The organism is Neglectibacter timonensis, from assembly GCF_900048895.1.
GTDB classification, from domain to species: Bacteria; Bacillota; Clostridia; order Oscillospirales; family Acutalibacteraceae; genus Acutalibacter; species Acutalibacter timonensis.
Genome location: NZ_LT160640.1, coordinates 460,681 through 518,351 on the forward strand (window position 1 = coordinate 460,681; position 57,671 = coordinate 518,351).

The 57,671-nt window shown below is 49.2% G+C and carries 48 protein-coding genes and 2 riboswitches (2 of these 50 only partly in view); of the genes, 30 read left to right on the forward strand and 18 right to left on the reverse strand.

Going from position 1 to position 57,671, the window contains the following annotated elements; translation table 11 throughout:
• Nucleotides 1-1,539, forward strand: partial view of an isoleucine--tRNA ligase gene (ileS, locus tag BN3911_RS11045; RefSeq protein WP_066867811.1) — the 3' end only. Its footprint begins 1,575 nt before the window's first position; only the last 1,539 of its 3,114 coding nucleotides appear in the window; its start codon lies off the left edge, out of view; its stop codon occupies nucleotides 1,537-1,539.
• Between the two features lie 143 nt (nucleotides 1,540-1,682).
• On the opposite strand, the gene BN3911_RS11050 is transcribed toward ileS, so the two are convergent.
• From BN3911_RS11050 to BN3911_RS11060, 3 genes are all read right to left on the reverse strand, one after another.
• Nucleotides 1,683-2,651, reverse strand: a complete 969-nt coding sequence (locus tag BN3911_RS11050) for a Gfo/Idh/MocA family protein (RefSeq protein ID WP_066865488.1) — start codon at nucleotides 2,649-2,651, stop codon at nucleotides 1,683-1,685.
• Between the two features lie 243 nt (nucleotides 2,652-2,894).
• On the reverse strand, nucleotides 2,895-3,998 hold the full coding sequence (locus BN3911_RS11055) for a phosphotransferase enzyme family protein (RefSeq protein ID WP_066865491.1): 1,104 nt from the start codon (nucleotides 3,996-3,998) through the stop codon (nucleotides 2,895-2,897).
• Between the two features lie 39 nt (nucleotides 3,999-4,037).
• Complete coding sequence (locus BN3911_RS11060) at nucleotides 4,038-5,336, reverse strand: ATP-binding protein (RefSeq protein WP_066865494.1); 1,299 nt, start codon at nucleotides 5,334-5,336, stop codon at nucleotides 4,038-4,040.
• Between the two features lie 248 nt (nucleotides 5,337-5,584).
• On the opposite strand from BN3911_RS11060, the gene BN3911_RS11065 reads away from it, so the two are divergent.
• Genes BN3911_RS11065 through BN3911_RS11075 form a run of 3 tightly spaced genes read left to right on the forward strand, consistent with a single transcriptional unit; the run spans nucleotide 5,585 to nucleotide 7,626 of the window.
• Nucleotides 5,585-5,929 (forward strand): PadR family transcriptional regulator, encoded by a 345-nt coding sequence (locus BN3911_RS11065; protein ID WP_066865496.1) that lies wholly within the window; start codon nucleotides 5,585-5,587, stop codon nucleotides 5,927-5,929.
• 25 nt (nucleotides 5,930-5,954) lie between these two features.
• A complete protein-coding gene (locus BN3911_RS11070) occupies nucleotides 5,955-6,611 on the forward strand; it encodes a permease prefix domain 1-containing protein (protein WP_066865499.1) in 657 nt (218 codons plus the stop codon).
• Between the two features lie 22 nt (nucleotides 6,612-6,633).
• Nucleotides 6,634-7,626, forward strand: a complete 993-nt coding sequence (locus tag BN3911_RS11075; RefSeq protein WP_066865502.1) for a DUF4097 family beta strand repeat-containing protein — start codon at nucleotides 6,634-6,636, stop codon at nucleotides 7,624-7,626.
• A 69-nt stretch (nucleotides 7,627-7,695) separates the two neighbouring features.
• On the opposite strand, the gene BN3911_RS11080 is transcribed toward BN3911_RS11075, so the two are convergent.
• The gene (locus tag BN3911_RS11080; RefSeq protein ID WP_066865505.1) at nucleotides 7,696-8,619 is read right to left on the reverse strand and encodes a S1 RNA-binding domain-containing protein; all 924 of its coding nucleotides are present in this window, start codon (nucleotides 8,617-8,619) and stop codon (nucleotides 7,696-7,698) included.
• A gap of 188 nt (nucleotides 8,620-8,807) precedes the next feature.
• On the opposite strand from BN3911_RS11080, the gene BN3911_RS11085 reads away from it, so the two are divergent.
• A complete protein-coding gene (locus BN3911_RS11085; protein ID WP_066865506.1) occupies nucleotides 8,808-9,653 on the forward strand; it encodes a peptidylprolyl isomerase in 846 nt (281 codons plus the stop codon).
• A gap of 81 nt (nucleotides 9,654-9,734) precedes the next feature.
• Here BN3911_RS11085 and BN3911_RS11090 read toward each other — a convergent pair whose 3' ends face one another.
• The 4 genes from BN3911_RS11090 to BN3911_RS11105 all read right to left on the reverse strand — a co-directional run bounded on the left by BN3911_RS11090 (nucleotide 9,735) and on the right by BN3911_RS11105 (nucleotide 14,720).
• Nucleotides 9,735-10,370: a redox-sensing transcriptional repressor Rex gene (locus tag BN3911_RS11090; protein ID WP_066865509.1), complete on the reverse strand. Its 636-nt coding sequence runs from the start codon at nucleotides 10,368-10,370 to the stop codon at nucleotides 9,735-9,737.
• A 33-nt stretch (nucleotides 10,371-10,403) separates the two neighbouring features.
• Nucleotides 10,404-11,621, reverse strand: a complete 1,218-nt coding sequence (locus tag BN3911_RS11095) for an NADP-dependent isocitrate dehydrogenase (RefSeq protein ID WP_066865512.1) — start codon at nucleotides 11,619-11,621, stop codon at nucleotides 10,404-10,406.
• A 55-nt stretch (nucleotides 11,622-11,676) separates the two neighbouring features.
• Complete coding sequence (locus tag BN3911_RS11100) at nucleotides 11,677-13,611, reverse strand: aconitate hydratase (protein ID WP_066865515.1); 1,935 nt, start codon at nucleotides 13,609-13,611, stop codon at nucleotides 11,677-11,679.
• A 170-nt stretch (nucleotides 13,612-13,781) separates the two neighbouring features.
• Entirely contained in the window at nucleotides 13,782-14,720 is a 939-nt protein-coding gene (locus tag BN3911_RS11105; protein WP_066865518.1) for an AEC family transporter, read from the reverse strand.
• Between the two features lie 235 nt (nucleotides 14,721-14,955).
• On the opposite strand from BN3911_RS11105, the gene BN3911_RS11110 reads away from it, so the two are divergent.
• From BN3911_RS11110 to BN3911_RS11130, 5 genes are all read left to right on the forward strand, one after another.
• Nucleotides 14,956-15,720 (forward strand): ClpP family protease, encoded by a 765-nt coding sequence (locus tag BN3911_RS11110; protein WP_066865521.1) that lies wholly within the window; start codon nucleotides 14,956-14,958, stop codon nucleotides 15,718-15,720.
• A gap of 281 nt (nucleotides 15,721-16,001) precedes the next feature.
• Nucleotides 16,002-18,548 (forward strand): FtsK/SpoIIIE family DNA translocase, encoded by a 2,547-nt coding sequence (locus BN3911_RS11115; protein ID WP_066865525.1) that lies wholly within the window; start codon nucleotides 16,002-16,004, stop codon nucleotides 18,546-18,548.
• Between the two features lie 8 nt (nucleotides 18,549-18,556).
• Nucleotides 18,557-19,501, forward strand: coding sequence for a ComEC/Rec2 family competence protein (locus BN3911_RS11120; protein WP_066865528.1), 945 nt, complete (start codon nucleotides 18,557-18,559; stop codon nucleotides 19,499-19,501).
• A 38-nt stretch (nucleotides 19,502-19,539) separates the two neighbouring features.
• Nucleotides 19,540-19,761 carry a DUF3006 domain-containing protein gene (locus tag BN3911_RS11125; protein WP_066865531.1) on the forward strand — a complete coding sequence of 74 codons (222 nt, stop codon included), beginning with the start codon at nucleotides 19,540-19,542 and terminating at the stop codon, nucleotides 19,759-19,761.
• A gap of 83 nt (nucleotides 19,762-19,844) precedes the next feature.
• Nucleotides 19,845-20,789 (forward strand): sugar-transfer associated ATP-grasp domain-containing protein, encoded by a 945-nt coding sequence (locus BN3911_RS11130; protein ID WP_187127732.1) that lies wholly within the window; start codon nucleotides 19,845-19,847, stop codon nucleotides 20,787-20,789.
• 60 nt (nucleotides 20,790-20,849) lie between these two features.
• Here BN3911_RS11130 and BN3911_RS11135 read toward each other — a convergent pair whose 3' ends face one another.
• Together BN3911_RS11135 and BN3911_RS11140 are read right to left on the reverse strand one after the other, a co-directional pair.
• Entirely contained in the window at nucleotides 20,850-22,049 is a 1,200-nt protein-coding gene (locus tag BN3911_RS11135) for an FtsW/RodA/SpoVE family cell cycle protein (protein ID WP_066865534.1), read from the reverse strand.
• Nucleotides 22,050-22,507: 458 nt separating this feature from the next.
• Nucleotides 22,508-23,929, reverse strand: a complete 1,422-nt coding sequence (locus tag BN3911_RS11140; protein ID WP_066865537.1) for a uracil-xanthine permease family protein — start codon at nucleotides 23,927-23,929, stop codon at nucleotides 22,508-22,510.
• Nucleotides 23,930-24,240: 311 nt separating this feature from the next.
• On the opposite strand from BN3911_RS11140, the gene BN3911_RS11150 reads away from it, so the two are divergent.
• The 7 genes from BN3911_RS11150 (at nucleotide 24,241) to BN3911_RS11180 (ending at nucleotide 30,745) form a co-directional block, all read left to right on the forward strand.
• A complete protein-coding gene (locus tag BN3911_RS11150; RefSeq protein WP_066865542.1) occupies nucleotides 24,241-25,128 on the forward strand; it encodes a M15 family metallopeptidase in 888 nt (295 codons plus the stop codon).
• A gap of 135 nt (nucleotides 25,129-25,263) precedes the next feature.
• A complete protein-coding gene (gene rpmE, locus BN3911_RS11155; protein ID WP_066865545.1) occupies nucleotides 25,264-25,473 on the forward strand; it encodes a 50S ribosomal protein L31 in 210 nt (69 codons plus the stop codon).
• Nucleotides 25,474-25,595: 122 nt separating this feature from the next.
• Nucleotides 25,596-26,216: a YigZ family protein gene (locus tag BN3911_RS11160; protein WP_066867817.1), complete on the forward strand. Its 621-nt coding sequence runs from the start codon at nucleotides 25,596-25,598 to the stop codon at nucleotides 26,214-26,216.
• Between the two features lie 98 nt (nucleotides 26,217-26,314).
• The gene (locus tag BN3911_RS11165) at nucleotides 26,315-27,319 is read left to right on the forward strand and encodes a deoxyguanosinetriphosphate triphosphohydrolase (protein ID WP_066865547.1); all 1,005 of its coding nucleotides are present in this window, start codon (nucleotides 26,315-26,317) and stop codon (nucleotides 27,317-27,319) included.
• Between the two features lie 24 nt (nucleotides 27,320-27,343).
• On the forward strand, nucleotides 27,344-29,101 hold the full coding sequence (gene dnaG / locus BN3911_RS11170; RefSeq protein ID WP_066865548.1) for a DNA primase: 1,758 nt from the start codon (nucleotides 27,344-27,346) through the stop codon (nucleotides 29,099-29,101).
• Entirely contained in the window at nucleotides 29,101-30,195 is a 1,095-nt protein-coding gene (gene rpoD / locus BN3911_RS11175) for an RNA polymerase sigma factor RpoD (RefSeq protein WP_066865550.1), read from the forward strand. The genes dnaG and rpoD overlap by 1 nt, the downstream gene beginning before the upstream one ends.
• 127 nt (nucleotides 30,196-30,322) lie before the next feature.
• Complete coding sequence (locus BN3911_RS11180; RefSeq protein WP_066865553.1) at nucleotides 30,323-30,745, forward strand: RrF2 family transcriptional regulator; 423 nt, start codon at nucleotides 30,323-30,325, stop codon at nucleotides 30,743-30,745.
• Nucleotides 30,746-30,827: 82 nt separating this feature from the next.
• Here the strand turns inward: BN3911_RS11180 and BN3911_RS11185 are convergent, their stop codons facing one another.
• Complete coding sequence (locus BN3911_RS11185) at nucleotides 30,828-31,682, reverse strand: aldo/keto reductase (protein WP_066865556.1); 855 nt, start codon at nucleotides 31,680-31,682, stop codon at nucleotides 30,828-30,830.
• A 352-nt stretch (nucleotides 31,683-32,034) separates the two neighbouring features.
• Between BN3911_RS11185 and rpoB the strand changes: the two genes are divergently transcribed.
• The 8 genes from rpoB (at nucleotide 32,035) to BN3911_RS17205 (ending at nucleotide 45,017) form a co-directional block, all read left to right on the forward strand.
• Nucleotides 32,035-35,748: a DNA-directed RNA polymerase subunit beta gene (gene rpoB / locus BN3911_RS11190; RefSeq protein ID WP_066865559.1), complete on the forward strand. Its 3,714-nt coding sequence runs from the start codon at nucleotides 32,035-32,037 to the stop codon at nucleotides 35,746-35,748.
• Nucleotides 35,749-35,763: 15 nt separating this feature from the next.
• The gene (rpoC, locus tag BN3911_RS11195) at nucleotides 35,764-39,378 is read left to right on the forward strand and encodes a DNA-directed RNA polymerase subunit beta' (protein ID WP_082942251.1); all 3,615 of its coding nucleotides are present in this window, start codon (nucleotides 35,764-35,766) and stop codon (nucleotides 39,376-39,378) included.
• 211 nt (nucleotides 39,379-39,589) lie between these two features.
• Nucleotides 39,590-40,018, forward strand: coding sequence for a 30S ribosomal protein S12 (gene rpsL / locus BN3911_RS11200; protein ID WP_066865562.1), 429 nt, complete (start codon nucleotides 39,590-39,592; stop codon nucleotides 40,016-40,018).
• A 186-nt stretch (nucleotides 40,019-40,204) separates the two neighbouring features.
• Nucleotides 40,205-40,675, forward strand: coding sequence for a 30S ribosomal protein S7 (gene rpsG / locus BN3911_RS11205; RefSeq protein WP_066865565.1), 471 nt, complete (start codon nucleotides 40,205-40,207; stop codon nucleotides 40,673-40,675).
• An 18-nt stretch (nucleotides 40,676-40,693) separates the two neighbouring features.
• The gene (gene fusA, locus BN3911_RS11210; protein WP_066865567.1) at nucleotides 40,694-42,790 is read left to right on the forward strand and encodes an elongation factor G; all 2,097 of its coding nucleotides are present in this window, start codon (nucleotides 40,694-40,696) and stop codon (nucleotides 42,788-42,790) included.
• Nucleotides 42,791-42,886: 96 nt separating this feature from the next.
• The gene (gene tuf / locus BN3911_RS11215; RefSeq protein WP_066865570.1) at nucleotides 42,887-44,089 is read left to right on the forward strand and encodes an elongation factor Tu; all 1,203 of its coding nucleotides are present in this window, start codon (nucleotides 42,887-42,889) and stop codon (nucleotides 44,087-44,089) included.
• 83 nt (nucleotides 44,090-44,172) lie between these two features.
• A complete protein-coding gene (locus tag BN3911_RS11220) occupies nucleotides 44,173-44,772 on the forward strand; it encodes a histidine phosphatase family protein (protein ID WP_066865573.1) in 600 nt (199 codons plus the stop codon).
• An 89-nt stretch (nucleotides 44,773-44,861) separates the two neighbouring features.
• On the forward strand, nucleotides 44,862-45,017 hold the full coding sequence (locus tag BN3911_RS17205; protein ID WP_187127733.1) for a hypothetical protein: 156 nt from the start codon (nucleotides 44,862-44,864) through the stop codon (nucleotides 45,015-45,017).
• A 59-nt stretch (nucleotides 45,018-45,076) separates the two neighbouring features.
• On the opposite strand, the gene BN3911_RS11225 is transcribed toward BN3911_RS17205, so the two are convergent.
• Nucleotides 45,077-45,754: a phosphoribosylaminoimidazolesuccinocarboxamide synthase gene (locus tag BN3911_RS11225; protein WP_066865576.1), complete on the reverse strand. Its 678-nt coding sequence runs from the start codon at nucleotides 45,752-45,754 to the stop codon at nucleotides 45,077-45,079.
• 184 nt (nucleotides 45,755-45,938) lie between these two features.
• Nucleotides 45,939-46,058: riboswitch (SAM riboswitch) on the forward strand.
• A gap of 103 nt (nucleotides 46,059-46,161) precedes the next feature.
• Here BN3911_RS11225 and metK point away from each other — a divergent pair.
• The 3 genes from metK to recD2 all read left to right on the forward strand — a co-directional run bounded on the left by metK (nucleotide 46,162) and on the right by recD2 (nucleotide 50,064).
• On the forward strand, nucleotides 46,162-47,343 hold the full coding sequence (gene metK, locus BN3911_RS11230; RefSeq protein ID WP_066867820.1) for a methionine adenosyltransferase: 1,182 nt from the start codon (nucleotides 46,162-46,164) through the stop codon (nucleotides 47,341-47,343).
• A gap of 128 nt (nucleotides 47,344-47,471) precedes the next feature.
• On the forward strand, nucleotides 47,472-47,819 hold the full coding sequence (locus BN3911_RS11235; RefSeq protein ID WP_147578583.1) for a hypothetical protein: 348 nt from the start codon (nucleotides 47,472-47,474) through the stop codon (nucleotides 47,817-47,819).
• A 28-nt stretch (nucleotides 47,820-47,847) separates the two neighbouring features.
• On the forward strand, nucleotides 47,848-50,064 hold the full coding sequence (gene recD2 / locus BN3911_RS11240; protein ID WP_066867822.1) for an SF1B family DNA helicase RecD2: 2,217 nt from the start codon (nucleotides 47,848-47,850) through the stop codon (nucleotides 50,062-50,064).
• A gap of 169 nt (nucleotides 50,065-50,233) precedes the next feature.
• On the opposite strand, the gene BN3911_RS11245 is transcribed toward recD2, so the two are convergent.
• A complete protein-coding gene (locus tag BN3911_RS11245; RefSeq protein WP_066865581.1) occupies nucleotides 50,234-50,791 on the reverse strand; it encodes a GNAT family N-acetyltransferase in 558 nt (185 codons plus the stop codon).
• Nucleotides 50,792-50,964: 173 nt separating this feature from the next.
• Nucleotides 50,965-51,143, forward strand: a riboswitch (Lysine riboswitch).
• 70 nt (nucleotides 51,144-51,213) lie between these two features.
• Between BN3911_RS11245 and BN3911_RS11250 the strand changes: the two genes are divergently transcribed.
• Entirely contained in the window at nucleotides 51,214-52,836 is a 1,623-nt protein-coding gene (locus BN3911_RS11250) for a Na+/H+ antiporter NhaC family protein (RefSeq protein WP_066867824.1), read from the forward strand.
• A 424-nt stretch (nucleotides 52,837-53,260) separates the two neighbouring features.
• On the opposite strand, the gene BN3911_RS11255 is transcribed toward BN3911_RS11250, so the two are convergent.
• Nucleotides 53,261-53,770 (reverse strand): helix-turn-helix domain-containing protein, encoded by a 510-nt coding sequence (locus BN3911_RS11255; RefSeq protein WP_066865584.1) that lies wholly within the window; start codon nucleotides 53,768-53,770, stop codon nucleotides 53,261-53,263.
• 282 nt (nucleotides 53,771-54,052) lie between these two features.
• On the opposite strand from BN3911_RS11255, the gene mreB reads away from it, so the two are divergent.
• Nucleotides 54,053-55,078 (forward strand): rod shape-determining protein, encoded by a 1,026-nt coding sequence (gene mreB / locus BN3911_RS11260; RefSeq protein WP_066865587.1) that lies wholly within the window; start codon nucleotides 54,053-54,055, stop codon nucleotides 55,076-55,078.
• Nucleotides 55,079-55,155: 77 nt separating this feature from the next.
• Here the strand turns inward: mreB and BN3911_RS11265 are convergent, their stop codons facing one another.
• From BN3911_RS11265 to murC, 4 genes are all read right to left on the reverse strand, one after another.
• Nucleotides 55,156-55,695 (reverse strand): DUF2441 domain-containing protein, encoded by a 540-nt coding sequence (locus BN3911_RS11265; RefSeq protein ID WP_066865590.1) that lies wholly within the window; start codon nucleotides 55,693-55,695, stop codon nucleotides 55,156-55,158.
• Nucleotides 55,696-55,699: 4 nt separating this feature from the next.
• A complete protein-coding gene (locus tag BN3911_RS11270) occupies nucleotides 55,700-56,524 on the reverse strand; it encodes a Cof-type HAD-IIB family hydrolase (RefSeq protein WP_066865593.1) in 825 nt (274 codons plus the stop codon).
• A gap of 83 nt (nucleotides 56,525-56,607) precedes the next feature.
• Entirely contained in the window at nucleotides 56,608-57,006 is a 399-nt protein-coding gene (locus BN3911_RS11275) for a DUF6483 family protein (RefSeq protein ID WP_147578584.1), read from the reverse strand.
• Between the two features lie 45 nt (nucleotides 57,007-57,051).
• Nucleotides 57,052-57,671 carry the final stretch of a UDP-N-acetylmuramate--L-alanine ligase gene (gene murC / locus BN3911_RS11280; protein WP_066865599.1) on the reverse strand. The gene runs 763 nt beyond the window's last position, so only the last 620 of its 1,383 coding nucleotides appear in the window; the start codon falls outside the window, past its right edge; its stop codon occupies nucleotides 57,052-57,054.

The following is a 57,671-nucleotide window of genomic DNA, read 5'->3' on the forward strand; positions in this document are numbered from 1 at the left end:
CAGCATCACTATCCCTTTGAAAATCAAGAGCTGTTCGAGCAGCAGTTCCCCGCGGATTTTATCTCTGAGGCGGTGGACCAAACCCGGGGCTGGTTCTATTCGCTGCTGGCGATTTCCACCCTGCTGTTCAACAAGGCGCCGTATAAGAATGTGCTGGTTCTTGGTTTGGTGCAGGACGAAAACGGTCAGAAAATGAGCAAATCAAAAGGTAACGCTGTTGATCCGGTGGAGGCTCTGAATAAATTCGGCGCGGATTCTCTCCGTTGGTATTTCTACACCAACTCCGCGCCCTGGCTGCCCAGCCGTTTTCATGAGAAGGCCGTGGTGGAGGGACAGAAAAAATTCTTCTCTACTCTTTGGAATACCTATGCTTTCTTTGTGCTGTACGCCAATATCGACGGTTTCGATGCGTCTAAGTACAGGCTGTCGGATTGTAAGCTGACGGTGATGGACCATTGGCTGCTTTCCCGGTTGAACACGGCGGTGAAGGGAATCGATGAAAACCTGGCTTCATACCGCGTGCCTGAGGCCGCCCGCGTGCTTCAGGATTTTGTGGACGAGATGAGCAACTGGTATGTGCGCCGCAGCCGTGAACGATTCTGGGCCCAGGAGATGAGTTCGGATAAGACAGCCGCCTATATGACGCTGTACACGGCTCTGGTCACTACGGCCAAGGTGGCGGCGCCGATGGCTCCGTTTATGAGTGACGAGATTTACCGTAATTTGGTGTGCTCAGTAGACGGGAATGCGCCTGAGAGCGTGCATCTCTGTTCCTTCCCGGAATACGACGCAGGCCTTGTGGATTCAAAATTGGAAGCTGACATGGATGAGGTTCTCCGGGTGGTCACTCTGGGCCGCGCAGCCAGAAATCTTTGTAACTGTAAGAACCGGCAGCCCTTGCAGCGCCTCTATACCGACGCGAACGAGGATCTGGGCGGGCTGTATCAGGATATCATCAAGCAGGAGCTGAACGTGAAGGAGCTGGTGTTCCTCAGCGATATGTCTGAATTTACCGCCTATACCTTCAAGCCTCAGCTGAAGCTTCTGGGACAGAAGTACGGCAAGAAGATCGGGGAAATCCGCACTGTGCTGCAAAATCTGGACGGGAGTGCTGCCAAAAAACAGCTGGATGCCGACGGGGTATTGAAGCTGCAGCTTGCCGATGGGGAAATCAGCCTCACAGAGGAGGAACTGCTCATCGACACGGCGCAGAAGGAGGGCTTTACCTCCGTATCCGAACGGGGTCTCACCGTGGTGTTGGATACCAATCTGACCGAGCCGCTGATTGAAGAGGGTTTTGTGCGTGAGATTGTCAGTAAGGTGCAGTCCATGCGCAAAGACGCCGGTTTCAACGTCACTGATCATATAGAAGTCTACCAGAGCGACAGTGAAAAGGTGGCGGAGGTGCTCCGGCGAAACGAGTCCTCCATCCTTCATGATGTGTTGGGAGAGGCCTGTCATTATGGAGAGCTGGAAGGTTATACCGCTGAATGGGATGTCAACGGTGAAAAAACCAGCTTTGGTGTGAAACGCGTATAAAAAACAGAAAGAAAGCCCAAGCCAAAAATGTTTTGGCTTGGGCTTTCTCAGGAAACAAATTCGCCGAGAGATACTGTTAGTTTCGGTTCCACGAAAAAAGGTCTTTCCCTGAAGATGGGGGAAAGACCTTTTTCAATTAGCCATTAGAAACAATATCTTTTGCCGGTCTTAAAGGACTCATAGGCGCCCACCATAAATTTGGTGAGGGCAACAGCATCATCAATACCGTTGGGAGCTTCTCCGCCGTTTACCACAGCGTCAATCCAGGAGTCGACGGGGAGGGGAAGCGCGTTGGGAAGATCGGTCTTTTCCACCAGCTTATTATCGGTCTCCTCACAGCAGTATTCCAGGATGTCATTGTGTACCATCAGAGAACCCTGAGTACCGCTCATCTCCAGAACGTAGGGCATTCCAGTGGTGACAAAGCCGGTTTCCGATACGCCGATGGCTCCATTTGCGAATTCAATTACCGATACCGCATTGTCTTCTACGCCGCGGTTTGTCACTTGGGTGAACATGGAAACCACGGATTTCGGTTCCCCCATAAACCAATTCAAAGTATACATGGGATGGGCGCCCAAGTCGATCATGGCGCCGCCGCCGGTCTGGGACGCGTCGTAAAAATGAGGAGGAAGCCAATCGCCCGTGCTGCCGTTGTGCGCGTCCCGGACTCGGGCGTAGGTTATCTCACCGAGCTTGCCGCTTTCTACAAGCTGTTTGGCCCCCAGCAGGGTGGGCCATGTTTTATGGGGGTAAGAAATAGTGAATTTAACACCGCTGGCTCTTACTGCATCAGCGATCTCTTTCGCTTCCTCGTTGGTAAAAGCCAGAACCTTCTCTGTGAAAATATGTTTTCCTGCCTTGGCCGCCGCAATCAGTACGTCGTGATGCTCACAGGTAGCGGTAGTGATTTGAACGCCGGCGATGGAAGGATCAGACCAGATGGTCTCGAGTTCAGCAGAAAAAGGAATCCCAAACTCTTTTGCAAAGGCTTCTCCACGTTCCCGGTCGCTGTCCCAGACACAGGCGAGCTCGGTATGGGGGTTGTTTTTTATTGCCTCGGCATATTCTTTTGTGTGTACATGCCAGGCACCGACGACTGCTACTTTCATGGAATCATACCTCTCTTGACAGAGCTGCTGAAACAGCCCTCATATTTGACGGAAAAGCTTATTAAAACGGAATACCGGTATTCCGCTGTAGACAGACATTCTGTCCATCCGGTGAAGAAACATAGAGAACGCTGTGACATCCGCGATGGTGGCTGGGAGCGCAGCGGCTCTCTTCTTCCGGCCCCAAAGAATTCATAAGCATTTCCGGTTCCAAGCTTACACCATAGCAAACAAAAAAGCAAGTCAGCAATATTTTTTTGCAAGCTGCGAAATAACACTGCGCATTTCAGGCATGTGCTCTTCCAGATCGGCGGTGAGTTTCAATTGGTTTCTGGCCCGATCCAGATTGTGTTCGGGATATTTTGTTTGGAAATAGACGTCTCCATTCAGATAATCCGTCAAAAAGCGAATTCCGGTTTCATAAGTCATCGTCCATGCACCGTCCGGCAGGGTTTCCAACTCTTTTTCCGTTAAAGAGTTGCCGACAGCAGAGAAAAAACCTCTGGCATAGGCTTCAAATCTTGAGAACTCAAACCGTATTTTACTGAGATCGGTCTCATCTTCAGCGGCGGCAGTGGCTCCTGCACGGATGGAATCTCCAAAATCGAAGGCAGCCAAACCTGGCATCACAGTGTCCAAATCAATGACGCATACGGCATGTCCGGAGTTGTTGTCCAGCAGCACATTGCTCAGTTTGGTGTCGTTATGCGTCACACGCAAAGGAAGCGTACCGCGCTCCAATAACCCCATCAGCAGGCCGCAGCGCTCTTTTCTCTGTTGTGCAAACTGAAGTTCGAAAAAGGCACGACTCAGCCTCTCCGCAGAAGCCCTTTCAACAGCGGCTGTCAGCTGCTGGAATCGTTTTGGAGTATTATGGAAGCCGGGAAGAATCTCATGCAGGGTTTCCGCCGGATAATCGCTGAGCATCCTCTGAAAATTGCCGAAAGCCCTGCCTGCTTCGAACAGCAGTTCCGGACGGTCGGCAGTTTCATGGGCGGAAGCTCCTTCTACGAAATTGACACAGCGCCAATATTCGCCTTCTTCGTCGAGCAGATAGTATTTCCCATCGCTGGCCTGCATAACGGAAAGAGTTTCTCTTTCCGGATCGCCGCCCTGCAGAATAATCTTTTTCTTCAGGAATTCGGTGATCCCCAGAATGTTTTCCATGATGTCGGGGGGAGAGGGAAATACGAAACGGTTGATCCGCTGAAGAATATATTGCTTTTTTCCGGAACGGACCAGGTAGGTGCAGTTGATATGGCCGCTGGTCAAAGGCCTGAATTCCGAGGCCTCATCCAATCCATATGCGGATAATACTTTTGAACTTATAGTGCACGACCGTTTCATTGGCGAGAGATTCCTTTCTCAAACGATGCCGTATCAGGCTTAATAACGCACCAGAACTTTGACAATTTTTCCTTCGGGAGAATCAGAAATGCTGATTTTTCCACTGTATCGATTTACAATTTCTGCAGTGTTTTCAAGACCGGTCTGATCCTGATCCTCAGTTCGGTCTTCGAGAAACCAGGAAATCACTTGAGCGACATTTTTGCCGCGCAGCGTAAATTTTTCATTGGGTTCCGGGTACGCGGAATAGACTGCTTCAAAACAAAGCCCTTCCGGAGCGGTAAACAATGTAAAATGAATCTTCCTTTCCCCTTCAAAATGAGAAGCGGTAAGCCACGCTTTTGTCAGAAGTTCGTTAGCGATAATACAAATTTCCCCGGTCTTCAATGGAGTTTCTCCAATAAACGCGCTGCTTTCAAACATAATGCCACTTTGAGAACAAAGGGCGGCTTTTGTGGCAATTACCGCATTGATATAGGGATTCTCGTTATAGTCCCTAAGCATGGGAGATTGGGCTATGGATGCCTTTATCGAATCGACATATCCGGGAACACGGTCGGAGACTCCGTCCAAAACCATAACTTTAACCGTATCCAATGCATATTCGCCGTTTTTCCGCGCATTTTTAACCTCTTTGATTCCTGCAAGCATATCCGCAAAATCTCCGGATTCCATCTCGAGAATCCGCCTGCGGGCAGCCTCTTCTGCAGATGTTTCCCGAAATTTCGCGGCGTGAAATAGGGAACGGAAGGCAAATAAGATCGCGCTGTAGAACAATACAGCGCAAAGCAGGCGGGCTGCAAAGATATTCGTGCGGAACAAAAAATCAAAGCTTCCAAGGCAAAGAAAATAGCCGAAAATTGAGATCAGAAAGATACCGGTGATAAAACCGGATACGCCCCGGTCGCTGAAATGATGATAAGGACGGTAGAGACAGAGACAGAGCAGCGCAGTGAAGAGAAGATAGAGTAAGACAGAGAAGATCCCGGCAAAAGCGCCTGTTGTTGAAAAAGGCATGATTCCCAGCAGCAGCTCGCAGAAAAAGGAAAGAAACGCAAAATTACACATGGCAAGAAGAGCCAAATACAGCTTCTGCATGAAATTGTTGGTACTGAGAAAGAGGGAAGAGAGAAAAAGCAGCAGCACGTTTAGCAGGCAGGAGAGCTGATTTGCCAGCTGTATATCCTTTATGGCATGAGAAAGCAACCCGCCGCAGGCAAGAGATAGGAAATATACGGCGGCGGTGACAGACACGGTGGTCCAAAACCGATAACGATCCTCCAGAAGGGCTAAGAAAAGCCCGGCGTTGCAGAGAAATGCAATGGTAAAATAGATCAAGTTCGGCAACTCCTTTTTCCCTGTATGGCGGCCATACAGTCCCATTTATTAAATAAGCCACAGTATAGAAACGCGATTTTACTGTAAAGCTTATATACAATTATAGCATAGAACCATTCAGAAGGACAATTTATTTTTCGAATTTGCTCGAAAACTGTAGGAGGAAATATATTTTATTACAAAATATACATTGACAGACGAGGTATATAAGAGTAATATATCATTGAAATTACAAAAGGAGGGATTCAATGTCCATTGCATCAGATATGATACGAGGCCATACGGATACCATCATTTTGGCGCAGTTAATGCGGGGAGACAGCTATGGGTACAAAATTAATCGTGCGATTGAGATGAAGACCGGAGGTCAATATGAGCTGAAAGAGGCTACGCTTTACACAGCGTTCCGCAGACTGGAGCAGATGGGATGTATTACCTCCTATTGGGGTGACGAAAATACTGGAGCCCGCAGGAGGTACTATTCCATCACGGAACTTGGTGTGGAGAATTATTATCGCATGCTGGCGGATTGGGAACAGTCCAGGCAGATTATTGAAGAGTTGATCCGGCCCGACGGAACAGTCGGAAATTAAAGAAGCGGGAGGATATCATTTCATCATGGAGTACAGAATCAGAGCTTACGTCGATGAACTGTTTGAAAGCGCACCGAGAACTCAGCGTGCATATGAGCTGAAGATCGAGCTCACACAGAACCTTATCGATAAATATTACGCCCTGGTCAGCGAGGGCAAAAGCGAACAGGACGCTTATAATCTGACCGTTATGAGCATTGGCGACGTTCGGGAGCTGTTTGAAGGACTGGAAGATACTTCAAGCCCTGGACAAACCGCCTACGTACCGCAGGATCACACTATAAAGCGTCATGCGGCCACTACCGCCATTGCCATTATGATGTACATTTTGAGTGTGGTGCCGCTGATCATTCTGGGATCGATCGGGGTATTTGAAATCTTGGGGGTAGTCATCATGTTTCTCATGGTGGCGGGGGCGACCGGCCTGCTGATCTACAGCAGCATGTCGAAACCCAAAAAAGGGGCGGAAAATACCGTGGTTTCCGATTTTAAAAACTGGCAGACGCAAAACACGCAAAGGCGGCAGATGCTCAAGGGAATTCGCTCTGCCTACTGGCCGCTAGTGCTTGCCATCTATTTTCTGATCGGTTTTACAACAGGGAAATGGGTAGTATGCCTGGTTATATTTTTGATTGCGGCTGCAGGAGAAGCCATACTACAGTCGTTGTTTTCCATGAAATGAAATTAGCCTAGGGGGGTTGTTTATGAAAAAATCGGCTGTCTTGACTATTGTCACCTGTTCCATTGCCATAGTTATTCTGACGGGTGTCCTGGTAGTTGGGCTTAAGAGCGACGGTTTCGGGATAGGAAAACTTCTGGATACCGGATCGCTATCGCCCGAGGCGGGAGGGGAGAAGTATTCCTACACTTGGGAGTCTGAGGAGATCGAAGGATTGGATATTTCCTGGATCAATGGTCCGATCGAGCTGAAGGTGGGAACTGGAAATGAAATTTTGATCACAGAGGTTTCCAAGCATGTGCTGGAAGAGAAGGAAAGGCTGCAAATTTCCTCTTCCAACGGTGTGCTGAAAATAAAATGGAACAGCGATTTTATCTCTTTTGGTTTTTTGCAGAATATGGAGAAGTCTTTAACCATAACTGTGCCGAAGGAAACAGCCGAGAAGCTGGAAAATCTGAACTGCAGTAATACCTCCGGGGATATAAAGGCCATTGGCTTTGCGGCAAAGAATGGGGATGTTTCTTCCACTTCCGGGTCCTTGACGGTCTCTGATGTGAAAGGAGAAGAGTTGTCCTTCAGCACTGTTTCCGGTTCAATGGATCTTCTAAATATCTATGCGGAGAAAACCTTGGATATCAGTACGACTTCCGGAGCCGTGAAAGTTGATCATTTTCAGGCTCCGGAAACAGAGGTTTCTTCTGTTTCTGGAAAGATATGGATGTCCGGGGATACCAATGAACTGGATGCCTCCTCTGTTTCAGCGTCTATTGAGGCGGAATTCCTGAAATGTCCTGAAGATGCTTCCATGGAGTCGGTTTCCGGTAAGCTGACTATGGAACTTCCTGAGAATGACGGGTTTCAGGCTAAATTTTCCAGCATTTCCGGAAAATTTTCTTCAGAGTTTCCGGTTACAGGAGACAGCGGAAAGTCCGGTATTGCCATTTACGGGTCCGGAAAGGCGGAACTCTCGTTTTCTACCACGTCAGGGAAAATGGAGATATTGAAGCGGGCAGAATAAAAACCAGGGCTCCGGATTTTTCCGGAGCCCTGGTTTTTTTTTATAAATTTGTCCGCGTGATAACGGAGATCAGGAAAAATTCGTCACCATATACTTTTCACTTTGAGGCGGAGAATAGATGAATTCGTCCAGATGATCTCCATGAAAGAAGTATTCCGGCGGTGAGGGCTTGCAGGCCGCGCCGTCAAAGGTTTCGATGATGATAAGCTTTATCTTCATACGGGAAGGCAGAATACTTTTGATGAAGACACTGGCCTGTTGGCCTGGAAAGATGTTTTCCTTTACCTCGGCAAGCCCTGCGAGGTTCGGAGTGAGTTCTACAAAAACACCATAGTTTTCTATGCTTCGAATAATACCTCCTACGGTTTCTCCAGGCCGGAAACGGGCTGCGTTTTCTTCCCAGGTCCCCAATAATTCTTTATGAGAGAGGGTAATTCTGTTGCTGTCTCTGGATTTGACGACAGCACGGATATCCATTCCCACCAGGAAACGTTCCCGTGGATGTTCGATGCGTGAGACGGAGATGGAATCAATAGGAAGCAGTGAAACGATGCCGCAGCCGATATCGGCAAAAACTCCAAACGGTTCAATATGCGTGATCCTGGCATCAATCACGTCTCCGGGGGTTAACTGCCTTATGTACTCTTCCCGGCATTTCTCCTGTGCAGCGCGACGCGACAGAAGAGCGGTAATCCTTCCGTATTCATCCCGTATGAAGTCCTGTACCTGAAAACAGACCGGCCGGTTTACCCGGGAAATAATGGCGATATCCCGTACCGTACCGTCTTTTATCCCAATAGCGCCTTCTTCCCGCGGGATAATCCCTTTCATAAATTTGAAATCTACAATGAGATTGTGCTTGCTGTCGCACATGACGGCGCGTGCCTCCAGAATTGTTCCATCCCGCATCGCTTCTGAAAGGGAAGCCGGGGATTGCATGGCGGCTCTATTCTCAAAAGTATCGATCAAATGACCTTCCGGATAAAATTTCATTTTTCCATCCTCCTTTTTATACAGGAAAATATATGAGGGATGGAAAAATAAAATGCCGCTCTGCAAAATGTAGTCTTGAATAATTGATTGGTTTGCGATAGAATAATAAACAATTTGTTTCTAAGAAAAAAAGGATGGACTGAACCCTGTCCTGTATTGTCTGGCATGAAAGAAAGGATGATTCATAAATGAAGAAATTGGTTCTTTGGCTGTTGGCCGCTGTTTTGCTGATTTTGCCGTTCGGCGGCTGCAGCTCCAATAAGGATACTGCGGCGGCTGAAGTAATAGGCACTGCAGACACGATTTTGCCTAAAACAGAACTCAAACAGCAGACCAACAGGGAAACAATTGGATACCAGCTGAATCCGCCGGTGAAGGGGGAAGAGATAGCGGTTATTACCATGGCTTCTGGAGAGAGTATAAAGCTGCGGTTTTTCCCAGATGAAGCGCCTAAGGCGGTTTATAATTTCAAACTGCACGCATTGAAAGGCTACTATGACGGCCTGACGTTTCACCGGGTTATTCAGGGCTTTATGATTCAGGGCGGCGATCCTGCAGGCAACGGCACAGGAGGGGAAAGCGTCTGGGGTGAGCCCTTTGAAGACGAATTCAATGCAAATTTATTGAATCTGGACGGAGCCGTCTCTATGGCCAATAGCGGCGCCAATACCAACGGCAGCCAATTTTTTATCAATAATACGGAGGGGAATGCAGCTGTTCAGTGGGACCAGTATCAGCAGATTTTCGAAATGTACAAGCAGAACCCAGAGGCTTTTACCGCCGCCTACGGTGGAAAATGTGTTGATATGGATAAGGTGACGGATGATATGAAGAAAGCCTATGAAGAGCATGGGGGAAACCTCCATCTTGATGGGTATTATTCCACAGATGGAACTGGCCATACCGTGTTTGCTCAAGTGTTTGAAGGGATGGATGTGGTCTCCGGCATCTCGGCTGTAAAGACGGACGCCAACGCTAAACCGCTTGAGGATGTGGTTATAGAAAAAATTGAGATTGTGCCATATGAGGGTTGATGAAACATTTAGCAGGAAGAAAGGCATCGGGCGGCCGTGAGACTTACACGGCCGCCCGATGCTTTTCTGGGTTTGAGCTGTTCATTCTTCCAATGAGAGTCTGTAACACAGGGTCATCATGCTGTCATTCATATGTACGTTTTCTACGATGGCATCTGGATGTTTGAGGGTGATGTCATAGTGACTGAAATTCCAGAAAGCCTTGATCCCCAACGCATACAATTCATCAGAAATGGTTTCTACCGCTTCCCGAGGTACACAGAGTATGGCCATAACAGGGTGGTGGGATTCAAAGAATGAGGCAATACTCTCATAGGACAAGACCTCGTGGCCGCTGATTTTTCCGCCGATCACCCGTTTGGAATTGTCAAACACCCCAATAAGCTCGAAACCGAGCTGAACAAAGGGCATATGGCCAACAATGGCTTTGCCTAGATTTCCGGCGCCGATGAGCACGCATTTATGAAGCTGCTGAATGCCGAGAATCCGTTCAATTTCAGCACAGAGCTGCGGAACATTATACCCGTAACCCTGCTGGCCAAATCCACCGAAACAGTTGAAGTCCTGCCGGATCTGAGAGGCGGTAAAGCCCATTTTTTCAGAGAGTTCTTTGGAAGAAACCCTGGTTTCTCCCCGGCGGCATAACTCGCTGAGAAAACGGTAATATCTGGGTAAGCGGCGGATAACGGACATGGAGACATTATCTTTTTTCTGCATATGAGGTTACTTCCCTTGAAGTGATATGAGAGTTTAAAGAAGCTTTTGCAGGCGATCATTCACCGCCAACAAAAATTCTTCTGAACCTACCTTCTTTATGTTGGAGAGGGAAGACATGGAGGCCAGGTCTCCAGTCATCACGCCTTCCTCGATGGTATCGATGGAGGCCTTTTCCAGCTTGTCGGCAAAAGCAGCCAGCGCATCGTTTCCATCCAGCTCGCCCCGCTTCCGAAGCGCTCCTGTCCAGGCAAACAGCGTAGCCATCGAGTTGGTGGAAGTTTTCTCACCCTTGAGATGCTTGTAGTAGTGGCGCTGTACGGTACCGTGTGCCGCTTCATATTCATAGGTTCCGTCAGGGGAAACAAGCACAGAAGTCATCATCGCCAGACTGCCAAAAGCTGTAGCCACCATATCGCTCATTACGTCACCGTCATAATTCTTGCAGGCCCAGATGTATCCGCCCTCACTGCGCACAACTCTGGCCACAGCGTCGTCGATCAGGGTATAGAAATACTCTATGCCGGCCTGTTGGAATTTTTCCTGGTATTCTCCGTCATAGATCTCCTGAAAAATATCCTTGAAACGGTGGTCATATTTTTTCGAAATGGTGTCTTTCGTGGCAAACCAAAGATCCTGCTTGGTATCCAAAGCAAAATTGAAGCAGGCACGGGCAAAGCTTTCAATACTGCTGTCCAGGTTATGCATACCTTGAATGATTCCGGAAGTCTTAAAATCGTGGATCAAATGCTTTTCTTCGCTGCCGTCTGCCTTTGTGATCAAAAGCTCTGCTTTCGCACCGGCGGGAACTGCTGCCTCCGTATTCTTATAGACGTCTCCATAGGCGTGACGGGCGATTGTAATCGGTTTTTTCCAGGAAGGAATGAAAGGCGTAATTCCTTTGACAATGATCGGCGTACGAAATACCGTGCCGTCCAAAATAGCACGAATCGTGGCATTCGGTGATTTCCACATCTCCTTGAGATGGTACTCTTCTACCCGGGCAGCGTTTGGCGTAATGGTTGCGCACTTTACAGCAACGCCATACTTTTTCGTCGCCATTGCGGATTCCACAGTCACCCGGTCATCGGTACGGTCACGGTTCTCAAGGCCCAGATCATAGTATTCGGTTTTCAGATCCACATAGGGGAGGATCAAGATATCCTTGATCATTTTCCAGAGGATCCTGGTCATTTCGTCGCCGTCCATTTCTACAAGGGGCGTCTGCATGGGAATCTTTTGATATTCAGCCATAATTATCTCTCCAGTCTCTGAATGGTGTCGGTTTCAGGCGGATGCGGGCGCTGTCTTATTCTGCAGTGTCTTTGGTGTAATTCAAGAGACCGCCTGCCAGAACCATTTTGCGCTGACGGTCTGTCAGTACCGCTGTGAGTGAAATTTCCGTTCCCTTCGTAAGGTTACAGAGCGTGACATCGGTACCGGCCTGCAGCTCTTCCCGGATATGGGGCAGACTCAGCTCGTCCATCTGATCAATACGGTCATAATCGTCCTCAACCTTGAACTCCAGAGGAATCAGGCCGGCATTTGCCAGGTTTGCGCAGTGAATTCTCGCATAGGATTTTGCAATGACAGCTTTGATCCCCAAGTAGAGAGGAACCAGGGCTGCATGCTCCCGGGAAGAACCCTGCCCATAGTTTTGGCCGCCGATAACGATGCCGCCGCCCTCCCGCTTACAGCGCTCGGGAAACTCTTTGTCGCAGACACCGAAACAGAAATTGGACAGATAGGGAATGTTGGAACGGTACGGAAGAATCTTGGCGCCGGCAGGCATGATGTGGTCTGTGGTGATGTTGTCGCCGACCTTGAGAACCGCTTTCTTTTCAATGCTGTCCAGCAGGGCTTCCGATACGGGGAAGGGTTTGATATTGGGACCGCGCTTGATTTCCACGGTCTCCATCAATGCTTCCGGTGCAGGAGGGACAATCATGTTGTCGTTGATAAGAAATTTTTCCGGCAGCTCTATACTTACTGGTTCTCCGAGGCTCTGGGGATTGGTAAAATATCCGTTAATCGCGGATGCGGCGGCGGTTTCGGGACTGACCAGATATACCTGTCCGTCAGCGGTGCCGCTGCGGCCCTCAAAGTTCCGGTTGAAAGTCCGCAGGGATACGCCGCCCGAGTTTGGAGACTGTCCCATACCGATACAAGGGCCGCAGGCACATTCCAGCACTCTTGCGCCTGCAGCGATAATGTCAGCCAGGGCGCCGTTGAGTGCGAGCATATTATAGACCTGCTTGGAGCCGCAGCCGATGGTTAGGCTCACTTCGGGGTGTACGGTCTTCCCTTTTAAAACAGCGGCCACACGCATCATGTCCAGGTAGGAGGAATTGGTGCAGGAGCCAATGCAGCACTGGTCTATTTTGATGGGACCAATCTCGTCTACAGTTTTCACAGCATCCGGGCTGTGCGGGCATGCAGCCATGGGAACCAGGGAGGAGAGATCCAGGTCGATGATTTCATCATAAATGGCATCCTCGTCAGAGGAGAGCTCCATCCAGCAATCGCCGCGGCCCTGGGCACCCAGAAAGGCCTTTGTGATTTCATCTGAGGGGAAGATGGAGGTAGTAGCCCCCAGCTCCGTGCCCATATTGGTGATGGTGGCACGCTCCGGCACGCTTAGAGTTTTGATCCCCTCTCCGCCGTATTCGATGATCTTTCCCACGCCCCCCTTGACGCTCATCTTCTGCAGAACAGCGAGAATCACATCCTTGGCGGAGACCCAGGCGGAGAGCTTGCCGGTCAAGTTGATTTTTGTCATCTTGGGCATATTGATGTGGTATTCGCCGCCGCCCATGGCAACCGCTACATCCAGCCCGCCTGCGCCGAAAGCCAGCATGCCGATTCCGCCGCCGGTAGGGGTATGGCTGTCCGAGCCAATCAAGGTCTTTCCCGGGACTCCAAAACGCTCCAGATGGAGCTGGTGGCAAATTCCGTTTCCGGGGCGAGAAAAATAGATACCGTGTTTTTTGGCGATAGACTGTATGAACTGATGGTCGTCGGCATTTTCAAAGCCTGACTGCAGCGTGTTATGGTCAATATAAGCTACGCTGCATTCTGTTTTGACCCGCGGCACCCCCATTGCCTCAAATTCCAGATAGGCCATGGTTCCGGTGGCGTCCTGCGTCAGAGTTTGATCAATGCGGAGACCGATATCGCTGCCTGGGATCATCTCACCGCTGACCAGGTGCTGGCGGATAATTTTTTGTGCGATTGTACTGCCCATAGAAATCTCTCCTTTATCTATAATTTTGGCGCCGGCCCTTTCGGGAACAATACGCCGGAAGAGGGAACAAAGCGATCCCTTTTGGAAAAGCAGATAAAATTGATGAATACTCAAATTATCTTAGAAATTGCAGATTCTGTCAATGCCGAAGCAGGAATTAAACCGCTTTCTCATAAAAAGGAAAATTCCTTTAGTAAGAAGATCAGAAGGAACATGGTGGCGATGGATAAAATTGAACTGAATACGACAAGCAGGCCTGCAAGTTTATCATCGCCTCCCATCTGTTGAGCCATGGTAAAAGAGGAAACTGCAATCGGCGACCCAAAGACGGTGAGCAGCACCGAAAGCGGGGCGCCGCGGAATCCCAGCAGCAAAGCGATACCGATAAAGAGAGCAGGGAACAGAAGAAGCTTTGCACCCAAAGTAATGCATAATTCCTTGGCGTAACGTCCGATTTCCCCAAAACTGAAGGATGCTCCCAAAATCACAAAGGCCAGCGGAGTGGCAATTTCAGACAGGTCTGATACGGTCTTGTAAAGAATATCAGGCAGTTCAATGTGGAAGGTAACAAACAGAATACCGATTACTGAGGCGATAATTAACGGATTCGTTACAATCCCTTTGAGCATTTTCAAAAAACTGGGCTGCTTTCCATGAAACATTTCCAGAGAAAGCACCGCCAATACATTGTACAGGGGGATGATTACAGAGATCAGAATTGCTGCGAGCCCCGCAGCCGTATCCCCAAACAATGCGGTGGTAATCGGAATCCCAAAAAGCACAAAATTACTGCGGAACATCCCTTGCAGCATTGCGCCGCGCCTGGAGTTGTCTTTTTGTGAGGTAATTACAATGCATAGTGAAATGGTAAATTGAAGCACGACGCCGCAAAGCGCAAAAAAAAGCAGCTTGGAATTGAAGCTCTCTGCCAGATCGGTTTTATAAATATTTAGAAATACCAGCAGAGGCAGAAAAATCTTAAAAATAGTTTTGTTCACCTGTCGAACCGAGGTTTCATTCATCAGGCCGGTCACCTTAATCAGGTATCCCACAGCCATCAGCAAAAACAACGGCGCAACAATTTTCAAAGCAATCCAAAGGCTTTCCATGAGTCCCCTCCCCAGATGGAATGAAAAAATTATACCACCATTTGAGGGTAGAGGCAAACGAAACCGACAATTTTTTGTCAAGTGAAGGCATTTTCCTTGCCCATTTAAAAAACAGATGATATAATTACAAAATGGTGATATTGCGCCTTTTTTGAGTTGTGTCCGGCTGTCACGATTTTCTTTGTATGAAACGCGCCGAGTTCGGCAAAATATTCATACAAAGGAGGTTGCAGATATGAAGAAAGAGAATAAAAAAGAGTACAAAAATGATACCGGGGAAGAAAACCGGGAAGAAGAAACCGAAATCACATCCGGTCAACAAAAGCAGATTATCGACAGCGGCTCCGTAACAACTAAGAATAATGGGCATACCATTCATTGTCTGACGATTATAGGCCAGATTGAAGGGCATTATATCCTGCCTTCTCAGAATAAAACGACAAAATATGAGCATGTGATTCCTCAAATTGTCGCAGTGGAGGAGGATCCTCAGATTGACGGTTTGCTGGTGCTGCTCAATACGGTGGGCGGGGATGTCGAAGCAGGCTTGGCATTGGCAGAGTTGGTAGCTGGAATGAAAAAGCCCACGGTTTCTCTGGTTTTGGGGGGCGGCCATTCCATCGGAGTTCCATTGGCGGTGGCGGCGAAACGGTCTTTTATCGCAGAATCAGCTTCCATGACGATTCATCCGGTTCGCATGAACGGCCTGGTGCTGGGCATCCCGCAGACTTTGGAATATTTCCAGCGCATGCAGGACCGAATCACTAATTTTGTCACAGCCAATTCCAATATTACAAAGGAACGTTTCACAAGCCTTGCTATGAACACGCAAGAGCTGGTAATGGATGTGGGCACGGTGCTCGACGGTCCGGATGCGGTAGAGGAGGGACTGATCGACTCCTTGGGTTCCCTGTCCGACGCGATGGATTGCCTGACAAAAATGATCGACAGAGACAAAAAGAAAACGAAAGCGGCACAGAACAGGAAGAAGGAAAAATAAGCTTCCGGCGGTTGCCGCCGTTACATAAATGCATGATGGTAATTAAATAATGAGAGACAGCGGCAGGCCGGGAAAGAGCAAATCGCTTTTCAGGTGTGTTTCAGGTTGATAGGTCAAAATGACCCTGCCGCTTTTTTTGAAATGGAGGGAGATTTGTGGCGGCGAAAAAGGCAAGTTCGGCCACCCCAAAAAAGACAGGTACCAAAAAGAGAACGGCAGCGCCGGCAGCCCGGAAAAAGGCGCAGCCCAGGGGTAGGAGCACGTCTCAGAAAGGGAATCAAATGACCGCCGAGGCCATCCGTCAGAGGAACCAAATCCGGGCGGTTGTATTGTTTGCCTGTGCGATTCTTCTGGCGTGCCTGGTGTTGATTCAAGGGGATAATCTCTGGAGCTGGGCGCACGGCGCTATTCTGGGGATTTTCGGAAGCTGGGCGCTGTTGTGGCCGGTTCTTATGATCTATGTAGCTGTAGTTACCGCGTTGGATAAGCCCAGAGGCTCTATCGGCGGCAAGGTATGGCTCACGGTTCTCGTGATTGTGTTGTTCTGTACAACAGGCTTCATCTTCAGTGCGAAACCCGTTCCGGAAGGTCTGAACTTCGGACAGTACATATCCTACCTCTATCTGCAGAATCCAGGAACCAGCGGTGGGGTGGTGGGCGGCCTTCTGGGGCAGCCTCTGCTTCAGGCGGCGGGCGATGTGGGTGCAAAAATCATCATATTACTTATGCTTTTTGTGGCGCTGATGGTTTTGACGGGAACCACTCTCGTTGGGCTGTTTCGCACCATCAAAAAACCGGTGGACGTGGTCTCAGAAGGCATTCAAAACGCAAAGCAGCGCAGGGAAGAGGAACGCCTCATCCTGGAGCGGGACCGCACCAATATAGACGTCACTCTGGACGCGCTTCCTGCGCATCCGGTACGAGCTGAGCCCAGCCAGCTGTTCCCGCTCCCGCCTGTAGAAAAGAAGAAGAAAAAAGAGGATAACAATGAGAAGCTCAATCGGCTCAAGGAGGTGTTCGGCATCGATCCCAGCGCTCCCGAAGAGCCGGCTCCTCAGGAGAAGCCGGAAGAAAAAATAGCGGAAGATACCCAGGCACTGGAGGAGGCTGTCAAAGAGATCGAGGAAATCAAAATTCCTGTGCCGCCTGTTGAGGCAGTCCGCTCCGCTATAACGCCTTCGGCTGCCGGGCAAAGTGGTACGCCTGTCCCGGAAGAAGTGAAAACGCTTACGGAAGAGTTCCTGAAGAAAAGAGAGGAGAGCGTGAAGCGGGAAGAGGCGTCTCCGGAACAGAAAGCACTTTACACAGCATCGGAGCAGATGAAGAATACTTACTGCTTCCCCCCGATCTCCATGCTGGCGGCCAGTAAACAGGCAAATCCTGCGCTGGAAACGGAAGAACTGCAGACGAACGGCCGTATCTTGGTGGAGACGCTTAAAAGCTTTGGCGTGCAGACGAAAATTCTGGATATCTGCCGGGGACCCTCCGTAACAAGGTATGAGATTCAGCCTGCGGCGGGCGTCAAAATCAGTAAAATTACAAACCTTGCTGATGACTTGGCATTAAACCTGGCAGCCGCAGGCGTGCGAATCGAGGCGCCAATTCCGGGGAAAGCGGCGGTCGGCATCGAGGTTCCCAATAAAAGCCGGCATACGGTAAGAATGCGGGATCTTATTGAATCCAACCAGTTTCAGACTTCCAAAAGCAAGCTCACCGTTGTTCTCGGACGTGATATTGCGGGTGAAGTGGTTGCCGCGGATCTATCCAAAATGCCCCATTTGCTGATTGCGGGTACCACCGGTTCCGGTAAATCTGTCTGTATCAATTCTCTGATTGTCAGCATGCTCTATAAAGCTACGCCAGACGAGGTGCGTTTCTTAATGATCGACCCCAAGGCGGTAGAACTTACTGAGTACAATGGGCTTCCGCATATGCTTGTGCCGGTAGTCACTGATCCTCATAAGGCCTCCGGCGCGCTGGGATGGGCTGTTTCCGAAATGATGAAGCGGTATAAAATATTTGCGGAATGTAATGTCCGCAATCTAAAAGGGTATAACGCCCAGGCAGAGGCAATGGGCTTTCAGGATGAAAATGGCCAGCCTATGCCTGCGATGCCGCAGATTGTGATCATCATTGATGAGCTGGCGGATTTGATGATGGCCGCCCCCAAGGAGGTGGAGGATTCCATCTGCCGTTTGGCACAGCTGGCCCGCGCTGCTGGGATGCATCTCGTGGTAGCAACGCAGCGTCCTTCCGTGGATGTGGTGACAGGTTTGATTAAGGCCAACATTCCCAGCCGAATTGCGTTGACCGTTTCCAATTCCGTCGATTCCCGTACCATTCTGGACGCGGGCGGGGCTGAGAAGCTTCTGGGAAATGGAGACATGCTCTTTGCACCGGTGGGTACGCAAAAGCCCGTTCGCGTTCAGGGCTGTTATGTCAGCGATGCGGAGATCAGCTCTGTAGTGGAGTTTGCTAAGAAATCCAAGGCGATCACTTATGATGAAAAAGTGATCGAAGAGATTGAACGCAATGCGGCGAATGAAACCGGCAAGAGCAGCGATTCCGCAGAGGATGGGGACGGTACCGGTGACCCGATGATGGACGAGGCGATCAAATGTGTCGTGGAGGCAGGACAGGCGTCCACGTCTCTTCTGCAGCGGCGGCTTCGCCTGGGATACGCCAGAGCGGGGCGGCTCATTGATGAGATGGAACAGATGGGAATTGTGGGCCCACATGAGGGTTCCAAGCCCCGCCAGGTGTTGATGACATATGCCCAGTGGCTGGAGAAAAATATGCAGAAGTCTGACGGGTCCTCAGAGGGGTGAGTTCTGAAATGGAAGACAGACCGAAACGCCGGGAGAGAGGGGATTTGAGAAACCGGATTTTGGCAGCGGGCAGTGCAATCCTTTTGCTGCTGTTGCTTCTCTTTTCGTTTACCGGCCCCGGCGCCGCTTTTTGGGGCCGGTTGATGAGTCTTGCCGGTCACAATGGGATTTCAGATGTTGCTTTGGATGCCCCGCTGAACATTCATGTGTTGGACGTGGGAAAGGCGGATGCGATCCTTATTGAGTGCGAAGGGCAGTCTCTTCTGTTGGACGGCGGTACGGTTGACAAAGGAGACAAGGTCAGCGATTATTTGACCCGGCGGGGCATAGGAAAGCTGGACTGTATTGTCTCTTCTCATCCGGATAAAGACCATATCGGAGGGTTACCTCAGGTGTTGCAGGAGCACGGAGCCCGGCTTTTCTGCCATCCAGCACTTGCGGAGGAGATCCTGCCGCATACAGATGAATTTTTAGCTTTGGAGGCTGTGCTCAAAGAAACCGGTACGGAACAATCTGTTCAAACGCCTGGTTCAGTTTATTCGCTGGGAGGAGCAAAACTGACGTTTCTCGCGCCTCTTCGGGAGTATGATAACACCAATGATTCTTCTCTGGTGTTCAAGCTGAGTTATGGGGATTTCACAGCGCTGTTCTGCGGAGACATGGAGGAAGAGGCGGAAGAGGACTTGGTGGCTTCCGGAATCGACCTGAATGCGGATTTGCTTAAGGTTTCCCACCATGGCAGTAATACTTCTTCCACCAAGAAGTTTTTGAAGGCCGTGTCGCCTCGATATGCAGTGATCTCGGTGGGGCCGGACAAAAACAATCTTCCCCAAAAGAAGGTTCTGCGCCGATTGGAAAATTTTGATGCTGAAATTTATCGGACAGATATCGATGGAACCGTAATTTTTTCATACGACGGTGAAGCGATCACCGTGTATACGGAGAGGGAGTAACAGGTCCCTGCCAGATAGAATAAGGAGAGGAATCATTTATGCAGCAGCTTGTAATTGACCGTTTTGAAGGAAAGTTTGCCATTTGTGAAAATGCCGACCAGAGGTATTTTGCCATTGAAACTCAGGAATTGCCAGAAGGGGCCAAGGAAGGTTCCGTCCTGGAGATTTCAGGTGAGGGGGAACTTTCCCTCAATCAGGAGGAAACGGAGCGACGCCGGCAGGCTGCTGCTCTCAAGCAGAAAAAAGCCTTTGACAGATAAAAGGATGTGATAGGTTGTCAGGAAAAATCAGGTACGTATTCAGCTGTGCTGTCCATTTAGATTTAAAGGAGCTTTTCCATACCGTGGCTATTATCCATGGTGAGACGGGGAAGAGCAGGTCTTGGATTTTTTTCGATATTGTAACATGCGGTTTTCGATATGGATCGGGGTTCAATGACTACCTGCTCTGCGAATTTTACAATCTATCAAATGAGCAGCGGGCCACCTATGTGACAAGGAGCATAAATAACGCCTTGGTTTCTCTGCTTAACGATAAGCAGTATTATCATGTGTTTGACAACAAGAATGAGTTTTATACCACTTTTTCCGATTACCTGGGCAGAGGATGGCTTAATTTTGCCAGTGCTTCCTATGAGGACTTTTCTGAGTTCATGAACGACAGGGTTGAAATCATGGTCAAGCCGGATGCAGAAAGCGGCGGAAAAGGGGTCAAGAAACTTCGTAAAAGCGATTATCCGGATCTCCGTCAAATGTACCTTACACTCCGGGCAGAAAATACCGGTGTAGTGGAAGATGTCATTCTTCAGCATTCCGATATGGCGGCACTCCATCCAGAATCATTGAACACGCTGCGGGTTGTCACAGTGCTCAATGGGGAGGGTCCGCACATTGTCTATGCCTACATCCGTATTGGAAACGGCGGCCGTTCTGTAGACAACCTGCATGCCGGCGGTATGTGTGCACCTATTGAATTGGAAACAGGAAAGATCAAATATCCAGCCTATGATAAAAGCCGGAACACATATTACGAGCATCCCCGTACAGGCGTCCGGATTCCGGGATTTGAAATCCCTTTCTGGGAGGAAACGGCAGAGCTCTGTTTAAGAGCGGCAAAGCTTGTACCTCAGATGCGCTATGTGGGGTGGGATGTGGGAGTTACCGAAAATGGACCGGTTTTTGTAGAGGGGAATAATCTGCCGGGATACGATTTTCTGCAAATGCCGCCTCATGTACCGAACAGAGTGGGAATGCTCCCGAGGTTTCGGGAATTTGTAGAAGGTATTTAGACGTAAAATGGTAAGGCTGCCGCAGTGGTTTGACTGCTGCAGCCTTTGGTATTTTTGGCTTCAGATATCTTTCATCTGTTTATAGCCGAACCGGAGCGGCTGTTTTCGTTTGAGCCGCATGCCGTCGCTTTCTTTTCTCCGCATGTAGACGCTCTGTACAAGTCCGAAACCCAAATACAGACAGGCAGCGGACGAACCGCCAGCGCTGAAAAAGGGAAGCGTGACGCCCATAACTGGCAGAATTGCAAGGCACATTCCGACGTTTGACACAGACTGAAGAGCGATCATGCCAAAAAAACCATAACAGATATATTTGCCCAGATCGTCCCGGGAGGAATGGGCTACGTGCAGTACCTTAATCATGAGCAGGAGCAGCAGTACAATGATCAGCACACAACCTACAAAGCCAAGTTCTTCTCCAGCGACTGAAAAGATAAAGTCGCTCTGCTGAAAGGTGACGCTTTGGCTGGCTACACGGCTGCCATTGAAGAGCCCTTCCCCGGTCAGGCCGCCGCTTCCAATAGAAATGCGTCCCTGATACTGCTGATACCCCTCGTCCAACTGTACCGCTTCGTTTTCCAGGTTAGAGACAGCCGTAAACCTTTTTTTCTGGTATTCGCTGAGAACAAACTTCCAGAGGATGGGGGCGGCAATGAGAACAATTCCACCTAAAATGGCGAAATACCGCAGCTGAATCCCGGCGGACAGGCTCATAAAAATGAACATGGCAAAAAAGACGATTCCAGCACCGTCGTCTCCCTGCAGGTGGCAGAGCATCACAGGGACCAGTGCGTGCATGGCAAGGAGGACAACCTGAACGGGTTCGTTGATACGCCCCTTCTTTTTCAGAATGTCCAAGTGCTTTGCAAAGGTAAGCATAAAGGCTATTTTTACAAGTTCAGAGGATTGGAATGTGCGTCCTGCAATACTGATCCAGGCTCTAGCGTCTACACCGTCACTTCCGGTGACCGATTCGGCAAAAAGATAAGTGTAAATCATGAGAAATACAGAAAAACCCGCGATCAGATACCAGAAGTTGCAGATCTCTGTGTAATCGATTAAGGTAATAATAATGGCGCCTGCTACTCCGAGACCGATAGCAAACAGCTGGGTACGGAAATAATCTGTCTCTGTGGCAACTGAAACGCTTTTTAACAGCAGCAGACTATAAACAGAAATAGCGGCAAGGATCAGCCAGAGAAGAATATCAGCCCGGCGCAGATAATTCAGCAGTCCTTTAAAATATCGTTTTGTTTTCATAGTATATTTTAGTCTTCCCTTTTGCCTAACTGGCTACTCATTCCTAGAATTATGTCAAATAATTATAGCATAAACCAGGGATACCTTCAATATTTTTCTTTCCCTGGAAATAAGGATTCGAAAAATTGGACGTACGGCGTGAAAAAAGACGTTGTTTCAGCCGGTCCCCTTAAACCGGAAAGCGCAACTCTTCTTTTGAAAATCTAACCTGCCGTTACAGGGCCCGGCTGAAATCAGGTAGGGCAAGGGCAAAGGCGAACCGCTAAGCTTTCTGCCTGCCCCCATAAGCCTGAGAAGACGGAAGGGAAATCATATAGGGTGCTTTCCAATTTTATGAGATTTTCTAGAGTTTCTATGGATATTTCTATTCAGTGAAATACGAATCACTAAATCAAGCAAAGAGAGAGGCGGTGCTGCAGCGCGCCGCCTCTCTCTTTGCAAGTGAATATTTAGCTCGATTACCGGTCTGCGTCGCCGCGTTCCGGAAGAACTTCCTCTTCCTTCACTACATGGGGGACAAGGCCTTTTCCGTCTTTTTCAGTATTGGGGATAATCAAGTTCAAAATAATGCCTACGATGATGCCCAGGCCAATATTGGAAAAGCTGAAAGTGGAATTTCCGATCACTGCCCCTCCGATTGCCAGCACAAGCATTACGGCTGCGATGCAGAGATTCCGGTTTTTTGTAAAGTCGACATGATTTTCCACAAGTGTGCGCAGGCCTACCGAGGCGATCATACCATACAGTACGATGCAGGCTCCGCCGAGCACAGAGTTAGGCACAGACTGAATCACGCCGATTCCCTTCCCAAAAAAGCTGATTAGGATGGCAATGAGGGCTGCAACACGGAGGGAAGCGGGATTATAATTGCCCGTAGCCGCAAGAACGGCAGTGTTTTCCGAATAGGTAGTATTGGGGGGGCCGCCGACCAGTCCGGCAAATACAGTGGCCAGTCCATCGCCCAGCATCGTACGGTGCAGGCCCGGCTTTTCCGTGAATTTCTTGCCAACCACTGCGCCGTTGGCATAGACGTCACCCACATGCTCTACGCAAGTTACTATGGCGATGGGAGCAATCATCCCGATAGCCGTAATATTGAAGCTCGGCAGAACAAAATGCGGGGCTTGAATCCAGGAATAGCTGGCAATGACGCTGGTGTCCATCAGGGCAGCCGGGGCAATCCCGGTTTTAGTGACGAGCAGTGCCAGAACATACCCGGTGACAAGGGAGATGACGATGGAAGACATTTTTACCATCCCTTTTCCCACACTGGAGAGAAAAACAGCCAGCAGGCAGACAACGCCGGCAAGAACCCAGGCCCAAATATAGGTGGTCATATCATAGCCTTCCCCGAAAACAGCCAGCGCTCCGCCGTCCGGCCCATACTGAGTCTGAATATTGCTGATTGCGGTAGAGGCAAGGTTCAAGCCGATCAGCGTGATGCCCACGCCGCGTACAACTGGCGGGAACAGGTGGTCGATCAAGCCTTTTCCAAATATTTTAATAATTAGGGAGAGCACCAAGTAAAAGGCTCCCGCAACAATGATACCGCCCATGGCGGCGGAGATCTGCTCATCCTTAGTAGCGCCGAAGCTGGAATTGCCGATCACACCGCACAAGGCGGAGATAAAGGCAAAGGAGCTGCCCAAGAAAGTGGGCATCCTGCCGCCGGTGCAAAGGTGAAAAATCAGAGTCCCGATGCCTGCACAGAACAGAGCGACGCCCACATCAAGACCAGTGAGAAGCGGGACCAGAATGGTGGCGCAGCTCATGGCAAACGCGTGCTGGAATCCCAGCGCCAATGATTTTTTGGCGCCTAGCTTTTCATATTCCCCAGCATAGGGAAACAAAAAGCGGTTGATTTTGGAAAACACATTCATTAGTTCATCCTCCGTTTCTTAATTCCGGCGAAAACTGACGGAGCCAGTACCAGGCCTCCCGACAAACCTTTTGAGCCCTTTCGCTACATACGCACACAAAAAAATAGGCGGTATGGACCGCACCGAAAAAGCCGCCGTAAAATTTAGAATTCCCCGGAATTTTCTCGAAAAATATTTTACCATCCAAGGAATCAAATGTCCATAGGAGAATCAGGAGCAAGAATAAAAAAATGTGTTTTTCCTGTTTCTTTTCCGTGCATTTCTGAGTATAATGATTCTGGCAGAAAAATGTTTTGATTGTAGGGATTAGGTTGTACAAAAAAAAGAAAAAAAATTATCTGAAAAATACAGACCGGCGGATCGACATCGGACCTGCGGGGAGGAATCTGTTTATCTCCAAGGATAAGCAGATGCAGGATCGTTCTGCCCGCAGGATACATGGAGTTATGCGGGCAGTTTCTGTTTTGGGTATTTTAGTCGTTGTGACGGGTTTGGGACTCTTTATATTTGGCTACTTAATTCCCTATTTTCATTCTGAGTTTTCCGTGGGAGAGGAGGAGCCCGGGGTATCAGAAAATTCAATGAGTTCGGGATGGGAATCTTCCATCCCTCTTTATAACAGTATGGGGCTTCCCGTCTATGAAGATGAAATCAGTCTTTTTGTCATCAATTCTGAAAAACCAGTTGGGGCAGACTACATCCCGGATACGGTGAAGGTCAACGAGGTTCAGGTACAGGAAAAAATTGCGGATGCTGTTCGCCTTCTGGTCAGCGCGGCAAAGTCTGACGGGTTGGCTTTGAATTTTTCAAAAGGCTATGTCTCCTATGAAAATCAGGCGGTGCTTTTTGATAAAAAGGTTGAGGAACTTCAAAAAGAACAGGGACTCACGGTAGTGATGGCACGTTCGGAGGCCCAGCAATTTGTACCCATGGCGGGGCAGTGCGATGATCAGTCAGGCATGTGCGTCACGGTTTCCGGTGATCCGGAGACGTTTCCAGATTCGCAGACTTATAGCTGGTTAAAAAACAATATGGGGAAATACGGCTTTGTTTTTCGCTATCCCGCAGATAAGGAAGATGCAACCGGGCACATCGCCGACTATACGGTGCTCCGGTATGTGGGGTCTGTCCATGCGGAAGCCATGCAGCAAAGATCGATGTGCTTAGAAGAATATATCAGCTATTTGAACAGCCAGTAAGAAATAGATTCCCACTTATTGGGGAAAACTTGCAGTAGGGAAAAACAATTTTTTCTTGCTTTTTTTCTGCAGGTATGCTAAACTAGCTTACGATTGAGTTTTGAAATTTTTGACCGTAAAGAGGTGAATGACAATATGAAGCAGAATATACATCCCGACTACCAGGAGACTACCATCACCTGTGCGTGCGGCAATGTCATCAAGACCCGCTCCACGAAGAAGGATATCCACGTCGAAATATGTTCAAAATGCCACCCGTTCTTTACGGGCAAGCAGAAGCTTATTGATACGAGCGGTCGCGTCGATATGTTCAAGAAGCGCTACGGTATGCAGGACAAAAAATAATCCAGAGCATGGATTCTGGGCGGTGCATTTCGTTTGCACCGCCTGATTTTTTTCGAGGGGCAGGCTTGCCGGCCCTGCTTTTGGATTTGGGTGTAGGCCTGGTGCGCCTAGGAAGGGATGAAATGGAATACACCACTGTTAAAAAAGAAGGCAGCGATGCCTTTGTCGAGAAAAAGTCCCGTTTTATCGGATCCTGCTGTCCTGTGAAAACGGAAGAAGAGGCGCTGGCGTTTATTGCCGGGGTCAAAGCAAAATATTGGGATGCCTCCCACAATGTTTATGCCTACATCTTACGGAATCAGGGAACTCAACGTTTTTCAGATGATGGAGAGCCTCAGGGAACAGCGGGGATTCCTGTACTGGAAACGCTGAAAAAATCCGGGATTGTGGATGCTGTGGTGGTGGCAACCAGATATTTCGGAGGGATTTTGCTTGGAGGAGGAGGGCTGATACGCGCCTATTCTCATACAGCTTCCCTTGCGGTATCTGCAGCGCAAAAAATTGTGATGCGGGAATGTCTCTTGATGAGTCTTACCTGCGATTATACCCTATATGGGAAAGTTGCGGCTGCTGTGCCGGCTTGCGGGGCTGTGGTGGATGAAACGGAATTTCTGGAAAAAGTGACGATCTCCTTCCACTTGGCGCCGGAACAGGAAGGCGCTTTGACAAAACAGCTGGCTGATGCTACTAACGGGAAGGCTGCAGCAAAGGTCGAGGGCAGAAAGTTCTTTGAATTTTTATGATTTTATCAGATAAATAAAGTATTTCTTTCTCGGATTGCGTATATGTTTAGAGAAAAGATAAGGACATAACAGAGCAGAGAGAAAGGATGGGGATTTCGATGACGGTACGCGAAGAAACACAGGCACTGGAACGGCAGACCATGTCGCCGTATGCAATGCTTTCTGCAGACACCAAAGGCCGCAAAGAGCCGGAAGAGGAGTGCGAACTGCGTACACCCTTTCAGAGGGACCGTGACAGAATTATCCATTGTAAGTCCTTCCGCAGGCTCAAACACAAGACACAGGTGTTTCTGTCGCCTGAAGGCGACCATTACCGCACCCGTTTGACTCATACTCTGGAGGTTTCCCAAATTGCCCGTACGATTGCCCGGGCACTCCATCTTAACGAAGATTTGACAGAAGCGGTGGCTTTGGGACATGATTTGGGGCACACACCTTTCGGCCATGCAGGCGAAAGGGCGCTGAACGCAATTGTGCCTCAGGGATTCCGCCACTATGAACAGAGCGTAAGAGTGGTGGACAAGCTGGAGAAAGAAGGCCGGGGCCTCAATCTCACATACGAAGTGAGGAATGGAATCCTTTGCCACACTTGTGGGATGGAGGCGGAAACTCTCGAAGGAAAGATCATCCGCTGGGCGGACAGAATCGCCTATATGAACCACGATATTGATGATGCCATCCGTGCCGGCGTACTTCGGGAACCTGATATTCCGAAGGAGATTACTGCGGTTCTGGGAGATTCTAAAACCAGGAGGATTACCGCGCTGATTCGTTCTGTGGTGGAGAACAGTCGGGATGGGACAATCCGCATGGACGAGGTAACTTATCAGGCATATCAGGCTTTGGACGCGTTTTTGTACGAGTCCGTCTATCTCAACGAATATGCAAAAAAAGAGGAGAAAAAAGTTCCTCACATCATTCGGAGCCTGTTTACCTATTTTGAAAATCCCGATCATCTGCCGGATTATTTGAAAAGGATTGCCGAAAAGGAGGGGAAAGAAATGGCGGCCTGCGACTATGTGGCAGGAATGACGGATCACTATGCGGTGGAATGCTATAAAAGCCTGTTTATTCCCAAGGCTTGGAATCTGGGGGATATCTGATTATTTTGGGAAAGGAGGAGGAGTATGGCGCTTCCGGAATATTTCAAAGAAGAATTGAAGCAGCGTTGCGAAATTGGGGAGATCATCTCCTCCTATGTCATTTTAAAGCGCAGAGGTAAAAATTTGGTGGGGCTCTGCCCTTTTCATAACGAAAAGACGCCTTCCTTTGTGGTGTATCCGGAAAACGGCTCTTTCTACTGTTTCGGCTGCAATACCGGCGGCGATGTGATTTCCTTTGTGGAACGTGTCGAGAATTTGGATTACATAGAAGCAGTCCGTTTCCTTGCGCAGCGCGCAGGACTTGCAGTACCGGAGGACGGCGTGGACGATACCATGTCAAAGCTTCGGACGCGCATTTTGGAGATTAACCGGGAGGCCGCCAGATTCTTCTACCGTACGCTCACTCAGCCTGAGGGCAGGCCGGGTTTGGAGTACCTGAAGCGCCGGGGCCTGGACGCCCAGACAATCAAACACTTCGGGCTCGGGTATGCGCCGGACAGCGGTTACGCTTTGGCCAGCTGTCTCAAGGCAAAAGGTTACACGTCCAATGAAATGGTTCAATCCGATATGGTGCGGCTTTCCAAGAATAACCGGCCCTATGACCGTTACCGGGGCCGTGTCATGTATCCCATTTTTGATTTGCGTGGGAATGTTGTGGCGTTCGGCGGGCGGATTCTTACAGATGAGAAGCCAAAATATATCAATACTGCCGATACGCCGGTATACCACAAGAGCAGCGGGTTGTTTGCCATGAATTTTGCCAAGAATGCAGGGACAAGACAGTTGATCCTGGCCGAAGGCTATATGGATGTGATTGCGCTGCACAGAGCCGGCTTTCAGAACTCCATAGCTTCTCTGGGAACAGCGCTCACAACAGAGCAGGCCAATATCATCCGCCGCTATGCGGATGAGGTGGTAATTTGTTATGATTCTGACGAGGCGGGGCAGAGAGCGACGCAACGCGCTATTCCGATTTTAAAAAAGGCGGGGCTTTCCATCCGCGTCATTACAGTGCCAGGCAATAAAGATCCGGATGAGTTTATGCGCAGTTTTGGCAAGGACGGGCCGCTGCGATTCAAAGCTTTGCTGGAGGAATCCGGAAATGACCTGGAATACAGGCTTCGGAAGGTCCGGGATAAATATGATATAGAGACAGATGACGGACGTGTGAAATATCTGCAGGAAGCTGCAGAAGTGGTTGGCTTTATTGATGATAAGATAGCTCAGGATGTTTATGCTGGAAAGCTTTCCCGGGAAACGGGCGTTTCTAAGGAGGCGATACTCAGCATGGCGGAAAAAGCGGCCTCGCGGGCAGCTAAACAGAGAAAAAAAGAAGAAATCCGTTCTCAGCAGCGCGTAGTGGGGACAGAGAGTCAAGTGAATCCTGAAAAGGCCCGGCACACGAAAGCTGCTTTTGCTGAAGAAAATATCATTGCCTATCTGTTCGATCATCCGGATCGTTCTGATGCGCTGCGCAGGGAAATTCCTCCAGAAAAATTTGTTACTGCCTGGAACCGCAGAGTATACGAAACTTTATTGGGTAAAACTATACACGGCGCGGTTTCGATAAGTGATTTTTCAGAGGCGCTGAGCAAGGATGAAATGTCAGAACTTACTAGGATTATTGTACAGCACAGGGATGCACCGCCCGGCTGGGTGGATGTTCAGAAAAGCATCGGTTTGATCCAGACTGATGGCAGCAATATAAAAAATGCCAGCGATGAAGACGTATTGAAATACATGCAGCAGTTAAGAGATCAGAAAAATGGGGGAAATGAATAATGGGTGCACAACCGGATAAGAAAACGGTGATTAAGGATTTGATTGAGCTTGGGAAAAGCAAAGGTCAGCTCAGTACCAAGGAAATTCTCGACGCATTGGGTGAACTGGATTTTGATCCCGAACATATTGAAAAATTCTACGATACGCTGGAATCACAGGGCGTAGAAATTGTTGAGGATTTTGATGATATCCAAATTGACGACGTCGATTTGGCGAAGGTGGAGGGCGTGGAAACCCTGGAACCCGGTATCGGGGCTGACGGCGTTTCCATCGACGATCCGGTTAAAGTTTATCTGAAGGAGATTGGCCGAGTCCCATTGCTGACTCCGGAAGAGGAAATCGACCTGGCTATTGCCATTACCAACGGAGACGAGGCGGCGAAGAAACGACTTTCTGAAGCGAACTTGCGGCTGGTGGTGAGCATTGCAAAACGCTATTTGGGCAGGGGCATGCAGTTTTTGGATCTGATTCAGGAAGGAAATCTGGGACTGATTAAAGCTGTGGAAAAATTTGATTATACGAAGGGCTTTAAATTTTCTACCTATGCAACTTGGTGGATCCGTCAGGCGATTACACGTGCGATTGCCGACCAGGCCAGGACGATTCGGATACCTGTACACATGGTTGAAACCATCAATAAGGTAAAGAAAGTTTCCAGCCAGCTTTTGCATACCAACGGCAGGGAGCCCAGCGCAGAAGAGGTTGCCGAAGAGTTGGATATGCCCGTAGAAAAGGTACGGGAGATTATGCGTGTGGCCCAGGAGCCCGTATCCCTGGAAACGCCTATCGGCGAAGAAGAGGACAGCCATTTGGGGGATTTTATTCCCGATGACGACGCTCCCGCGCCTGCTGATGCTGCTTCCCATACACTTTTGAAGGAGACGTTGGGCAATGTGCTGGATTCTCTGACGCCCAGGGAAGAAAAGGTTCTGCGTCTGCGTTTCGGCCTGGAAGACGGTCGTTCCCGCACGTTGGAAGAGGTGGGGAAGGAGTTCAACGTGACCAGGGAAAGAATCCGTCAGATTGAGGCAAAAGCGCTGCGTAAGCTTCGCCATCCGAGCCGCAGCAAAAAACTGAAGGATTTTTTGGATTAATTTTACTGCGATTTGGACTTGACAAAAAGGCAGAAACGTATGGTATGATAAAAAACACGGCAGATGAATTCAGAAAAATTAATTCCAGTGAAAACTGGTTTTGCTGAGTGCAAATCGGAGAATAATTATGGTGATGACGCTGGAGGCGGATTACGCCGTCAGAATAATGGAATATTTGACAAAAAACGAAGGCCGCTGCGATGCAAAATCCATTTCAGAGGAAATGCAAATTCCTCTGCGGTTTTGTTTGAAAATTCTCAGAAAACTGGTGGCAGACGAACTGGTCTGTTCCTTTAAAGGCGCCAAAGGCGGGTATACCTTGGCTAAGCCCGCAGAAAAAACCACTTTGCGGGAAGTAATCGAATCAGTGGAAGGGCCTTATATGCTCAGCCGCTGCCAGAAAGAAGAGTACAGCTGTGGGCGGTCCCACTGCAGGCTTCATAAGATTTACGAGAAAATTTCGGATGATGTGCGGAATGAGTTGGACTCCTATACGTTTGAAATGATCTGTGCAGAAGAAGCCTGTGAATGCAGGGGAAAAAATACATAAATATCTTACTGCGTTTTTTATAAAGTTTCAGATACAAAAAATGGCACTGCAATGATGCAGCGCCATTTTCTGTCTTTTAAAATTAAAAATAGACCCGCTCCCGGTCTGGGTGTTCGCCTGACCAGCCGGTTTGAGGCATGGTATCCAGCCGGTACATATCTTCTTGAGAGAGGGTAAATGAAAACAGGTTCTGGTTTTCCAACATCCGATCTTTGGTAGAGGATTTTGGCAGCGGAATAATCTGTTTTTGTACGGCATACCGCAGACAGATCTGGGCGGGACTCACCTGGTAGTTTTGGCTGAGTTCCCGGATCAGGGAATCGCTGAACATTCTGGTCCTGCCGATGGGGCTCCACGCCTGAACTTGAATCCCCTGTTCCTGGCAATATTGTACCGCAGCTTCCTGGGAATATCCCGGGTGAAATTCCAATTGATCCACCATGGGGCGTATCCGGCAGCGTGCCAATAGTTTTTCGATATGATGGGGGAGAAAATTACTCAACCCAACGGCTCTTATCTTTCCCTCTTGATATAAATCCTCCATAGCCCGCCAAGTTTCCAGATCCAGTTCTGCCCAGTTTGGCTCAGACAGGGAGGGCAGGGGCCAATGGATCAGATAGAGATCCAGATAGGAAGTTCCCAAACGTTCCAGGCTTCTCTGAAAAGCAGACTTTGTTTCTTGGTAGCCCATCTCTGTTTTCCAAACCTTTGAGGCCAGAAAAAAGTCTTGGCGGGGAATCCGGCTTTCCCGGATAGCTTGACCCAATTGGGCTTCATTTCCATAAAAAGAGGCGGTATCAAAGTACCGGTAACCCGTCTCGATTGCCAGACGCAGCACACTGGTATCCTTTTCTTGTACTGTCTTATAAGTGCCGAAACCGACACAGGGGATGGAAACACCATTATTCAGTGTATAACAGTCAGAGATGTAATTCATATTGGATTATGCCTCCTGATACGCATGTAATATTTGAAGAGAAATACAAGAAAACAGTAAAAAGGAAAAATATTGAAATATAAAAAATCCGCCGAAAAGGCGGAAAACTTTACAAAACACCTTGACAAACTAAAATGTTTGCTATAAACTAATATACTGCATCATCATGGGTAGGAGTATCCCCACCTCATTTTTGACAAGTATAGCATACCGATTTGAAATAATCAAGTATGTGAATCGAAAAATGTGGTTTTTTATTCAAAGTGACTCCTCCAGAGTGCAAGATGTTTGGCAGAAGAAACCGCAGTCTTCTGTCGTTCCAATAAAATAAAAGAATGGAGTGGCTGAGCCAATGGTGAATGTAAAACCGGTTCAATTGGGCAAAAATACTCGAATGAGCTTTTCCAAGATCGAGGAAGTCCTAAAAATGCCGAACCTCATTGAGATTCAGAAGAACTCTTACGAATGGTTCCTGAAGCAGGGGCTGAAAGAGGTCTTCGATGATGTTTCTGGTATTACGGATTTCAACAACAATCTTGTTCTCGATTTTGTGGATTATAAGCTTGACGACAAGCCCAATTACAGCGTGTCTGAATGTAAGGAGCGAGACGCCACCTACGCAGCCGCTCTCCGGGTCACCGCACGCCTTCTGAACAAGGAGACTGGGGAGATTAAGGAATCGGAAGTCTTCATGGGAGATTTCCCGCTGATGACGCCCAGCGGCACCTTTGTCATCAACGGCGCTGAACGGGTGATTGTGTCTCAGCTAGTTCGTTCACCCGGCGTATACTTCAAAATGGAGTATGACCGTTCCGGCAAAGAACTGTTCAGCTCTACGATTATCCCTAACCGCGGCGCCTGGCTGGAATATGAAAATGACGTAAACGATGTGTTTTACGTTCGAATTGATAAAAACCGTAAGATTCCGATTACGGTTTTTATCCGCTGCCTGGGTTTGGGCACCGATACTGAGATTCTCGACTTCTTCGGTGACGATGATAGGATGCGCGCAACCATCGAAAAGGATACCTGTAAAACGATGGAAGAAGCGCTCTTCGAAATTTACCGGAAGCTGCGTCCCAGTGAACCGCCTACTATCGAAAGCGCCCAATCCCACATTAACGGCTTGTTTTTTGACCCGCGCAGGTATGATCTTTCCCGGGTCGGCCGTTATAAATATAATAAAAAGCTTCGGCTGGAGGGTCGGCTTGTCGGCCAGGTCCTGGCTCAGCCGGTTATCAATCCGTCTACCGGAGAATTGATGGCGGATGTAGGGACGGTTGTCACCAAGGAAATGGCGGAAGAAATGGATGACGCCGGCGTCACCGTGGCTGTAATTTCCCTCAGCGACAAGGAAGTAAAAATTGTCTCCAACGGTATGGTTGACATTCAGAAATACGTGGATTTTGATGCGAAGCAGGAGTGCGGCATCAACGAGCGTGTTTGTTTTCGCGTCCTTTCAGAAATTTTGGATACCTGTGCTTCTGAAGAGGAATTGAAGAGCGCTTTGCGCGCCCGCCGTGGGGAGCTTATCCCGAATCATATCACAGTAGATGATATCTTCTCTTCCATTAATTATATGAACTGCCTTGCTGTCGGTTTGGGACAGACGGATGATATCGATCATCTTGGAAACCGCAGGATCCGTTCAGTAGGGGAATTGCTGCAAAACCAGTTCCGAATCGGTTTCTCCCGTTTGGAGCGTGTGATCCGGGAGCGCATGACGCTGCAGGCTCAGGATCCCGAGCAGCTGACCCCTCACTCCTTAATCAACATTCGCCCCGTGGTTGCGGCGATTAAAGAATTTTTTGGTTCTTCTCCCTTGTCTCAGTTTATGGACCAGACCAATCCTTTGTCAGAACTGACACACAAGCGCCGCCTCTGCGCACTGGGACCTGGCGGACTATCCCGTGACCGCGCCAGTTTTGAGGTGCGTGACGTACACTATACCCATTATGGACGTATGTGTCCTATCGAGACGCCGGAAGGCCCCAATATCGGATTGATCTCCTATTTGGCCACCTTTGCCAGGATTAACGAATATGGATTTATCGAGGCCCCGTTCCGCAAGGTGGACAAGGAGACTGGCGTAGTCAGTAAGGAAGTCACCTATATGACCGCCGATGTGGAGGATGACGTAATTGTGGCCCAGGCGAATGAGCCTTTGGATGAGGAAGGTCATTTTGTCAATGCCAAGGTAGTAGGCCGTTATCGTGACGAGTTTGTGGAAGTAGAAGCTTTTCGTGCAGACTATATGGACATCTCCCCCCGTATGGTAGTCTCCGTGGCCACCGCGATGATTCCCTTTCTGGAGAATGACGACGCCAACCGTGCTCTGATGGGTTCTAACATGCAGAAGCAGGCTGTGCCGCTGCTGCGTACGGAAGCGCCGATTGTTGGAACCGGTATGGAATATAAGGCTGGAGTGGACTCCGGTGTTTGCGTGTTGGCAAAGCGCGGCGGCGTGGTGAAATCAGTCGCGGCCAACCTGGTGCGTGTCACTGCCGACAACGGCGATATCGACGATTATGAGATCATCAAATTTATGCGTTCCAACCAGAGCACTTGTATCAATCAGGTACCGGTAGTCTCGGTAGGCGAACGTGTGGAGGAAGGCGACGTTATCGCCGACGGCCCCGCTATCAAGAACGGTGAGATTGCCCTGGGCAAAAATGCCCTCATCGGCTTCATGACCTGGGAGGGCTATAATTATGAGGACGCCGTCCTGCTGAATGAAAAGATTGTCCGTAACGACGTATATACCTCCATCCATATTGAGGAATATGAGATGGAAGCTCGGGATACCAAACTGGGGCCTGAGGAAATTACCCGTGACATCCCCAATGTCAATGAAGATCTGCTGAGCAATTTGGATGACAGAGGAATCATTCGAGTGGGAGCTGACGTACGTGCGGGGGATATTTTGGTAGGCAAGGTGACTCCCAAGGGTGAGACCGAACTGACAGCAGAAGAGCGTCTGCTTCGTGCTATCTTCGGTGAGAAGGCCAGAGAAGTGAGAGATACTTCTCTTCGTGTGCCTCATGGCGAGTATGGTGTGGTGGTAGACGTGAAAGTGTTTACCCGGGAAAACAGCCATGACGAGCTCTCTCCCGGCGTCAATAAAGTGGTACGTTGCTATATTGCGCAAAAGAGAAAAATCTCTGTAGGTGATAAGATGGCCGGCCGCCACGGAAACAAGGGCGTTGTTTCCCGGATCTTGCCTGAAGAGGAAATGCCGTTCCTGCCTGACGGCACTCCGTTGGATATTGTTTTGAATCCTTTGGGTGTTCCGTCCCGAATGAATATTGGGCAGGTTTTGGAGGTCCATTTGGGCATGGCCGCAAAGGCTTTGGGATGGAAAATTATGACTCCCGTATTTGACGGCGCTCATGAAGCGGATATCCGTGAGTGCTTCAAAATGGGCGGTATGCATGAAGACGGAAAATTCTGGCTGAGGGATGGCCGTACTGGCGAGTATTTTGACAATCCTATCACTGTCGGCTATATGTACTATTTGAAGCTCCACCATCTGGTAGATGATAAGATTCACGCCCGCAGCACCGGTCCGTACTCCCTGGTCACGCAGCAGCCTCTGGGCGGTAAAGCACAGTTTGGCGGCCAGCGTTTCGGCGAAATGGAAGTTTGGGCGCTGGAAGCTTATGGCGCCGCATATACGCTGCAGGAAATTCTGACTGTCAAGTCAGATGATGTGGTCGGACGTGTCAAGACCTATGAGGCCATTGTAAAAGGCCAGAATATTCCCAAGCCGGGCATCCCTGAATCCTTCAAAGTGCTTATTAAAGAGTTGCAGTCTCTGGGTCTGGATGTCAAGGTGCTGGATAAGGACGATCAGGAAATCGACCTGAAGCAGAACTTTGACGATGATGACGATATGGGCTTCAACCATGCCGATATGAATTTCGATGAGCAGAATGTGGCCGATGATCTGGAAGGGTATTCTGTAGAGGATGCGGAGGAGGAAGATTTGCCTCTAGGTGAGGAAGATTCCTTTGAAGATGACGAAGAGTTTGATCTCGATGATGATAGTGACGACGATTTGATTTAAGGAGGAGACGGTTATATGGAATTTAACACGTTTGAATCAATAAAGATTGGCTTGGCTTCTCCCGATCAGATCCGTGAATGGTCACACGGCGAAGTGAAAAAGCCGGAAACCATCAATTACCGCACGCTGAAGCCGGAACGCGACGGTCTGTTCTGCGAACGCATTTTTGGGCCGACAAAGGACTGGGAATGCCATTGCGGAAAATATAAGCGGATTCGGTATAAGGGGAAGATCTGCGACCGCTGCGGCGTTGAAGTGACCCGCAGTAAAGTCCGTCGGGAGCGGATGGGACACATCGAGCTGGCGGCTCCTGTATCTCATATCTGGTATTTTAAAGGGATTCCCTCCAGGATGGGATTGATTCTTGATATTTCTCCCAGAGTACTGGAAAAGGTGCTCTATTTTGCTCTGTATATCGTAACCGATCCCGGCAGTGTCCGAGAGCTTTCTAAGATGCAGACACTGACAGAAAAAGAATACCGCGATATGCGGGAAAAATATGAGGATGACTTTGAGGCCAGTATGGGCGCAGAAGCCATCAAGAAGCTGCTGCAGGAGATCGATGTCGACAAGACCTCTTCGGAGCTGAAGGAAGAACTTGAAACCGCTTCCGGACAAAAGCGTGTTCGTATTCTGAAGCGTTTGGAGGTAGTGGAGGCTTTCCGGCTGTCCGGAAACCGTCCTGAATGGATGGTTCTGGATGCAGTTCCGGTCATTCCTCCTGACATTCGTCCCATGGTGCAGCTGGACGGCGGCCGCTTTGCCACCAGCGATTTAAATGACCTCTATCGTCGCGTCATCAACCGAAACAACCGCTTGAAAAGGCTTTTGGAGCTGGGTGCGCCTGACATCATCGTTCGAAACGAAAAACGCATGCTGCAGGAGGCTGTAGACGCTCTGATCGACAATGGGCGCCGCGGTAGGCCTGTCACCGGCCCGAACAACCGTCCTTTGAAGTCTTTGTCTGATATGCTTAAGGGAAAGCAGGGACGTTTCCGGCAGAACCTTCTGGGCAAGCGTGTGGACTATTCCGGCCGTTCCGTTATCGTGGTTGGGCCGGAGCTGAAAATGTATCAGTGCGGATTGCCCAAGGAAATGGCGCTGGAACTTTTCAAGCCTTTTGTGATGAAGCGTTTGGTGGAAACCGGTGCGGTGGGCAATATCAAGGCTGCCAGAAAATCAGTGGAGCGTGCTAAGCCCGAAGTTTGGGATGCTCTGGAAGTGGTGATCAAAAACCATCCCGTTCTTTTGAATCGTGCGCCTACGCTCCATCGTCTGGGAATTCAAGCCTTCGAGCCCGTGCTGGTGGAAGGCCGTGCGTTGAAGCTGCATCCTTTGGTATGTACTGCTTATAACGCCGACTTTGACGGCGATCAGATGGCGGTTCATGTGCCTCTGTCGGCTGAAGCACAGGCTGAAGCACGGTTTCTCATGCTGGCCGCCAATAACCTGTTGAAGCCCTCCGATGGACGGCCTGTAGCTGTTCCCACGCAGGATATGGTGCTGGGGTCTTATTATTTGACTCTGGATAAAGAAGGAGAGCTGGGCGAAGGGAAAATATTCCGGAACATGGAAGAGGCTATGATGGCCTATGATTCCAAAGTGATCAGCCTTCATGCCAAGATCCGTGTTCGCAGAACGGTGGAATTTGATGGAAAGCCTGTGACTGGGTTGGTGGAAACCACCATGGGTCGTATGATTTTCAACCGGCCTATTCCGCAGGATTTGGGATATGTGGATCGTTCTACACCCGAGGGCGCTCTCCAGTTTGAAGTGGATTTCCTGGTAGGGAAGAAGCAGCTGGGGAAGATTATAGAAAACTGCATCAAAGTACACGGCACCGAGCGTACTGCCGAGGTACTGGATGAGATTAAGGCCCAGGGCTATAAGTATTCTACGATCAGCGGTATTACCGTAGCTGTATGCGATGCTACGATACCTTCGGAGAAGAAAGAACTTTTGGCTTCTGCAGAGAAAGAGATCGATGCGATCAGCAATGATTTTGCAGACGGCTTCCTGTCTGATTCGGAACGTTATAATGCGGTTCTGAGAACTTGGGAGAAATGCACAAATGATGTGACCGAAGCGCTGCAAAAAGGTCTCGACCGGTATAATCCCATTTATATGATGGCGGATTCCGGCGCCCGAGGCACGATGAGCCAGATCCGTCAGCTTGCCGGTATGCGCGGACTGATTGCCAACACTTCCGGTAAAACCATTGAAATTCCCATCAAGGCCAACTACCGCGAAGGCCTGAATATTTTGGAATACTTTATTTCTTCCCGAGGCGCCCGTAAGGGTTTGGCTGATACGGCTCTGCGGACCGCCGACTCCGGTTATTTGACCCGCCGACTGGTAGACGTTTCTCAGGATGTTATCATCCGTGAGGATGACTGCGGCGCGACAGAGGGACTGGAAGTATTTGAAATCACGGCTGGTCCTGAATCCATTGAGCCGTTGAGAGAACGCCTGATCGGCCGCTATCTGGTGGATGACTTCTGTGATGAAGCTGGAAATGTGTTGGTCTCCAAGGATAAGCTCATGGGCGATGCGGATGCAGACATTATCATCAGCAGGGGAGTGGAGCGCATTCAAATCCGTTCTATCCTCAATTGCCGTGCGAAAAATGGCGTCTGCAAGAAGTGTTACGGCGCTTCTCTGGCAAACGGAAAGCCTGTTACAGTGGGCGAGGCGGTTGGCATCATAGCAGCACAGTCTATCGGTGAACCCGGCACACAGCTTACTATGAGAACCTTCCACACCGGCGGTGTTGCCAGTGCAGAAGATATTACGCAGGGTCTTCCCCGTATTGATGAGCTGTTTGAAGGCCGCAAGCCCAAGCATGTGGCTATCATCAATGAGATCGATGGAAAGGTCACCTTTGAGGAGATCAAAAAGAACCGCCATGTTGTTGTCACCAATGATGAGACCGGCGATTCCCGTTCCTATCTGATTCCCTTCGGTTCCCGTCTCACGGTAAAGGAAGGCGATTATATCAAGCGCGGCAAGCGCATTACGGAAGGATCGGTCAACCCTCACGACGTACTGGCCATCAGCGGCACACAGGAGGTTCAGGATTATCTGATCCAGGAAGTGCAGCGCGTTTACCGTATGCAGGGTGTTGATATCAACGACAAGCATATTGAGATCATTGTGCGCCAGATGCTTCGTAAGGTGAGAATTGACGATGCAGGGGATACGACGCTTCTGGTCAGTTCCCTTGCTGATAAAAACGAGGTGTTTTCCGCCAATGAGGAGATCCGCAGAAGGATTGCGAACGGTGAGTCCGAACTGAGGGAGGCAACCTTTACTCCTATCCTTCTGGGTATTACCAAGGCGTCTCTGGCTACGGATTCCTTCCTGTCTGCCGCCTCTTTCCAGGAAACCACACGCGTGCTTACCGATGCTGCGATTAAAGGTAAGGTGGACACTCTGATTGGTTTGAAGGAAAATGTTATTATCGGCAAGCTGGTTCCTGCCGGAACGGGGATGAAGTGCTACAGCGATGTCGAAATTGCACCTGCGAATCAGGAAAAGTTTACTGACTCACCCTATTTGGAAGAGGTGCAGGCAGATTACCCCATGGCTTCTGGCGCGGAAGATTTCAACGTAGAAGAAATTGACTCCTAAAGGTTCCAAAGCCAGGAAAACGCTTGACAAAAGTAAAAACCTGGTGTTATAATACAGAACTGAGCGGCTTTCCAGTAAATTTTGCCGCTTCCCAGTATTTTCGTGGGAAGCGGCACTTTTACGATTTGAGGAAAGCGGTATGAAATGGTGTCTGGACGGGCATTCTAAGTGCTGTGTCTGAACATATAAATTTTTTATAAGGAGGTGCACTATGCCAACCTTTAATCAGCTGATTCACAATGGACGTGCCGTTGCGGAAAAGAAGAGCAAGGCCCCTGCGCTGCTCAAGGGATGGAATTCCAAGAAGAGAACTGCAATTGATCAGGATTCCCCCCAGAAGCGTGGTGTCTGCACGACGGTAAAGACCACAACTCCGAAGAAGCCGAACTCTGCTCTGAGAAAAATTGCGAGAGTCAGGCTTTCCAACGGAATTGAGGTTACCGCTTATATTCCGGGCGTCGGCCATAACCTGCAGGAGCACAGTGTCGTCATGATCCGCGGCGGCCGTGTACGCGACCTTCCTGGCGTGCGTTATCACATTATCCGTGGTACGTTGGATGCTCAGGGCGTTGCAAAGCGTATGCAGGCTAGGTCCAAGTACGGCGCGAAGAGACCTAAGGCGGGCGCAAAGAAGGCGTAAGAGCTTTGACCGCAAGGTTTCCAAACACATTCGTAAGGCAGAATTCGTATGGCTTACCGCGCCGATAGGCGTGGATTTGGCATTTTATATAGATTCCGTATCGGGGTCGGGTAATTTGCCTTTCTGGCCAGCGGGAGTTTGTACTTTCGAGTACCGATGATATCATTTTATGAAGGAGGGAAGATTATGCCAAGAAGAGGCAATGTGGCAAAACGTGATGTTTTGCCTGATCCTATGTATCATTCCAAGCTTGTCACCCGTTTAATCAATAATATCATGTATGACGGTAAGAAGGGTGTTGCCCAGAAAATCGTATATGGTGCATTTGATATCGTAGCGGAGAAGACGGGCAAAGAGCCGCTCGAAGTTTTCGAGCAGGCGATGGAAAATGTGATGCCCAGTCTGGAGGTAAAGGCCCGCCGTGTCGGCGGTTCCACCTATCAGGTTCCTATGGAAGTACGTCCTGAGAGACGTCAGACTTTGGGACTGCGCTGGCTCACGAATTATTCCAGGCTCCGTTCGGAAAAAACCATGAGAGAGAGACTGGCCGGAGAAATCCTCGACGCGGTTAACGGCGCAGGCGGCGCAGCTAAGAAGCGTGACGATACACACAAGATGGCAGAGGCCAACAGGGCGTTTGCTCATTACAGATGGTAATGTATTAAGGAGGAAATTATGGCCAGGCAGGTACCACTCGAATTAACCAGAAACATCGGCATCATGGCTCACATCGATGCCGGTAAAACTACCACCACAGAGCGTATCCTGTTTTACACAGGCGTCAATTATAAAATTGGCGAGACCCACGAGGGCGCTGCTACCATGGACTGGATGGCCCAGGAGCAGGAGCGCGGCATTACGATTACGTCCGCTGCTACCACCTGTTTTTGGCCGGACCGCAACGGCAACCAGAACCGCATCAACATTATCGACACTCCCGGCCACGTGGACTTCACCGTGGAAGTGGAGCGCTCTCTCCGCGTTTTGGACGGTTCTGTAACCGTTTTCTGCGCGAAGGGCGGTGTTGAGCCCCAGTCTGAAACCGTGTGGCGCCAGGCGGAGGAATATAAGGTCCCCCGTATGGCTTACGTCAATAAGATGGACATCATGGGCGCCGATTTCTATCGTGTCGTACAGATGATGAAAGACCGTCTCAAATGCAATGCAGTGCCGATTCAGCTTCCTATCGGTAGCGAAGATACCTTCAAGGGAATCATCGACCTGGTGGAGATGAAAGCCTATGTCTATTATGACGACTTGGGCAAAGATATCCGCTGCGAGGAGATCCCTGAAGATATGCAGGAGCTTGCAGAAAAATATCACGAAGAACTCGTGGAGCATGTTGCCGAGCAGGATGACGTGATTATGGACAAGTATCTCTCTGGGGAAGAGATCGAAGTGAACGACATTAAGGACTGCATTCGTAAATCTACGATTGGCAATCATATGGTGCCTGTTACCTGCGGTACTTCCTACAAGAATAAGGGTGTACAGAAGCTGCTGGATGCAATTGTGGATTATATGCCCGCCCCGACGGATGTCCCTGCAATTAAGGGAGTGAATCCCGATACAGAAGAGGAAGAAGTACGTCATTCTTCTGATGACGAGCCTTTCTCTGCCTTGGCGTTTAAAATTGCTACCGACCCCTTTGTCGGCAAGCTGTGCTTCTTCCGTGTGTATTCTGGCTCCATTGAGGCAGGTTCTACAGTATACAACTCTGTGAAGGACAATAACGAGCGCATGGGCCGTATTGTACAGATGCACGCAAATGACCGTAAAGATATTGATCGTGTGTACGCTGGCGATATCGCTGCTGCAGTGGGTCTGAAAAATACCACAACGGGCGATACCCTTTGCGATGAGAAGCATCCCATCATCCTGGAGTCTATGGAGTTCCCGGATCCCGTTATCCGTGTGGCGATTGAGCCGAAAACCAAGGCCGGCCAGGAGAAAATGGGAGTTGCCTTGGCAAAGCTTGCTGAAGAGGATCCGACCTTCAAGGCTTATACGGATGAAGAGACGGGCCAGACCATCATTGCAGGTATGGGTGAGCTGCACTTGGAGATTATTGTAGACCGTCTGCTCCGTGAGTTTAAGGTGGAAGCCAATGTTGGCAAACCTCAGGTTGCTTACAAAGAGACGATCCGCAAGGGCGCCGATGTGGATACCAAATATGCGCGTCAGTCCGGCGGTAAAGGCCAATATGGTCATGTTAAAATCCGCATTTCTCCGAATCCGGGTCAAGGCTACGAGTTTGTCAATGCCGTTGTCGGCGGTGCAATTCCGAAGGAATATATTCCTGCTGTAGATCAGGGCATTCAAGGCGCTATGCTGGCGGGTGTGTTGGCTGGCTACAATGTTGTAGACGTGAAAGTAGAGCTTTATGACGGTTCTTATCATGAAGTTGACTCCTCTGAAATGGCGTTTAAGATCGCCGGTTCTATGGCTTTCAAAGAGGCAATGCGGAAAGCCGATCCCGTTCTGATGGAGCCCATTATGAAGGTCACGGTTATCACGCCTGAAGAGTATATGGGCGATGTAATCGGTGATTTGAACTCCCGCCGTGGTATGATTCACGGTATGGATGCTCTTCCGGGTGCTCAGCAGGTCAACTCAGAAGTTCCGCTTTCTGAAATGTTCGGCTATGCTACTGATATGCGTTCTAAGACACAGGGCCGCGGCCAGTATACCATGGAACCTGCGCATTACGCAGAGGTTCCGAAGAACATTTCCGAGAAGATTATTTCCGAGCGTGGCAAAAAGTCGGATTAACCTGATTTAGCACTTGATTTTTCATAGCTTTGTTGTTAAAATGAAGCGTATGAGGCTGGATAATTATTTTCATTGAATAAAAAGGAGGCAATTCCAATGGCAAAGGAAAAATTTGAAAGAAGCAAACCGCATGTCAATATTGGCACCATCGGACACGTTGACCATGGTAAGACCACGCTGACTGCGGCTATCACGAAGGTCCTGGCAATGAAGGGCGACGCGGACTTCATGGATTATGCCAATATCGACAAGGCTCCCGAAGAGAGAGAGCGCGGCATTACCATTAACACCGCTCACGTAGAATATCAGACTGATTCTCGTCACTATGCGCACGTTGACTGCCCCGGTCATGCTGACTATGTAAAGAACATGATTACTGGTGCTGCTCAGATGGACGGCGCAATTCTGGTTGTTTCCGCAGCTGACGGCCCCATGCCTCAGACTCGTGAGCACATTCTGCTGGCCCGTCAGGTTGGCGTGCCCTATATCGTAGTTTTCATGAACAAGTGCGATCAGGTAGATGACGAAGAGCTGCTCGATCTCGTCGAGATGGAAATTCGCGATCTGCTGAATGAGTACGAGTTCCCCGGCGACGATACTCCTATCATCCGCGGTTCTGCTCTGCAGGCTCTGGAGTGCGATTCCAAGGATCCTAACGATCCTATCTATGCGCCTATCCTTGAGCTCATGAGCGCAGTTGACGAGTATATCCCCACTCCTGAGCGCAAAGCTGACCTCCCCTTCTTGATGCCTGTCGAGGACGTGTTCACCATCACTGGCCGCGGCACTGTTGCTACTGGCCGTGTAGAGCGTGGACAGGTTAAGATGTCTGAGGAAATTGAGATTGTCGGTCTGGCCGAGGAGACCAGAAAGTCTGTTGTTACCGGTATCGAAATGTTCCGGAAGCTTCTTGATTACGCTGAGGCTGGCGACAATATCGGTGTGTTGCTTCGCGGCATTCAGAGAACCGACATTGAGCGCGGACAGGTTCTGGCAAAGCCCGGAACCATTCATCCTCACACCAAGTTCAAGGGTCAGGTTTATGTTCTGACTAAGGATGAAGGCGGCCGTCATACTCCGTTCTTCAACAACTATCGTCCTCAGTTCTATTTCAGAACGACAGACGTGACTGGCGTTATCTCTCTGCCCGAGGGCACTGAGATGTGCATGCCTGGCGATAACGTTGATATGGATGTGGAACTGATCACTCCTATCGCCATCGAGGAAGGCCTCCGTTTTGCTATTCGTGAAGGCGGCCGTACTGTTGGCTCCGGCGTTGTTACCGCTATCAATACCTGATTATAGCTTTGTTGACTATCCTGCGCATTTGCGCAGGATAGTTTTTTTCTTTTTAACCTGTCAATGAGAGGAGGCTGAATTCGATGGACTTGTTTCTTGCGAGACACGGAGAAACGGTATCCAATGCTGTAGGCCGGGCTTTGGGAGGCGGGGGAGATTCTCCCTTGACAGCCAACGGAGTCCGCCAGGCGGAGGAGATGGGAAAATTGCTTGCCGGGATAACATTTGACGCGGTCTACAGCAGTCCCCTAGGCCGAGCGGTAGATACGGTGAGAATTGCGTTCCAAGGGAACGTTCAGCCAATCCAGGACGAGCGCCTGCTGGAAATCGGGCTGGGGGATATGGAGGGGCTGACCTGGAAAGAAATCGTTCGGCAGTATCCGCAGTCCAGCACGTTTATGGCGGACCCTGCGGCCTATGTCCCGCCGCCCAACGGGGAACCTTTACAGGAAATGATTGCCAGGATTGATGATTTCTTGTGTGACCTGGCTGAGAAAGACTACCGCCGTGTGTTGATACAGACACATGGCTATGTGCTGCGCGTCTTTTACGCCTGTATGACAGACCATACCGTGGCCGCCATCGGCAGGTCGCCCGGTTACGGAAATTGCGAGGTTGTATCATATCGCGTCAAAAAGCAGCTATATGTCCGGAGCTCAGGTCTTTCCGAAAAGCAGGAGTGATTCTATTGTGGTTCCCACAACCTAAAACAGAGAGAGGAGTATGGGAATGTTTAATGCAAAGCCGTTTTGGGAGGAGACTTACCCACAGTTTGTTCGATGTGGGCGAGCTGCCCGAAAAATATGCGGGCTGGGAAATCGTGGCGCACGAAGAGGGGACATTCCGGGACACTATCCTGGGAATATCCATCATGAGCACGCCTTTGAACGCATTGTGGCCAGAAAACCTTGAGTATTCCATGGCATAAAAGAAGCCGCCGTACCCGGCATTGCTCGGGTATGGCGGCTTTTTTGTATCTTGATAGGCTTACTTCAAAAGCAAGGCGGTAAGATCCATGGGCTCCAGAGTCTTTCCGTCTTTGTAGGCGCGCATGTTGCCGCTGGCGATCTCATCGATCAAGATGACCTCCTGGCCGTTGAAACCGAACTCAAATTTGATATCGTAGAATTCCGCACCGGCTTTTTCCACCTCTGCCGCTACAATCGCGGTGATCTCCTTGGTGGCCTTCACGATGGCATCGAACTGCTCGCCGGTCATGATGCCCAAAACTTCCAGGCCTTCCTTGGTGATCAGCGGGTCGCCCCGGTCATCGTCCTTGATGGTCATTTCCACGTAAGCGGGAAGCTTGGCTCCATCTTCGATATAAGCGCCGTAACGGCGGATAAAACTGCCCACAGCACGATACCGGCAGATTACTTCCAGGCCTTTACCGAACGGTTTTGCAGGAAGGACTTCCATGGTGGCGTTATCGATATCGGCGCTGACGTAATGGGTTTTGATGCCCGCCGCGTTGAGCATTTCAAAAAACTTGACACTGACACGGAGGTTTTCACGGCCGATTCCCTCAATATGTGCGCCGACAGTATTGGCGCCAGGATCGAATACGCCGTTTTCACCGGTCATATCGTCCTTGAATTGGAGCATATAGTTGCCGTTTTCCAGTTCGTAAACATCTTTCGTTTTACCTGTGTAAATTTTTTTCATGTGTTACCCAATCCTTCTTTCTTGGAAAATGAGTTCCAATTTGCTTTTTTATTATATCATTTTCTGTTCCATACAGCAATCCATTCCGTCGAAAAAGATTAGATTTTCAGGATTTGATGGGAAATTTAGCCCATTGACAAAGCAGGAGGGCAATGCTACAATAAGAAGCAGAAAACAGAATAAATCCTTATCAAGAGTGGCGGAGGGACAGGCCCTGTGATGCCCGGCAACCTGTGGCGTAAGCTGCAAGGTGCTAATTCCTGCGGTGAAGCCCCCTTTTTTGTGGGGTACCGAAAGATGAGGCTGGATAAAAGGACCCTCGTTTTTCGAGAGGCCCTTTCTTTATGGGATTTATCTGGAAGAAAACTGATGTGGCAAATTGCCGCAGTTTGAGAGAAAGGAAGTATGTGTTTGTGAAACTATTTACATCAGAATCTGTTACGGAAGGCCATCCTGATAAACTCTGCGACCAGATTTCAGACGCCGTGTTGGACGCCATTTTACAGGAAGACGCGGAGGCCCATGTGGCATGTGAGGTTACAGCCACAACAGGGATGATCCATGTCATGGGAGAGATCACCACATCCTGTTATGTGGATATCCCGGCAATCGTACGTGATGTAGTGCGTGAGGTGGGGTATGATGACCCTAAATGCGGCTTTAACGGCAATACCTGTGGAGTGGTCACTTCCATAGATACACAGTCTCCGGACATTGCTTTGGGGGTCAATGAGTCTTTGGAGGCCAAAAAGGGCGAGACCGACGAAAACAGTTTGATTGGCGCCGGAGATCAGGGCATGATGTTCGGCTATGCCTGTGATGAAACACCGGAATATATGCCTATGGCAATTTCGCTGGCGCATAAGCTGGCAAAGCAGTTGGCAGCGGTGCGTAAGGACGGTACGCTGAAATATCTGCGGCCTGACGGAAAAACCCAGGTTACCGTAGAATATGACGGGGATCAGGTAAAGCGAATCGATGCCATTGTGGTATCCACCCAGCATGATGAGGAAGTCAAGCAGGAAAGATTGAAAAAGGACGTTGTTAAGTATGTTATCAAACCTATCGTTCCGTCGGAGCTGATCGATTCCAATACCCGAATTTATATCAATCCAACCGGGCGTTTTGTTATCGGCGGCCCTGTAGGAGACAGCGGATTGACTGGCCGAAAAATCATTGTGGATACCTATGGCGGGTATGGCCGTCACGGCGGCGGGGCGTTTTCTGGAAAAGACCCCACCAAGGTGGACCGTTCTGCGGCTTATGCGGCCCGGTATGTGGCAAAGAATATTGTTGCGGCAGGACTGGCCAGAAAATGTGAGGTAGAACTTGCCTACGCCATTGGGGTAGCTCGTCCCGTGTCTATTATGGTGGATACCTTTGGCACCGGCACTGTCGATGACGGAAGGCTGGCGGAAGCGGTTCAGAAAGCATTTGACCTGCGTCCGACTGCCATTATCAAAGAATTGGATTTGAGACGACCGATTTACAGGCAGTTGGCTGCTTATGGCCATATGGGCCGTGAGGATCTGGATATCACCTGGGAAAGAACCGATCGCACGGAAGCACTGCTGAATGCGTTGAAATAAGAGATGGGGAAAAGAGTGGCGACTGAGGTTGTCCACTCTTTTTTTACTGTTACACAGAACCGAAGTTTTTTCTGAAATCACGCGGACAATCTGCCTGACATAACATAGAAAGAAGTGAGGTGAACTTTGTGAACATAGTGATCTTTGTTCTGTGTGCGGTGTTGATGGTATTCGGAATTGCAGAATTGGTGAGGCTGCTGGTTTTTTGGTGGCTGAAACCGGAAACAGCGCAGGAATTCTCCATTGTCGTATCCCCTGGAAGCGCTGACAGCTGCGAGTATTTGGTTCGCTCAGCTGCAGAAAGGATGCGGTGGCTGAATTTGAAAGCACCCTGCAGATTGGTTTGCGTCAATTTGTCCGATGATCCGGAGATTGACAGTATCTGCCGTTTTCTTGCCCTGCGATATCCATATTTGAAGGTTTCCAAAAGAGAAGATCTGGTGTATACTATTTTAGACAGGGATGAAGACCCCTGAACGGGAAACAGAGAAAGGAAATCGGGACGTGGCGGAAGACAGGCTGTTGGAATTATGCGGATCTGTTGAAACGGTAGTGTACCATAATGACAAAAATCAATATACAGTGTTGGAGATGAATGCCGGCAACGAAAATGTCACCGTTGTCGGCGCATTTCCCTTTGTCAGTGTAGGGGAAGAACTGCATGTATATGGAAAGTGGAGCAGTCACCCTTCCTTTGGCGATCAGTTCAAGGCAGAGGCTTTTGAAAGATCCAGGCCTGCTACTACGGCAGCCATGCTGAAATACCTCTCCTCTGGAGCAGTAAAGGGAATTGGCCCTGCTACAGCAAGGAGAATTATTGAAACCTTTGGCGGCAAAGCGCTGGAAATCATCGAAAATGAACCGGAACGTTTAGCACAGATAAAGGGGATTACCAGGGAGAAAGCACTGGAAATTAATACTGAGTTAAAACGTGTTTATGGAATTCGGGAGCTGATGGCCTTCTTGGGCGCTTATGGGGTACGCCCGGAAGAGGCGGTTCTGGTGTGGAAACAATTTGGGGAAGGCTCTGTCGGCTGCATTCAGGAAGATCCTTATTGCCTTTGCGGCGATGGTTTGGATATCAGCTTCAGCATAGCGGATTCTATTGCGGAATCCATGGAAAAGCCCCGGAATGATGACGGCAGGGTTCAGGCGGGAGTACTCTATGTCCTGAGGCATAACCTGAATAATGGACATACCTGCCTGCCTGCGGACAAGCTCTGTCAGGCCGCCCAGCGCCTGTTAGGAGTAGAGCTTTCCGATGTGCAGGACGCTTTACTCCTGCTGTGTGAGCACTACCAGACAGTCTGTGTGAACTTTGATGGAAGAGACTTTATCTTTTTGAAAAAGCAATACCAGTCGGAAGAATACATTTCCAGACGAATGCAGGGGATGCTGCAAATGCCGCCGCAATCGATTTGCGGTGCAGAGAATATGATTGCCGATGTGGAGCGGACGCAGGGAATCGCCTATGCGGAAAAGCAGCGTGATGCGATCCGGGCTGCTTTGGATAAGGGAATTTTGATTCTTACAGGCGGTCCTGGAACAGGAAAGACTACCACGCTTAACGCCATTATCCGAATTCTCAAAGAGATGGGGGAACGCGTCTTCCTGGCAGCCCCCACTGGCCGGGCGGCAAAGCGGATGAGTGAGCTGACCGGGGAAGAGGCGAAAACGATCCACCGCATGCTGCAGGTAGACTGGGATGAACAGGATAACCCGGTATTCACCCGGAATGAACGAAATCCACTGGAATGCGACTGCCTTGTCATCGATGAGCTCTCCATGGTAGATTCTTATGTATTTGAAAGCGTGCTTCGCGCTCTTCCCATTTCCTGCCGGCTGATCTTGGTAGGGGACAGCGATCAGCTGCCCTCTGTGGGCGCAGGCAATGTTTTGGGGGATCTGGTCGCTTCCGGCCTGTTTCCCACTGTGCAGCTCAAAGAGATTTTCAGACAGTCCATGGCAAGCCTGATCGTGATGAATGCCCATCAGATCGTAGAGGGGAAAATGCCAGACCTTTCCCGCAGGGACAGCGATTTCTTTTTTATGCCGGTTGCCGAACCGGAGGATGCCGCAAAACTAATTGTTTCTCTCTGCTCTCAGCGTTTGCCTAAAAGTTACGGCTATTCCAGTGTCTCGGATATTCAGGTCCTCTGCCCAGGACGGAAGGGTGAATTGGGAACTGCAGAACTGAATAAACTGCTGCGTGAAGCGATTAATCCGCCGTCAAAGGATAAGACGGAAGTAAAGATTAATGGCACATTGTTTCGGCTGGGTGATAAAGTGATGCAGGTGCGCAACGACTATAATCTTCCATGGACAAAGGAGGATGATACCAGCGGAGAAGGCGTCTTTAACGGGGATATGGGGGTAGTCACGGAAATTGACCGACCGGGAGGTGTGCTGCGGGTTCAAATAGACGACAAAGAGGTGCTCTATGATTTTGAGCACGCTTCCAATGAATTGGAACCTGCATATGCGGTCACGGTACACAAAAGCCAGGGCAACGAATTTACTGCCGTGGTGATCCCTGTTTTAAAACCGCCTATGCAGCTTTGTTACCGGAATTTGTTGTATACAGCAGTGACCCGTGCGAAAAAACTGCTCATTTTGGTGGGGACGAGAGGAACTATAGAGGCGATGGTGGAAAACGACAGGAAAACACGGCGCTATACTGGGCTTGCCCGTTTTCTGGCAAGGCCGGAGGAGTTGGAATAGGCGGAATGGAAACAGTACGCGAACAGAGGCGTTTACTGGGCAGGTTCTGTCTGCGGAGAATACTCTTTTAGCACTTCACTGAGAGTTAAAAAACAAACGTCCTGAAACCATCGGATTAAAACCGGTTTTCAGGACGTTTGCTTTTTCAGAATGCTGCTATTTCCCTTTTCTAGCGGAAAAATTTTCCCATGGTATACAGATCACGATAGGATCCATCCGGCATTTTTGCTTGCTGTTTCAGTGTGCCTTCTACAACAAACCCTAAACTTAAATAGAGTCCCAGGGCGCGAAGGTTCTCTGTGTCTACAGTGAGGCAGAGCTTTTCGATCTCTTTCTGCCGGCACCAGTCAAATTGTATTTGAAACAGTCTGCGCCCCAGGCCCATACGCCAGAAATCCTGTCTCACAGAGATGGCAATTTCTGCCAGATGGCGAGTCCGCCGCCTGCCGATGTTTCTGGTACAACCGCAGGTTGCCGCAATTTCACCGCTTTTCGTTTCAGCGACCAGAAACAGTTTGTCCTCTCCCGCCGACCAGGATTTTAACAGTGCGGCCTCGGATTCCAAGGAAAAGGAAGCTTCAAATTCTCCCGGTTCTCTGGCAAGAAATGTTGTTTCGCTGTCTACATGCCGCATAAATTCAAACATCTTTTGAGCGTCGTTTTCTTCAGCGTTCCGCAGCAAGAAAAACTGCCCCTTTGTCTCAAAGCTTTCCTGATATTTTGACACGTTATCAAACCTTCCATCTTCTCAGCGATCGGAGTCAATATTTTCAGCAGTATAGCATGAAAAAAGTATCCTGTCAAATTGAACTGATGTTCCTTGTTTTCTCTATTTATTTTGCCGAAAGTCAACGAAAATAGTTGACTTTTCTGTTTTTTTCCTCTAGTATTAAAGAACTTAAGCATGATAGAGGCGCGAATGACAAGAGTATGTTCTTCTACACTCAGGCAAGAGGAGAACGGAAAGGGGAATTCGCCGAGGTTCTGCGTCTGTTGCCTGGCAGCGCAGCGCCGGGTTGTAGGAGAATATCCTGCAGACTGTCGCTTTCCGGAGAGGAATGCGGAGCGCTGTTATGAATTCATATGGATACAGAATATGAAGTCATGACAGAGTGTCATGACTTTTTTTATGGAATGAGGATGGTAAACATGAGATGGAATGGTAAGAAGGCGCTGCGGGCGGGTATCCTGGCAGTAGTCCTGCTGGCGGCGCTGATTGTGCCGCCTTTGGTAGGGGGAACGGTTAGCGCTGCGGAGGGCGGCGGTTTTTATGGAACCATCTGGTCCCTTTTGCCTCCCGTAATAGCAATTGCCCTGGCTTTGATCACTAAGGAGGTATATTCCTCCCTGTTTGTCGGTATTGTGATCGGTGGTCTGCTGTACTCCGGATATGGTTTTGAAGGAACGGTTCTCCACGTGTTTCAGGATGGCGTCGTGGGTGTGTTGTCCGATGGTTATAATGTGGGGATTTTGATTTTCCTGGTCATTTTGGGCGCCATGGTTTCCCTTATGAATCGGGCTGGAGGTTCGGCAGCGTTTGGACGCTGGGCTGCCCGGCATATCAAAACGCGTGTCGGAGCGCAGCTGGCCACAGTGGTCTTGGGCGTTTTGATCTTTATTGATGACTATTTTAACTGCCTGACAGTAGGTTCCGTCATGCGGCCGGTAACCGATGAACACAAAGTGTCCCGTGCTAAGCTTGCTTATCTGATCGATGCGACAGCTGCTCCCGTCTGCATTATAGCGCCAATCTCTTCCTGGGCTGCAGCTGTTGCGAGCTATGTGGAAGACGGAAATGGACTTTCGCTGTTTATCCAATCGATCCCGTTCAATTTCTATGCGATTCTTACGATCATCATGATGGTGGGCATGGCGCTGATGAAAGTGGAGTTTGGGCCCATGGCGGGATTCGAACGCAATGCCCAGGAAAATGGAGATCTGTTTTCCGGTAAAAATCCCTATGCCAATCTGACGGAGGAATCAGAGGAGGAAAAAGGGGCTGTCATCGATTTGGTCCTGCCCATCGTCGTGCTGATTATCTCCTGTATTATAGGAATGATTTACTCCGGCGGTTTTTTCCAGGGAGCCTCATTTGTAGAAGCCTTTTCTGGTTCCGATGCCTCTGTGGGGTTGATGCTGGGTTCGGTGTTTGCCCTGCTATTCACTATTGCTTTTTATTGTATCCGCCGTTCCATGACGTTCCGCGAGGCGATGGGATGCGTTCCGGAAGGATTTCGGGCCATGGTGCCGGCCATTCTGATTTTGACCTTTGCTTGGACGTTGAAGTCCATGACAGATTCACTGGGTGCGGGTGAATTTGTTTCTGCTCTGGTAAAGGGTTCTGCAGGTGGATTCAAAGCGCTTTTGCCTGCCGTGGTATTCGTTATAGGTTGTTTCCTGGCGTTCGCCACTGGTACCAGCTGGGGTACTTTTGGCATTCTGATTCCCATTACATTAAATGTGTTTCCGCTTACGGATCCGTTGGGTGTTGTGTGCGTTTCCGCCTGCATGGCGGGCGCTGTCTGCGGAGATCACTGCTCTCCCATATCAGACACAACAATTATGGCTTCCGCAGGCGCGCAGTGCGACCATGTTGACCATGTGTCTACGCAATTGCCCTATGCCATAGCGGCCGCCGCAGTGAGTTTTGTCTCCTACATCATCGCAGGGTTCATTCCGAATGCATTCATTACCCTGCCTGTGGCAATCCTCCTGATGTTGGGCACTTTGGCTGTGATTAAAGCAGTCCACCGAAAGAAATCAGTATCCTAAGTTGGAAAAAAGAAAGGCCTCCACGGTCTTTCTTTTTTTATAGCTTGAAAGCGAAAAATGCTTAAAATGCCCTTGAGTTTTTGCAGAGTGTCCCTCAAACCCGCATGAAATCAAGGTTTGCGCATATGCCTCTAAAATTAACCCCTGAAAAGTCATCGGGACTTGTTTACAGGCACGGGCCGAAAAGAGCCAGTATGAGACGTTCCCGTCTCATGCCAGTTCTATTTTCATGCGCGGCGGGAATTCCAATCTCACGCAAAACAATCGCGGCAAGCAGAACAGAGCGTGTCCTATTCTGTCCTGCTTGCTACTTTTGAAAATAACTAGATAGCATAGTGCGCCATATACCGATAAGGTGGAGCTAAACCAGCACGAGAAACTGGAAATATAAATTTTGGACTGTACCCCAAAAAGGAGAGCAATTTTATACTTTCTTACGCGTCAGGAAAATTCCAACAATTGCCCCTATCAGGATAATCGGCGCTAATCTGACAAACAGCCATTCAAATGCGTGAGAAGCTGCTCCGAAAACAGCGGTTTCAGGGTCACTATAATTCCAAGCCAAGTAAGGACTATTTAATGTGATTAAGACCGCAGAGATTATAACTATGACCACGCACGATGAGATAAACAGCCAATGAAATATTTTTCGTCTTGTGGTCTTCCTTTGTGCGAGCTGTAAGTTTATAATCTCCAGTTTTTCAGAAATCGCTTTTAAGTCATCAACCTTTGATTCAATAACGGTTTCCCCAAGTAAAGTGCTTACGGATGTTTCAAGCGCTTCTGATATGGAAATCAACATGTCAGAATCAGGGACTGACAACCCTTGCTCCCATTTAGAAATTGTTTGCCGCACCACGTTCAGCTTGATAGCAAGCTCCTCCTGTGAAAGCCCTTTTGATTTTCTGATTGCTTTTATAGTTTCATTTAACATTAGGGACGAACTCCTTTCTTCAGTTGTTAACACGATTGTATGAGAAACTGCCCGTTGCTGCAAGCAATGAATATTAACATTTCAATTATATCGTCATGGTAGGCTGTTATGTCGGCCGGGAGGAAGAATAAAAACTTGGTAAACTGTTCTCGAAATCATTTGTAGCTTAAAGGGAACAGCGGAAAATTATTTCTTCGGTTGAAAAAGGGATGAGACTGTACTATAATAGGAAAGTATCATTATGGGAATTTGTGACCTCGAATAGTAAGGATGATTAAGAGGATGATTGGAACAGATATTGCAATCGATTTGGGAACATCAAAATTTAAGGTATATTTGGACGGCAAGGGAATTGTGTTGAGCGAGCCCTCCATTATTGCTGTGGACAATGCCACGGATGAAGTTATCGCAATCGGGAGCGAAGCCTATGATATGTTGGGAAGAACCTCCGAGCGTATCACTGTTGCCCGGCCGTTGTGCAATGGTGTTATCTCTGATTTCTCTATGGCGGAGCATCTGATCAGCCATTATCTCAAAGAGATCAACAACAGCAGAGTGTTTATGCCTCGTGTGGTAGTGAGCGTCCCCTGTGGAATCACAGAGGTGGAAAAAAGAGCAGTGGTAGATGCCATTGGTGCGGCGGGCGTACGCAAGGTTTGTCTGATAGAGGAACCTGTGGCGGCGGCTATCGGCGCCGGGGTGGACATTGCGGTACCGCATGGGACGATGATCGTAGATATTGGCGAGGGAACCACAGATATGGCGGTAATTTCCCTAAACGGTATCGCCATTGCCAACTCTACCCATATTGCTGGGGATGATTTCAATGATTCCATCATAAAATACGTCCGCAAAAAGTTCAACCTGGTGATTGGGGACCGCATGGCGGAAGAGGCGAAAATTGCGATTGGTTGTGCGTATCCCAGGAAAAAGCTGATGACCTTTACATTAAAAGGACGAAATGCTATGAGCGGACTTCCTGAAACTACAGTGATGAACTCTGATGAGATGATAGAGGCGCTTATCGAGCCGGCTATTTCCATCATCCGTACAGTGCAGGCGACTTTGGAAGAGACGCCTCCGGAACTGCTGTCTGATATCTTTACGGACGGCATCTATCTTACAGGGGGTTCGGCAAATCTGTACGGCCTCTCCACACTTTTGTCAAAGAAAACCAAAATTCCTGTAGTCACCTTTGAAAATCCGGAAAACTGTGTTGTGCTTGGTGCAGGAAAGGCAATTAAGTATATTGATAAGATCGACGGACGCACCCATGGAAAGATGAATCCGCTGGTAGCTTATTATTAAATAGAAAACACCGGAGCCTTACAATGGTTCCGGTGTTTTCTGTTTAGCTCCAATAACTTCCGTTCCAAGTTGTCCGGCTAGAAGCTGATGATGATTTCCTCAACTGTGATTTCTCCATCGATGAGGGTTTCAATCACAGGTTTTTCATTGGAACAGTCCTTTTTCCAATAATGCCATGCCTTTTCCAAGTTTTCTTCTTCGTTGGGCACGCCGTCGAAACAGTTGCAGGCATCACCATCGAAAAACCCTCCACCGGCTTTTAGTCTGACAATGGAATACACATCGCGCCCAATATCCTGAAAAAATTTGGCCCAGCTCTGCGCCTCCTGTAAGGTCCTGGAGGTGTAAAGACAGGCCATACGGGAAGGATAAGTAGGAAAATACTCTTTGCGGATCTTTTCCAGGGCCATTTCACGGTAAGCTACCTTTGACCACTTGTCCATATCCGCCTGAAGAAGCCGAACCAGCTTTTCCTCTACCGGTTCCCCGCACAGAAGCGCCTTAAATGCCGTAACCCTATGGTAAACACCGTTGTGATGCTGCTGGTCAAAAATCAATTTTTGTCCCAATTCCATGGGGCGTTCCGTAACAACGTGATAGACATATTCTGTTTTCATACTTTTATCTCTCCATTCTATCCCGAAAATAGGCTGCAGTTTCCAATTCTTCTGGCGAAATCAGTTCAAAATGAAGCAATGCCTTTTCAATTCCATCATCCCAAACCGCAGCTGTTACATAGTCGGCAGCTTGCTTGGTTTCCTCCTGTGCATTTTCCATTGCAACTCCGGTTCCAGCCCAGGAAACCATACGGCAATCGTTATCTCCATCGCCAAAAACCATGACCTCCTCGCGGTTTAGGCCAAAATGTTCCGCAGTAGCAGCAATTCCTACTTCTTTTCCGCCGCCTTTTGGTATGACGTCGAAGCAGAACGGGCTGGCGCTGGTGATTTCAATTCCTTTTAATGGGGCCAGCAGTGAGGCGTATTGGGTTGGATTATAAGTGAGAAATTGATAAATTTCATTTGTCTCCAATCTGGCGGCATTATATACTTTCGGGACAGGGAGTCCCTGTAAAGCAAAGTGTTCCGCTATTTGGCGTTGATAATTTACCATAAAGGATTCTTCCGCCTCAATTAACAAGCAGGGGAAAGGCGTCTTCTTTTGAATTTCCAGCAACTGCCGCATATCCTGTTTGGGAATTGCCGTTTTATGTAAGATGTCTCCTTTTCGCGTGAAGCAGTACTGACCGTTTAAGGTGACAAAGCCGTCAAATGGAAAATACTCATCCAGAAAGGTCACCATGCTTTTTGGTCTGCCGGTCGCTACAAAAAGTTTGATCTCTCTTCTTTTCAGAAGGTGAAGAGCGCGAAGGGTAGAAGAAGGGATTCGGTTCGTTTTGGGATTGAGAAGCGTGCCGTCTATATCAAAAAAAATAGCGCGAATCATAAAATTGCGTTGCTCTCCTATACAAATATTTAGACAGGAAAACCGGGCGCCCAGTCCAGCTTCCTTTCCATCTTTTGCGGCGTCTAGTCGTGAAATGCATCCAGCAGGGCAGTATCTACTCCAAATTCTTCGGCGCAGTCCCGCAGCCCGTCCAGCACTTCGTCCCGTGAGAAGCTACAGGCTTCCAAACGGTCATCTGAGAAAGTATTCAAATAGGTGTAGAAATTCAAAGCGATGGACAAGTTTTCAATATCAGAGAAGTCCAATTCTTCGAACAGCATGTCTTCCGCCCGGCCAATCTCTCCCTGATCTGCCAGTTGATACAGGCATTCAGGAAAACCAAGACCAGAAGAATGCTTTATTTCTGACGCTTCATAAGTGCCGTAAGGCTGCTCGTACTGCTTTCCAAGAATTTTCGAAAGCAGACGAACCATGTCGTGAATCATACGTATGATATAATCCTCTGTAAGCAATCCGTTCACCAGCTTTGCTAGAAATACAGGAAGCCGCAGTTCTGCGGCTTCCTGTTACTTTTTTGCCTGATACCTGTTAACCATCAGATTTGCACATTTATAAATGTCGCCGCCGCCCAGTGTAAGAATGAGGTCTCCGGGTTTAGCATGCTCCATCACGTAATCTGCAATATCCTCGAAACTGCCAAACCATCTGCTTCCCGGTATTTTTGCAGCCAAGTCGCTGGTATGGATCTGGAAAGAGTTTACTTCCCGTACCGCAAGGATCTCCGTCATCACCACATGGTGGGGGATAGAAAGGGCTTTGGCAAATTCGTCCAAAAGAGTATAGGTACGGGAATAGGTATGCGGCTGAAAAACAGCCCAAACCTCACGGTAACCCATTTTTACAGCGGAGGACAGGACTGCAGTGAGTTCGGTGGGGTGGTGGGCGAAATCGTCTGCCACAGTAACTCCATCAAAGCTCCCGAGGATTTCAAAACGGCGGTGAACACCTGAAAACTTACTGAGAGAGGAACAGATCGGGGCGGGGGCAGCTCCAATAGAATGCGCGGCAGCAGCAGCAGCCACAGCATTGAGCATATTGTGCTCCCCGGGAACGATCAGGCTGACCCGGCCAAGCTTTTCACCACAATGCATGAGAGTGAAATCTTCACAAGCGGTATCTTCTTCAT

What these genes read in the sequence shown, in the direction of transcription:
- BN3911_RS11050 (WP_066865488.1), bottom strand. Translation starts at nt 2,651, where the DNA reads ATGAAAGTAGCAGTCGTCGGTGCCTGGCATGTACACACAAAAGAATAT.
- BN3911_RS11055 (WP_066865491.1), bottom strand. Translation starts at nt 3,998, where the DNA reads ATGAAACGGTCGTGCACTATAAGTTCAAAAGTATTATCCGCATATGGA.
- BN3911_RS11065 (WP_066865496.1), top strand. Translation starts at nt 5,585, where the DNA reads ATGTCCATTGCATCAGATATGATACGAGGCCATACGGATACCATCATT.
- BN3911_RS11070 (WP_066865499.1), top strand. Translation starts at nt 5,955, where the DNA reads ATGGAGTACAGAATCAGAGCTTACGTCGATGAACTGTTTGAAAGCGCA.
- BN3911_RS11075 (WP_066865502.1), top strand. Translation starts at nt 6,634, where the DNA reads ATGAAAAAATCGGCTGTCTTGACTATTGTCACCTGTTCCATTGCCATA.
- BN3911_RS11080 (WP_066865505.1), bottom strand. Translation starts at nt 8,619, where the DNA reads ATGAAATTTTATCCGGAAGGTCATTTGATCGATACTTTTGAGAATAGA.
- BN3911_RS11085 (WP_066865506.1), top strand. Translation starts at nt 8,808, where the DNA reads ATGAAGAAATTGGTTCTTTGGCTGTTGGCCGCTGTTTTGCTGATTTTG.
- BN3911_RS11090 (WP_066865509.1), bottom strand. Translation starts at nt 10,370, where the DNA reads ATGCAGAAAAAAGATAATGTCTCCATGTCCGTTATCCGCCGCTTACCC.
- BN3911_RS11095 (WP_066865512.1), bottom strand. Translation starts at nt 11,621, where the DNA reads ATGGCTGAATATCAAAAGATTCCCATGCAGACGCCCCTTGTAGAAATG.
- BN3911_RS11100 (WP_066865515.1), bottom strand. Translation starts at nt 13,611, where the DNA reads ATGGGCAGTACAATCGCACAAAAAATTATCCGCCAGCACCTGGTCAGC.
- BN3911_RS11105 (WP_066865518.1), bottom strand. Translation starts at nt 14,720, where the DNA reads ATGGAAAGCCTTTGGATTGCTTTGAAAATTGTTGCGCCGTTGTTTTTG.
- BN3911_RS11110 (WP_066865521.1), top strand. Translation starts at nt 14,956, where the DNA reads ATGAAGAAAGAGAATAAAAAAGAGTACAAAAATGATACCGGGGAAGAA.
- BN3911_RS11115 (WP_066865525.1), top strand. Translation starts at nt 16,002, where the DNA reads ATGACCGCCGAGGCCATCCGTCAGAGGAACCAAATCCGGGCGGTTGTA.
- BN3911_RS11120 (WP_066865528.1), top strand. Translation starts at nt 18,557, where the DNA reads ATGGAAGACAGACCGAAACGCCGGGAGAGAGGGGATTTGAGAAACCGG.
- BN3911_RS11125 (WP_066865531.1), top strand. Translation starts at nt 19,540, where the DNA reads ATGCAGCAGCTTGTAATTGACCGTTTTGAAGGAAAGTTTGCCATTTGT.
- BN3911_RS11135 (WP_066865534.1), bottom strand. Translation starts at nt 22,049, where the DNA reads ATGAAAACAAAACGATATTTTAAAGGACTGCTGAATTATCTGCGCCGG.
- BN3911_RS11140 (WP_066865537.1), bottom strand. Translation starts at nt 23,929, where the DNA reads ATGAATGTGTTTTCCAAAATCAACCGCTTTTTGTTTCCCTATGCTGGG.
- rpmE (WP_066865545.1), top strand. Translation starts at nt 25,264, where the DNA reads ATGAAGCAGAATATACATCCCGACTACCAGGAGACTACCATCACCTGT.
- BN3911_RS11160 (WP_066867817.1), top strand. Translation starts at nt 25,596, where the DNA reads ATGGAATACACCACTGTTAAAAAAGAAGGCAGCGATGCCTTTGTCGAG.
- BN3911_RS11165 (WP_066865547.1), top strand. Translation starts at nt 26,315, where the DNA reads ATGACGGTACGCGAAGAAACACAGGCACTGGAACGGCAGACCATGTCG.
- dnaG (WP_066865548.1), top strand. Translation starts at nt 27,344, where the DNA reads ATGGCGCTTCCGGAATATTTCAAAGAAGAATTGAAGCAGCGTTGCGAA.
- rpoD (WP_066865550.1), top strand. Translation starts at nt 29,101, where the DNA reads ATGGGTGCACAACCGGATAAGAAAACGGTGATTAAGGATTTGATTGAG.
- BN3911_RS11180 (WP_066865553.1), top strand. Translation starts at nt 30,323, where the DNA reads ATGGTGATGACGCTGGAGGCGGATTACGCCGTCAGAATAATGGAATAT.
- BN3911_RS11185 (WP_066865556.1), bottom strand. Translation starts at nt 31,682, where the DNA reads ATGAATTACATCTCTGACTGTTATACACTGAATAATGGTGTTTCCATC.
- rpoB (WP_066865559.1), top strand. Translation starts at nt 32,035, where the DNA reads ATGGTGAATGTAAAACCGGTTCAATTGGGCAAAAATACTCGAATGAGC.
- rpoC (WP_082942251.1), top strand. Translation starts at nt 35,764, where the DNA reads ATGGAATTTAACACGTTTGAATCAATAAAGATTGGCTTGGCTTCTCCC.
- rpsL (WP_066865562.1), top strand. Translation starts at nt 39,590, where the DNA reads ATGCCAACCTTTAATCAGCTGATTCACAATGGACGTGCCGTTGCGGAA.
- rpsG (WP_066865565.1), top strand. Translation starts at nt 40,205, where the DNA reads ATGCCAAGAAGAGGCAATGTGGCAAAACGTGATGTTTTGCCTGATCCT.
- fusA (WP_066865567.1), top strand. Translation starts at nt 40,694, where the DNA reads ATGGCCAGGCAGGTACCACTCGAATTAACCAGAAACATCGGCATCATG.
- tuf (WP_066865570.1), top strand. Translation starts at nt 42,887, where the DNA reads ATGGCAAAGGAAAAATTTGAAAGAAGCAAACCGCATGTCAATATTGGC.
- BN3911_RS11220 (WP_066865573.1), top strand. Translation starts at nt 44,173, where the DNA reads ATGGACTTGTTTCTTGCGAGACACGGAGAAACGGTATCCAATGCTGTA.
- BN3911_RS11225 (WP_066865576.1), bottom strand. Translation starts at nt 45,754, where the DNA reads ATGAAAAAAATTTACACAGGTAAAACGAAAGATGTTTACGAACTGGAA.
- BN3911_RS11250 (WP_066867824.1), top strand. Translation starts at nt 51,214, where the DNA reads ATGAGATGGAATGGTAAGAAGGCGCTGCGGGCGGGTATCCTGGCAGTA.
- BN3911_RS11255 (WP_066865584.1), bottom strand. Translation starts at nt 53,770, where the DNA reads ATGTTAAATGAAACTATAAAAGCAATCAGAAAATCAAAAGGGCTTTCA.
- mreB (WP_066865587.1), top strand. Translation starts at nt 54,053, where the DNA reads ATGATTGGAACAGATATTGCAATCGATTTGGGAACATCAAAATTTAAG.
- BN3911_RS11265 (WP_066865590.1), bottom strand. Translation starts at nt 55,695, where the DNA reads ATGAAAACAGAATATGTCTATCACGTTGTTACGGAACGCCCCATGGAA.
- BN3911_RS11270 (WP_066865593.1), bottom strand. Translation starts at nt 56,524, where the DNA reads ATGATTCGCGCTATTTTTTTTGATATAGACGGCACGCTTCTCAATCCC.